The 46,124-nt window shown below is 40.2% G+C and carries 44 protein-coding genes; 31 read left to right on the top strand and 13 right to left on the bottom strand.

The window, feature by feature from the left end:
- Positions 1-84: 84 nt before the first annotated feature.
- On the bottom strand, positions 85-1,269 hold the full coding sequence (locus DAHG_RS03540) for an ATP-grasp domain-containing protein (RefSeq protein ID WP_022936946.1): 1,185 nt from the start codon (positions 1,267-1,269) through the stop codon (positions 85-87).
- Positions 1,270-1,389: 120 nt separating this feature from the next.
- Between DAHG_RS03540 and DAHG_RS03535 the strand changes: the two genes are divergently transcribed.
- A complete protein-coding gene (locus tag DAHG_RS03535) occupies positions 1,390-1,860 on the top strand; it encodes a YbaK/EbsC family protein (protein ID WP_022936945.1) in 471 nt (156 codons plus the stop codon).
- Between the two features lie 834 nt (positions 1,861-2,694).
- Here DAHG_RS03535 and DAHG_RS03530 read toward each other — a convergent pair.
- The gene (locus DAHG_RS03530; protein WP_022936944.1) at positions 2,695-3,732 is read right to left on the bottom strand and encodes a DUF4236 domain-containing protein; all 1,038 of its coding nucleotides are present in this window, start codon (positions 3,730-3,732) and stop codon (positions 2,695-2,697) included.
- Between the two features lie 433 nt (positions 3,733-4,165).
- Positions 4,166-4,501 (bottom strand): cupin domain-containing protein, encoded by a 336-nt coding sequence (locus DAHG_RS03520; protein WP_022936942.1) that lies wholly within the window; start codon positions 4,499-4,501, stop codon positions 4,166-4,168.
- Positions 4,502-4,587: 86 nt separating this feature from the next.
- Here DAHG_RS03520 and DAHG_RS18680 point away from each other — a divergent pair, with 86 nt between their 5' ends.
- Entirely contained in the window at positions 4,588-5,013 is a 426-nt protein-coding gene (locus DAHG_RS18680) for a MarR family winged helix-turn-helix transcriptional regulator (protein WP_022936941.1), read from the top strand.
- On the opposite strand, the gene DAHG_RS03510 is transcribed toward DAHG_RS18680, so the two are convergent.
- Positions 5,010-5,846 (bottom strand): Cof-type HAD-IIB family hydrolase, encoded by an 837-nt coding sequence (locus tag DAHG_RS03510; protein WP_022936940.1) that lies wholly within the window; start codon positions 5,844-5,846, stop codon positions 5,010-5,012. The genes DAHG_RS18680 and DAHG_RS03510 overlap by 4 nt on opposite strands.
- Positions 5,847-5,933: 87 nt before the next feature.
- Here DAHG_RS03510 and DAHG_RS03505 point away from each other — a divergent pair, with 87 nt between their 5' ends.
- From DAHG_RS03505 to DAHG_RS03445, 13 genes are all read left to right on the top strand, one after another.
- On the top strand, positions 5,934-6,965 hold the full coding sequence (locus tag DAHG_RS03505) for a SagB/ThcOx family dehydrogenase (RefSeq protein WP_022936939.1): 1,032 nt from the start codon (positions 5,934-5,936) through the stop codon (positions 6,963-6,965).
- Positions 6,962-7,867, top strand: a complete 906-nt coding sequence (locus tag DAHG_RS18675; RefSeq protein ID WP_022936938.1) for a 1-phosphofructokinase family hexose kinase — start codon at positions 6,962-6,964, stop codon at positions 7,865-7,867. The genes DAHG_RS03505 and DAHG_RS18675 overlap by 4 nt, the downstream gene beginning before the upstream one ends.
- 56 nt (positions 7,868-7,923) lie before the next feature.
- The gene (locus DAHG_RS03495; protein WP_022936937.1) at positions 7,924-8,139 is read left to right on the top strand and encodes a hypothetical protein; all 216 of its coding nucleotides are present in this window, start codon (positions 7,924-7,926) and stop codon (positions 8,137-8,139) included.
- Positions 8,132-9,331 (top strand): AI-2E family transporter, encoded by a 1,200-nt coding sequence (locus tag DAHG_RS03490; protein ID WP_022936936.1) that lies wholly within the window; start codon positions 8,132-8,134, stop codon positions 9,329-9,331. The genes DAHG_RS03495 and DAHG_RS03490 overlap by 8 nt, the downstream gene beginning before the upstream one ends.
- Before the next feature lie 98 nt (positions 9,332-9,429).
- Positions 9,430-10,611: a methionine adenosyltransferase gene (metK, locus tag DAHG_RS03485; protein ID WP_022936935.1), complete on the top strand. Its 1,182-nt coding sequence runs from the start codon at positions 9,430-9,432 to the stop codon at positions 10,609-10,611.
- Between the two features lie 41 nt (positions 10,612-10,652).
- The gene (locus DAHG_RS03480) at positions 10,653-11,357 is read left to right on the top strand and encodes a hypothetical protein (RefSeq protein WP_022936934.1); all 705 of its coding nucleotides are present in this window, start codon (positions 10,653-10,655) and stop codon (positions 11,355-11,357) included.
- A gap of 72 nt (positions 11,358-11,429) precedes the next feature.
- Complete coding sequence (locus DAHG_RS03475) at positions 11,430-12,182, top strand: threonine/serine exporter family protein (RefSeq protein ID WP_026880791.1); 753 nt, start codon at positions 11,430-11,432, stop codon at positions 12,180-12,182.
- 1 nt (position 12,183) lies between these two features.
- Positions 12,184-12,627, top strand: a complete 444-nt coding sequence (locus DAHG_RS03470) for a threonine/serine exporter family protein (protein ID WP_022936932.1) — start codon at positions 12,184-12,186, stop codon at positions 12,625-12,627.
- On the top strand, positions 12,624-14,900 hold the full coding sequence (locus DAHG_RS03465; protein WP_022936931.1) for a peptidase U32 family protein: 2,277 nt from the start codon (positions 12,624-12,626) through the stop codon (positions 14,898-14,900). The genes DAHG_RS03470 and DAHG_RS03465 overlap by 4 nt, the downstream gene beginning before the upstream one ends.
- Positions 14,897-15,748 (top strand): HAD family hydrolase, encoded by an 852-nt coding sequence (locus DAHG_RS03460; protein ID WP_022936930.1) that lies wholly within the window; start codon positions 14,897-14,899, stop codon positions 15,746-15,748. Before DAHG_RS03465 ends, DAHG_RS03460 begins: the two co-directional genes overlap by 4 nt.
- A 404-nt stretch (positions 15,749-16,152) precedes the next feature.
- On the top strand, positions 16,153-16,821 hold the full coding sequence (locus DAHG_RS03455; protein ID WP_022936929.1) for an ankyrin repeat domain-containing protein: 669 nt from the start codon (positions 16,153-16,155) through the stop codon (positions 16,819-16,821).
- Between the two features lie 12 nt (positions 16,822-16,833).
- Positions 16,834-18,921: an elongation factor G gene (gene fusA, locus DAHG_RS03450; RefSeq protein WP_022936928.1), complete on the top strand. Its 2,088-nt coding sequence runs from the start codon at positions 16,834-16,836 to the stop codon at positions 18,919-18,921.
- 197 nt (positions 18,922-19,118) lie between these two features.
- Positions 19,119-20,111: a Fic family protein gene (locus DAHG_RS03445; protein WP_022936927.1), complete on the top strand. Its 993-nt coding sequence runs from the start codon at positions 19,119-19,121 to the stop codon at positions 20,109-20,111.
- A gap of 279 nt (positions 20,112-20,390) precedes the next feature.
- Here the strand turns inward: DAHG_RS03445 and DAHG_RS03440 are convergent, their stop codons facing one another.
- Both DAHG_RS03440 and DAHG_RS03435 read right to left on the bottom strand, forming a co-directional pair.
- The gene (locus tag DAHG_RS03440) at positions 20,391-21,632 is read right to left on the bottom strand and encodes an MFS transporter (protein WP_022936926.1); all 1,242 of its coding nucleotides are present in this window, start codon (positions 21,630-21,632) and stop codon (positions 20,391-20,393) included.
- A gap of 142 nt (positions 21,633-21,774) precedes the next feature.
- The gene (locus DAHG_RS03435; protein WP_022936925.1) at positions 21,775-23,079 is read right to left on the bottom strand and encodes an MFS transporter; all 1,305 of its coding nucleotides are present in this window, start codon (positions 23,077-23,079) and stop codon (positions 21,775-21,777) included.
- Between the two features lie 611 nt (positions 23,080-23,690).
- On the opposite strand from DAHG_RS03435, the gene DAHG_RS03425 reads away from it, so the two are divergent.
- From DAHG_RS03425 to DAHG_RS03405, 5 genes are all read left to right on the top strand, one after another.
- The gene (locus DAHG_RS03425; RefSeq protein WP_022936923.1) at positions 23,691-24,980 is read left to right on the top strand and encodes a thiolase family protein; all 1,290 of its coding nucleotides are present in this window, start codon (positions 23,691-23,693) and stop codon (positions 24,978-24,980) included.
- A gap of 19 nt (positions 24,981-24,999) precedes the next feature.
- The gene (locus tag DAHG_RS20845; protein WP_022936922.1) at positions 25,000-25,701 is read left to right on the top strand and encodes a phosphopantetheine-binding protein; all 702 of its coding nucleotides are present in this window, start codon (positions 25,000-25,002) and stop codon (positions 25,699-25,701) included.
- A gap of 66 nt (positions 25,702-25,767) precedes the next feature.
- Positions 25,768-26,778, top strand: a complete 1,011-nt coding sequence (locus DAHG_RS03415; protein WP_022936921.1) for a phosphate acyltransferase — start codon at positions 25,768-25,770, stop codon at positions 26,776-26,778.
- Positions 26,768-27,874, top strand: coding sequence for a butyrate kinase (buk, locus tag DAHG_RS03410; RefSeq protein ID WP_022936920.1), 1,107 nt, complete (start codon positions 26,768-26,770; stop codon positions 27,872-27,874). Before DAHG_RS03415 ends, buk (DAHG_RS03410) begins: the two co-directional genes overlap by 11 nt.
- 53 nt (positions 27,875-27,927) lie before the next feature.
- A complete protein-coding gene (locus tag DAHG_RS03405) occupies positions 27,928-29,151 on the top strand; it encodes an L-lactate MFS transporter (RefSeq protein WP_022936919.1) in 1,224 nt (407 codons plus the stop codon).
- 72 nt (positions 29,152-29,223) lie between these two features.
- On the opposite strand, the gene DAHG_RS03400 is transcribed toward DAHG_RS03405, so the two are convergent.
- Both DAHG_RS03400 and DAHG_RS03395 read right to left on the bottom strand, forming a co-directional pair.
- On the bottom strand, positions 29,224-31,044 hold the full coding sequence (locus DAHG_RS03400; RefSeq protein ID WP_022936918.1) for a CocE/NonD family hydrolase: 1,821 nt from the start codon (positions 31,042-31,044) through the stop codon (positions 29,224-29,226).
- 439 nt (positions 31,045-31,483) lie between these two features.
- Positions 31,484-33,013 carry a PucR family transcriptional regulator gene (locus DAHG_RS03395; RefSeq protein WP_161650499.1) on the bottom strand — a complete coding sequence of 510 codons (1,530 nt, stop codon included), beginning with the start codon at positions 33,011-33,013 and terminating at the stop codon, positions 31,484-31,486.
- A gap of 310 nt (positions 33,014-33,323) precedes the next feature.
- On the opposite strand from DAHG_RS03395, the gene DAHG_RS03390 reads away from it, so the two are divergent.
- Together DAHG_RS03390 and buk (DAHG_RS03385) are read left to right on the top strand one after the other, a co-directional pair.
- The gene (locus DAHG_RS03390; protein ID WP_022936916.1) at positions 33,324-33,566 is read left to right on the top strand and encodes an acyl carrier protein; all 243 of its coding nucleotides are present in this window, start codon (positions 33,324-33,326) and stop codon (positions 33,564-33,566) included.
- 2 nt (positions 33,567-33,568) lie between these two features.
- The gene (buk, locus tag DAHG_RS03385) at positions 33,569-34,711 is read left to right on the top strand and encodes a butyrate kinase (RefSeq protein WP_026880787.1); all 1,143 of its coding nucleotides are present in this window, start codon (positions 33,569-33,571) and stop codon (positions 34,709-34,711) included.
- 172 nt (positions 34,712-34,883) lie between these two features.
- Here the strand turns inward: buk (DAHG_RS03385) and DAHG_RS03380 are convergent, their stop codons facing one another.
- Positions 34,884-35,513 carry a 4'-phosphopantetheinyl transferase family protein gene (locus DAHG_RS03380; RefSeq protein ID WP_022936914.1) on the bottom strand — a complete coding sequence of 210 codons (630 nt, stop codon included), beginning with the start codon at positions 35,511-35,513 and terminating at the stop codon, positions 34,884-34,886.
- Between the two features lie 74 nt (positions 35,514-35,587).
- Between DAHG_RS03380 and DAHG_RS03375 the strand changes: the two genes are divergently transcribed.
- Positions 35,588-36,391 (top strand): MBL fold metallo-hydrolase, encoded by an 804-nt coding sequence (locus DAHG_RS03375; protein WP_022936913.1) that lies wholly within the window; start codon positions 35,588-35,590, stop codon positions 36,389-36,391.
- Positions 36,392-36,448: 57 nt separating this feature from the next.
- On the opposite strand, the gene DAHG_RS03370 is transcribed toward DAHG_RS03375, so the two are convergent.
- Positions 36,449-37,945, bottom strand: a complete 1,497-nt coding sequence (locus tag DAHG_RS03370; RefSeq protein ID WP_022936912.1) for a carboxypeptidase M32 — start codon at positions 37,943-37,945, stop codon at positions 36,449-36,451.
- A gap of 122 nt (positions 37,946-38,067) precedes the next feature.
- Here DAHG_RS03370 and DAHG_RS03365 point away from each other — a divergent pair, with 122 nt between their 5' ends.
- From DAHG_RS03365 to DAHG_RS03355, 3 genes are read left to right on the top strand one after another with little or no spacing between them, the layout of a single operon-like run.
- Positions 38,068-39,015, top strand: a complete 948-nt coding sequence (locus DAHG_RS03365; protein WP_022936911.1) for a PfkB family carbohydrate kinase — start codon at positions 38,068-38,070, stop codon at positions 39,013-39,015.
- Positions 38,996-39,457, top strand: coding sequence for a phosphatidylglycerophosphatase A family protein (locus DAHG_RS03360; protein ID WP_022936910.1), 462 nt, complete (start codon positions 38,996-38,998; stop codon positions 39,455-39,457). The genes DAHG_RS03365 and DAHG_RS03360 overlap by 20 nt, the downstream gene beginning before the upstream one ends.
- Before the next feature lie 42 nt (positions 39,458-39,499).
- Positions 39,500-40,282, top strand: coding sequence for an AAC(3) family N-acetyltransferase (locus tag DAHG_RS03355; RefSeq protein WP_022936909.1), 783 nt, complete (start codon positions 39,500-39,502; stop codon positions 40,280-40,282).
- A 41-nt stretch (positions 40,283-40,323) separates the two neighbouring features.
- Here DAHG_RS03355 and DAHG_RS03350 read toward each other — a convergent pair whose 3' ends face one another.
- The 3 genes from DAHG_RS03350 to DAHG_RS03340 all read right to left on the bottom strand — a co-directional run bounded on the left by DAHG_RS03350 (position 40,324) and on the right by DAHG_RS03340 (position 41,335).
- Complete coding sequence (locus tag DAHG_RS03350; RefSeq protein ID WP_022936908.1) at positions 40,324-40,779, bottom strand: GAF domain-containing protein; 456 nt, start codon at positions 40,777-40,779, stop codon at positions 40,324-40,326.
- A gap of 94 nt (positions 40,780-40,873) precedes the next feature.
- Positions 40,874-41,149: a spore coat protein gene (locus DAHG_RS03345; protein WP_022936907.1), complete on the bottom strand. Its 276-nt coding sequence runs from the start codon at positions 41,147-41,149 to the stop codon at positions 40,874-40,876.
- The gene (locus DAHG_RS03340; protein WP_022936906.1) at positions 41,150-41,335 is read right to left on the bottom strand and encodes a hypothetical protein; all 186 of its coding nucleotides are present in this window, start codon (positions 41,333-41,335) and stop codon (positions 41,150-41,152) included.
- A 100-nt stretch (positions 41,336-41,435) separates the two neighbouring features.
- Between DAHG_RS03340 and DAHG_RS03335 the strand changes: the two genes are divergently transcribed.
- From DAHG_RS03335 to DAHG_RS18660, 5 genes are all read left to right on the top strand, one after another.
- Positions 41,436-41,963 (top strand): DUF402 domain-containing protein, encoded by a 528-nt coding sequence (locus tag DAHG_RS03335; protein ID WP_022936905.1) that lies wholly within the window; start codon positions 41,436-41,438, stop codon positions 41,961-41,963.
- A 200-nt stretch (positions 41,964-42,163) separates the two neighbouring features.
- Positions 42,164-43,024, top strand: a complete 861-nt coding sequence (locus tag DAHG_RS03330) for a PRD domain-containing protein (RefSeq protein WP_022936904.1) — start codon at positions 42,164-42,166, stop codon at positions 43,022-43,024.
- A complete protein-coding gene (locus DAHG_RS20420; RefSeq protein ID WP_022936903.1) occupies positions 43,021-43,911 on the top strand; it encodes a 4Fe-4S dicluster domain-containing protein in 891 nt (296 codons plus the stop codon). Before DAHG_RS03330 ends, DAHG_RS20420 begins: the two co-directional genes overlap by 4 nt.
- A gap of 1 nt (position 43,912) precedes the next feature.
- A complete protein-coding gene (locus DAHG_RS03320) occupies positions 43,913-44,407 on the top strand; it encodes a PTS sugar transporter subunit IIA (protein ID WP_022936902.1) in 495 nt (164 codons plus the stop codon).
- A 114-nt stretch (positions 44,408-44,521) separates the two neighbouring features.
- Positions 44,522-45,904, top strand: coding sequence for a PTS transporter subunit EIIC (locus tag DAHG_RS18660; protein ID WP_022936901.1), 1,383 nt, complete (start codon positions 44,522-44,524; stop codon positions 45,902-45,904).
- The last annotated feature ends 220 nt before the right edge of the window (positions 45,905-46,124 follow it).

Below are 46,124 nucleotides of genomic sequence, written 5' to 3'. Positions count from 1 at the left end.
GTCCGTACACCTTAAACTCCATCTCACGGTTTAAATGCCGGCTGTATTCTTTATAATAAGCTGTTTTCATATTGCTGAATCTCCTTATTCCTGAACATATTTAATAAATTCCTGTACCTGTGCCATTGTTTTAAAGCGGGCGGTCACCATTTGATTACCCATAGCTGAAGCGAGGATATCCGGCATCCGCTCTTCCATTACAATCTGCGCCAGATACCGGCTCTTGATCTCCGCAAGCGTATGCTTGTATTTTTTTTCATCAAAGCGGCTTGCATAGACACAATAAAATTTATGCGCGCTTTCACCTCGACGGTTTTCATCATAGACAATCATATCCGCATAAATCTGATAGGCATCACAGAGATTGGCGAAGTCGATCATATCCGGTGTATATCCGCCGGCTGGCCGCATATTGACTTCCAGAGCCGCCCAATCGCCGGCTTTTCCGATACCCTCATGATCCTTGTTTAATTTAAAGAACTCAAAATGCACAAATCGGCTTCTCACCTGAAAGGCCTTCACGGATCGGCGGCCAAGGTCAAGCAGCTCAACAGGAACTTCCTTCATTGTATAATATGACATATTCTCATGATCGTTGACAATATCCATGATCGGTGTTGGAAAACAATGCGCTGTTTCAAAAATCGGCCGCTGGTGACTGTCGATAATAGCATCATAAGAATAAATCGTACCGTCAATAAATTCCTCCATGAAATAACTGACCTCTGGCTTTTGAAGATAGAAAGACTTCAGTTCTTCATCATTGGTGATTTTATATGTAGCACTGGCACCGACACCATTATCCGGTTTGACGATTAAAGGATAACCAATCTTGCGGACAAAAGGAAGATCATGCTGGTAATCGCTGACGAGCTGACCTCTAGCACATGGTATTCCTGCTTTTTGATAGCATTTCTTCATTCCTGATTTCAGTTTAAAGCCTGCCAGCTGACGTTTTTGAAAACCACTGGTAATATTAAAATCCGTCCGCAGCATGGCATCTTGTTCCAGCCAGTATTCATTGTTTGATTCCAGCCAGTCAATCCGCCCGTATTTATGAATGAAATAAGCCACTGCCCGCATCATATCATCGTAATTTTTCATGTCCTTAACATAATAATACTCAGTCAGACTTTGCTTTAATTCATCCATCAGCTGATCGTAGGCAACATCACCGATACCCAAAACAGTGACTCCGTTTTGCTTCAACCGGTCACAGAAATTCCAATAGCTTTTTGGAAACATCGGTGAAATAGCAATGTAGTTCATAAGCATCCCCCTTTATGATTAAGATTATTTTACCATAATTTTATTCGTGGTGTGAAAAAGTTTCTTGTATTTATGAATAATTTTCATTATAATGTGAAACAACAGAAAGAAGGTATTATTATGTCAGTAGAAAATGTCAGAGCTTATTTGAAAAAATTTAATAAGGATCAGGATATTATTGAGCTGGACGCGTCAACGGCCACGGTTGAGTTAGCGGCTGAGGCGTTGGGAACTCAGCCTGCCAGGATTGCTAAAACCTTATCGTTTAAGGTTCAGGACAGCTGTCTTCTTGTGGTCTGCGCCGGTGATATGAAAATTGACAACAGCCTCTTTAAACAGGAATTTGGAGTTAAAGCAAGTATGCTGAAAGGAGAAGAGGTCGAGGCGCTGAGCGGTCATGCAATTGGCGGCGTCTGCCCATTTGCGGTAGCTGAAGGCGTGTTGGTATGCTGTGACACATCGCTGCTTGCCTATGACTTTGTTTATCCAGCCTGCGGCAGCTCACATTCCTGCATTAAGCTGACGCCTGAAGAATTATTCACCTATGCGGCGGCTGATCGCTGGGTTACAGTGTGCAAACCTAGATATTAGGCATAATCAAGGGAACAATATTAAACTCTTTTATTGCACACTTAAAACTGTTGTCATATATGGTACACCTGATTTTGGCAACTGATGATTTAAATATGACAGAGTAAAAGAGCAAGTTTAATTAGAAGTTCATGCTAGATTAATTTCAACTTGTCCCCTCCTAAAGTGGAATTTAACTTTCACTTCAGAAAATTTAAAAACAAAGTATGATATAATGATAGTTATCAAGGAGCACGTTAGCTATATGGTACGAATGCAATTCATAGAGTTTTCTGTGTTATTCAAAAGGAAGGTGATTTAATAACATGACAGAGTTATATATCACTGTTATTACATTGTTTAAAACGATTATCCCATCTATTTTACCAATCATCAATTTTATCTTGCTTTTGTATATTATAAAATTACTTAAAAGTAAAAATTGATAAAACAAGGAATTAAAAGCACCGTCAGTGAGTTCGCTGGCGGTCTTTCATTTCCTATAAATCTTGGTTCTTAAATTCATGAATCGCTAAAGCAATTTCTAACGAACCACAGCATACTCATAGATATGATCTTGCTTATCATTCAAGTTTAATTGTTCAACGGCTGTAAAATCACCATATTTTTGGTCAGCTGCTTTTTGGTAAGGATAATCTGGTTATCTATCATCCAGCCCACCTAAGGAATACAGGCTACGGAAGAGTTAACACTCTCCACAGCCTGCATTTTTTCTTGTATTTAATTCGTTGTATAATCTTAGCAAGCAGACCATTTGGATAACCAAACGGTAAAAAATTATTAGGGCACACCTAAAATCTACGCACCAAATTGCTACGCTATGCAATGAGGAATCTACCGATTATTAAAATTGTCATTAATCTTTGGATTCGAGAACATAATAACTGTATTCAATCCTGAAGTAGAACAGAGTTCAAGTTCACCATATAAACAGATCGGTAACTGTCTATTGTTTTTAAAGCGTCTATCTGGATTACCTGATTTATTAACATATTTCCAAGTTTGACCAACTACCTGAGTATCTCCTGGGACGCACTCGCTTTCAATAAAACGTGTTGTATGGGAGTTAGAATTAATATCCGAATAATTCAACGCTCCAATTTTGCTTCCTTGCATAATAAAGAGCTTATCTGGCAAGAATAATAAAGTTTCTTTTCCTGCTTTGAATGAAGCAACTTGCAGATTCGCCTTAAACGGGAAAGGTGCTTTGTTTGTTGCTTTGCAGGCTATTCTATTGACAGTATTACTTGCTCCGGAAGCATACTTCTTATCAACTACTTTGCTTGTCTGCATAATCCTCCAGACTTTGGCACACTCAGTTATTTTTAGCATCGGTTGCATTCGTTCATCAATCACAGACTTTTGATCGTCATCAATAGAATAATCCAAATCAATAGTGCCTTTTGTTTTGACAAAAATTTTCAACGCTAAAAATGCAATAGCCAAAAGAAGCATTACAGGAAAGCCAAGTCCCCATATAACAGTTATCCACAAACCAATAGTGGATAACTTATTAAGTTTTATAGCTTTACTCGCAGAAGCGAGCATATCTTCTAAACCTTCGGATACCATCGCAGTTGCTACGTTATTTGCAATATTTTGTGTATCATATTGATTGTTGTCGATATATGAAATAGGTTGCTGATACGCTGGCGTATTACCACGTTCAGAACTTATGCTATTATTTTTTCCGCTTTCGTTAACGTAAGAAATTCCCGTGCCGGGGATGGATACACTTGTTCGTGTTCGCCCATTAGCAGTTTTAGTAACACGATAGCCTTTAACACCCCAACTATAACCAACACCTGATTTGCTCAGGTTTATTCTAAATCCGCCACCTAAATTGAGGCTCTTTCTATATCTAAATCCCATCTCTTTCTCTCCTTTTATTCAAGATTACCAACAGGTGAAAAGCCGCAAGTCTCGTTAAAATTCATATTATGCCTAAACTGTACTAATGAATCAGACGAATTTATGTAACCGAATTTAACGTTTGAGAAGTTCTGTCTGTCGAAATCAATGATAGAACGGTTTTTCCATTCAAAACAGTGTGAATGATAGTATTGCGTGCGTATTGGCAAGAGGGCAAACATATCCCTTGCTATACAGATACAAACACTATAAATATAATCTTGTAATAAAAGGTTATATTCCGTACTGTTCATCTTTTGCTTAGCTTCCAATAAGGTATTAACATTAACATTGAATTCAACTTCAATCTTCTTTGCATCATCTGTACCAAATTCGTAGTTGCTGCCATACATTAACAAGTAATCAAGAGGGTTCACCTCATTTTTCTTATAAATTATTTATTTAAAATCAAAGCCATGAAGATCAGCGGTTCATCGGTTGGATTTTCTAAACCATGCCGGTTATTGGCATCACAGAACACCAAATCACCCGGCTTAACCGGATAGGTCAAATCATTATCCGTATAAATGCCGCTGCCTGATAAGATATAATAGCTTTCCGTATCATCAATATGTTCATGAACGCCGATACTGCTGTGCGGATCAATCGTCACCTGGGCATACATCTTGGCTTTGCCATCCAATTGCTTATCATTCATCAGCCGTTCAATCTGAATAGTTCCGATACCGCCGGCTCTTTTTTCATAAATTTCTATTTTACGCTGGTTCATTTGATCACCTCACAGCTATTATAAAATAAAAATCTGTGAAAGCAACTGGTAAAGTGCTAAAATAAAAGACAGAAGGGAGTAGGACAATGGAAAATTTATTCAATGATCAATTTAAAGAACTGCTTCAGGCATATCGTGCTAAAATGCGGCATCTGCTGAAGAAAAATGGATTATATGCCGGTCAGGATGCGATTCTCTTTGTTTTGCTCTCACAGTCTGGTTTGACTCAGCAGGAGCTGGCTGAAACGTTAGCCCTCAGTAAATCAACCATTGGCACCTCATTAAAACGGATGGAGAAAATGGGTCTGGTAGAACGCCGGGCTTACGCCAAAGACAGCCGCTGTAAATGTATTTTTATTACTGAAAGCGGAAAAAAACTGGCAGATTCATGCCAGCAGGAATTAATGGGCTTTCACCGTTATATTTTCTCAGCATTTACTGAATCAGAAATTCAGCAAATTAATCTTATCCTTGAACAATTATGCGGACGGATCGAAGAATATCATCTTTAGATCAGTCCGTATTTTTTAAAGCTCTTATAAATGGCATCCTGATCCACACGTTCGCAGACATCATCGGCAATCTGCTTGATGCTTTCACGGCCATTGCCCATCGCAATGCCTACCTTGGCATGCAGAATCATTTCTTCATCATTTAATGAGTCACCATAGGCAAATGTATCAGCCAAATCAAGCCCATAATGTTCTAAAATGACATCCATACCGCTGGCTTTTGAGATCCCCAGTTTGATCATTTCACCATTGATTAAACCCATTCGTTTTTCACCATGGACTAAAATCTTAAAATAAGGTGATAAAACCTTTTCCATTTTCTCAATCGCAGCCATATCTGGGGCAAAGAACGTGCATTTATTGATCGGATCAAGATCGGGATTTAATTCACTAATCGAAGAGAAGTTCATCGTGCTGATCGCGAAGCGCGCCATCTCCGAATTCATTCCCTCGCGTTCTTTAAACATAGTCAGAAAACGCTGGTGAGCAAGCTCATCCTGAAAAGTCTTATGTTCTCCCTCCATGGAGTAGCCAATACCTAATTGATTCAATGTATCTAATACCAGTCTGACAATTTCCGGCTTAAGCTGTGTATAAAATAATTTTTGATCATTCACCTCAACATGACAGCCGGCAGCATAGATGGCACCATCAAAGCCAAGATCATGAACATCATGACTGACTGAGGATTTAACGCGGCCGGTGCAGATGATGCATTTATGACCGTTCTCCCGTGCCATCGCAATCGCTTCTTTTGTGGATTCCGGTATGCCATGCAGTACATCATGGTCAATCAGTGTTCCATCGATATCCAGAAATATGATTTTCTTCATGCTTACCTCCCTTTTTAAAAAATCGAAACCATTATATCACGAAATCTGATAAAAGTCTGATATAATAGTGGAAAAGAGGGTCTGACAATGAATGAAAAGAATCTAAAAGCATGGACATATTTCCTGAAATTTCAAGGTGAAAAACCCGCTGATACAACAAAAACAGTAAGCTGTAAGCAGCCGGTAAACGATGAACAAGCATGGCATGAGCTGCGCGGCCGATTATTAAAGGGTGAAGCGCTGCCCTTGGATGCATCAATGAGTGCAGCCTATCTGATGCTGCTGGATCATCAGGAGCAGCCGTCGCTGATTTTAAAAGCTGAGGCGGATGGTTTTTATGTGGAAAGCGATATTGAGGCTTATGTGCCGGAAGCGGATATGCCTAAACTGATTGAAAAGGGCAGACAATTTATGAAAGCAAACATGGTTCATGAATTTGCCAGTGATCAAATGATGAAGCTGCCGCAGCCGCCTTTATGCAAAGCTGCTGTTAAACCGCTGATACCGTTAAGCAAGGCGTTTTCAGAGCTTCCAATTAAGCAGGATTTCCTATCCATTATCAATGAACGGAAGAGTCATCGAGTATTTGCCAACGCGCCAATCAGCCTTTTAGAGCTTAGCTATCTGCTTTGGTGCACACAGGGCGTAAAGGAAGTAATCGGCAATGGTTATGCGACAAAAAGAACGGTGCCGTGCGGCGGTGCCCGTCATGAGTTTGAAACCTATCTGTCAGTGATGAATGTGGAAGGTCTGCCTTGTGGTGTTTACCATTATCTGCCGATGGAGCATGCCTTAGAGTGTATCAGAGAAGAAAATGATCTGCGCGCTAAGACTAGAACTTTGCTTTGTGATCAGGCATTTGCCGGCAAGAGTGCCGTTACCTTTATGTGGAGCTGTGTCTGTTATCGGGCTGAGTGGCGTTACAGCATCGATGCTCACCGCATAATTCTTCAGGATATCGGGCATGTCGGTGAGAATCTTTACCTGGCATGCACTTCAATTGATCTTGGCACTTGCGGTGTCGGCGCTTATCTGCAGAAGGAATGTGACGCATTCTGTGAGCTTGACGGTGAAGAAGAATTTATCGTATATACAGCGCCGGTTGGGAGGGTTTCATGATTTCCGTATGTACACTCAACCCAGCATTGAATTATACAATGCGATGTGAAGGCCTGCGCCTTTATGAATTAAATCAAAGCAGCGGTGAAGTCATGATGTGCGATGACGCGGGTGTCAATCTCTGTCAGATTTTTAAAGAGCTGCACAGTCCGGCAATCCTTAAGGGATTTGTGGCTGGCTTTACTGGTGAAGAATTGATTTCACATGTGAAAAAATTAGGTCTTGAGGAAGAATTTATACATTTAAAAGAAGGCTTGAGCCGGGTAAATATAACGCTGAGCGGCATTAAAAACACCTTGATTTCAGCTCAGGGGCCGATGATATCATCGGATGAAATTAAAGAATTATTTGATCAGTTTATCCTTTTAAAAGAAAGTGATACGCTGATTCTAAGCGGTGATGTACCGCCGTCATTGCCTGAGAATTTCTATCAGACAATTCTTGGTGTTGTATCGGCGAATCATGTGCGCTGCTGTGTGGATACAGGCAATGCTCAATTATCGAAGGTACTTGATTATCAGCCATTTCTTGTCAAGGTAAGTGAAAATCAGCTGGAGGAATTTTTCCAAACCAGAATTTATACATTAAATGAACTGATTGAGTATGCCCGTAAGCTGAAAGCGATGGGTGCCTTGAATGTGTTGGTATCAAGAGGAAAATTAGGCGCCGTATTGATCGATGAGCAGGATCAGGCATTGAATTGTCTGCCGGCAATTGAAGAGGTTGTCAGTTTGAATGGCTGTGAGGATGCGCTGCTGGCTGGCTTTTTAGCTGCTTATCTGGATACCGGCAATTACAAATCAGCGCTGAAAATCGGTGTGGCAGCCTATGAGGCGAGCGCTAAAGTTTTAGGCTTGGCCGATTATGCGGCGATCAAAGCCAGCTATGAACAATTCTTATAGTTGTTTTCTGTCTGAAAAAGCAGTACAATCATAGGACTGACTTTGGAGGAACGAAGATGAATGATGAAAAGAAAATTCAGGCATTAACTGAACAGATGGACTTGATCCGCATGGCGATTGAAGCGGCTTATGAGACGAGTGATAAGCAGACAACGCGTGTGGATTATCTATATGCTGAACTGGCTCAACATGCTGATTATCAGCGGCTGGCTAAGGAACACACGGCCCTGATGGTACAGCAGTTTAAGGAAAAGAGGAACTTGAATGTTTAAACATCCTTTATGGGAAAAATTAAAGCCGTGGATCGTGCTGTCTACATATATCTTAGTGCTGCTTACGGCACTGCTTAATTTTAAGACGGTCAGTGAGCATCTGCTGTGGGTGATATCACTCTTTAATCCGTTGCTTTATGGAATAGCGATAGCCTATGTGCTGAATCAGCCGATGAAGCATATTGAAAAATTTCTGAGATCACATATGAATCCGAAGGGCTGTCTTATAAAGCATGTCCGCGGTATTTCAATGGTGCTGACCTTGCTTCTGGCAGCTGTATTGCTGACGCTGATTTTTATGATTGTGATTCCGCGCATCTTTGCTTCTGTGGGTACTTTGGTTAATAATGTAACGGTACTGGTACGCGGTTTAGTGAATAATATGAATGATATTCTTGCATATTTTAATGTTGATCTGAATCTGATTGATTTGAAACAGGTAGAAACGTTCCTGAATATGCCATGGAATGAAATTGTGAATAATGCCATCAGCATTGCCCAAAAATGGCTGAGCAGTTCAGCTTCCGGCATCGTATCGACAACGGTGGCATTCGGCAATACCTTTGCAACTTGGTTTGCGGGATTTATGTTCTCTCTGTATCTTTTAGCAAGCAAAGAAACGCTGATCCGTCAGATAAAAAAGGTACTGGTTGTAATTTTTAAAGAAAAGGGTGCGAAGCGCTGTGTCGTTATCGGCCGCAAGGCAAATGAAATCTTTTCTGGTTTTATCGGCGGTCAGCTGATGGAAGCTTGTATTTTAGGTATTTTGTATTACATCGGCATGACGCTGTTTAAAATGCCGTTTGCGGAATTAATCAGTTCAATTATTGCGATTGCCTCTTTGGTGCCGGTCTTTGGCGCGATGTTTGGCATGATTATCGGCGCTATCCTTATTTTTACGATCAATCCGCTTCAGGCTCTGGTATTTATCATTTTCTATCAGGTGCTTCAGGAAATTGAAAATAATTTAATTTATCCGCGGGTTGTCGGCAGTTCAGTGGGATTGCCGGGACTTTGGACGCTGTTATCCATTTTTGTTTTTGGCGGCTTGTTTGGTGTGTTTGGTATGCTGACAGCGGTACCGACAACCGCGCTGATTTATAATCTGTTTGTGGAGTATGTCAATAACCAGCTTGAATCAATGGCAATTACTGTTGATGAGGAAATTCATCACTCAGCAGAAAATGCCTGAGAAATGCTTGAAAATAGAGGACTTAGCTTGTTTTGTATGAACAGCCATGGTAAAATTAAATGTACGAAAAAATGACTTAATAAAGGAGAATGATATCAATGAGTAAAATGTTATTTACTTCAGAATCTGTTACTGAAGGACATCCTGATAAAATATGCGACCAAATCTCTGACGCGGTGCTTGATGCGATTGTTGCTCAAGATCCAAATGCCCGTGTTGCGTGCGAAACTTGCTGTACGACAGGGATGGTTATGGTTATGGGAGAAATTTCCACAAAATGTTATGTAGACATTCCTAAAATTGCCCGTGAAGTGATTTTGGATATTGGCTATGACCGTGCAAAATACGGCTTTGACGGTACAACGTGTTCAGTGCTGACAGCGATTGATGAGCAGAGCGGCGATATCGCAATGGGTGTTGATAATGCCCTTGAAAGCCGTGAAGGCAGTGAAGCAGCGGAAACCGGTGCCGGTGATCAGGGAATGATGTTTGGTTATGCCTGTGATGAAACCGAGGAATTGATGCCGATGCCGATCTCATTGGCCCATAAGCTGGCTAAGCAATTGACAAAGGTACGCAAGGACGGCACTTTAAGCTATCTGCGTCCGGATGGCAAGACACAGGTTACCGTGGAATATGAAGATGATCAGGCTGTGCGTGTTGATACAATCGTAATTTCAACTCAGCATGCCGATGATGTGACATTGGATACGATTCGTAAGGATCTGATTGAGCATGTAATTAAAGAAATTATTCCATCTGCATTAATGGATGAAAATACGAAGATTTTTGTGAACCCTACCGGCCGTTTTGTTATCGGCGGTCCGCAGGGTGACAGCGGCTTAACCGGCCGTAAGATCATCGTTGATACATATGGCGGTATGGCTCGTCACGGCGGCGGTGCATTCTCAGGCAAGGATGCGACAAAGGTTGACCGTTCAGCGGCTTATGCGGCCCGTTATGTCGCTAAAAATATCGTAGCGGCTAAGCTGGCTAAGAAATGTGAAATTGAATTAGCTTACGCGATTGGTATCGCGCATCCGGTTTCAATCATGGTTGATACATTTGGTACTGGCAAGGTATCTGATGAGCGTCTGGCTGAGATTGTGGATCAAGTCTTTGATCTGCGTCCCAGCGCAATCATTGAAACCCTTGATTTAAGAAAACCGATTTATCGTCAATTGGCGGCTTATGGTCATATGGGACGCATTGATCTGAATGTGAAGTGGGAGCAGTGCGACAAGGTTGATGCCTTGCTGGCAGCTTTAAACGAAGCTTAAAAATTGGACAGCGCTGGCTGTCCTTTTAGTTGGGAGAAAACATGAAAAGTAGTAAGGTCGAACTGATACAGCGCGGATATGCCGATGAAGAAATGATTCAAGCGGCTAAGCTGAAAACAGAAGCAGAACTGATTAAGGACTTAAATTCAAAGCTGGCATGGGAGCGCACGGCGGCAGTCTATGCGCTGAAACAGCCGGATCGCTTTGCTTCACTCTATATTGAATTGCTGAGCAAAGAGAAAAAGCTTTATACACGGCTGGCGTGTTCAGAAGTATTGGCAGCAGGTGGTGAAGAATGCGCGCGCAGGCTGAGTGAATGGTTAGGTATGATCGGACATAACCAGCATCAATGCATCGGTTTGACATCAAAGAAAAAATCATATCCGCTGCCTAGAGACTTGATTGCCAGAATCATGGCGAAAATGGATGGCAGAATTTTGCCCGTGTTGTTTACTCAAGCGATATTCAGTGATGAAAAGAAGCTGAGTGAAGCGTTGGATGCGATAGGCTTTATGGTGTTCTATCATCCTGCTTTGGCAACTGAACAGCAGCTGCATCAAATACTCAGACTGTTTGATGTGTGTGAAAATGAAGTGATTCATTGGAAAGCGGTGACAGCCTTAAGCGCTTATCCAATCCCTACTGCATGCCGTTTCTTAGAAGTCTTATCCAGTACGGGTAATCCGCGACTGCAGCCGGAAATTCAAAGATCGCTGAACCTGCTTTACGATAAGTGTGATGATTGATTTCTGCGGCTTTAAGTTCAAAAATAGAAAGCTTTCATGTATAATGAAGACGGAAATGGCAGAGGTGAATTTATGGATTTAAATGAATTAGCAAAAACGGCAACCTTTGCCGGTGTTATCTTATTAGAAAACGGCGCTGAGACATACCGGGTTGAAGAAACGATGAGCAGAATCTGTGAACAGTATGGCGCCAGTGTTGTTGATGCGTTTGCAACCCCTACGATACTTATTGTATCTTTCTCTTATCATGATCAGCTGGTGCATAATATTAAAAGAATTCATTCACGCAGTGTTGATCTGCATAAGATTCATCAAATCAATGATTTATCACGCAATATTCGTGCGAATGCGCTGAGTGTTGAAGAATTGACAATGCGGCTGCGCGGTATCCGCAATGAAAAGCGTTATCCTTTTTTGGTAACTTTATGCTTTTCAGGCATCTGCACCTTTGGCTTTGCATTCTTTTTCCATGGCTCAATTCACGATGCAATCGCCGCTTTTGTAATTGGTCTGCTGATTAAGCTGTCGGTAAATCTAGCTGAACAGATTAAGCTAAACAGCTTTTTTGTGAATGCGTTAGGCGGCGCGGTGGCGGCATTATCAGCCATGATACTGACTTACTTAGGACTGGCGGATCATCTGGATATTGTGATTATCTCATCGATTATGCTTTTGGTGCCTGGACTTGCAATTACCAACGCAATTCGTGATACCGTTTCAGGGGATCTGCTTTCGGGTCTTTCAAGAACAGTGGAAGCCTTTCTTGTGGCGGTAGCGATTGCCATCGGCAGCGGTACGATCTTCATGCTGCTGGGAGGTTTTTAAGATGCTGATGTCAGGTTTTTCCGCCTTTTTGGCCTCCTTGGGCTTTGGCGTAATTTTTAATGTCAAGGGCAGACATCTGTTAGTGGCAGCCCTTTGCGGCGGTATCGGCGGCTTTACTTATGCGCTGGCTTTAACATTTAATATTTCGGAAACAATTTCACTGATGATCGGCTCCATCTGTTTGAGTCTGGCGTCAGAATTGGCGGCGCGGCGGATGAAGAGTCCGGTGACAACTTTTCTGGTCTGTGCCTTGATTCCGCTTGTTCCCGGCGGCGGCATGTATAATACGATGATTGAAATGGTTAAGGGTGATGTTTATCAGGCACTTGTAACCTGTGCGCAGACGATCATTGACGCGGGATCGATTGCGATTGGCTGCACGCTGGTAGCATCATTAATGCGGCTTGTATTTAAAGCGAAAGTGCGAAAGGAGACATGGCTGTGAAGAAAGTAGAATTGTTGGCACCCGCCGGCAGCATGGAAGCCCTGATCGCGGCTGTGCAGAATGGTGCGGACGCGGTTTATTTGGGCGGCGCTCATTTTGGCGCGCGTGCTTCCGCGGTTAATTTTAATCATGAACAGATGCAAGAGGCAATAAGCTATGCACATCTGTATGGCGTAAAGGTATATGTGACGGTCAATACATTGATTCGCGATGAAGAGCTGGACGCTTGTCTTGACTATATCGGCACTTTGTATGAAGCTGGCGCGGACGCACTGATTATTCAGGATCTCGGTTTGATGAATTGTGTCAGACACCGTTATCCTGACTTTGAACTGCATGCGTCAACGCAGATGCATATTCATAACCGTGACGGCTTAAAAATGCTGAAAAAATGGGGAATTAAACGCGGTGTTCTGGCTCGTGAAACACCTCTTGAGCTAATTAAAGAATTATCGGATGAAGGTATTGATCTGGAGGTTTTCGTTTACGGTGCTTATTGTGTGAGTTACAGCGGTCAGTGCCTGATGAGCAGTTCCATCGGTCATCGCAGCGGCAACCGCGGTGAATGTGCCCAGTCATGCCGTCTGCCGTATAAACTGATGCGTGAGACAAATGGTAGTCAGTCAGTGGTGGAAACCCAAGGAAAGTATCTGCTTTCCCCTAAAGATCTCAACACGTTGAGTATTGTTGATGAGCTGATCGAAGCCGGTATTGATTCCTTTAAAATCGAGGGCAGGATGAAACGGCCTGAATATGTGGGCTTAGTAACAGCCATGTATCGTGAGGCAATTGATGCCTATTATGCGAAAAAAGTCGTTCATGTCGATGACGCTAAGCTTGAAGCGATGCAGAAGCTGTTTAACCGCGGCTTTACCTTAGGTCATCTTAAGCATAAGCTCGGCAATGAATTAATGAGTACGATCAGACCCAATCATGTCGGTATAGAAATTGGTCAGATCGTGGCGGTAAATAAAGATAAAATCAGTGTTAAGCTGCATCATGAATTGAATCAGGGGGATGGCATCCGCATTCTATGTGAAAATGAGGATGTTGGCTATGTTGTAAACTATCTGTATAAAGACAGGCTGCTTGTAAATCATGCCGATGCGGGAGATGTTGTCGAATTGAAACGCATGGGCGGTGAGAGAATCAAGGCACCGGTACTGAAAACCAGTGATGTGCGCCAGCTTAATGAACTTGGAAAACAAAATCAAGACGGCCGCCGTAAGGTAAAGCTGCATGGTAAAATCATTTTGCGTGAGCATGAACCGGTAATTTTACAAGTGTGGGATGATCAATATAAGACAGAAATTCTCAGCGATCAATTGGTAGAAAGGGCGGTTAAAACACCGCTCGATGAAGAACGCATCCGCACTCAGCTGATGAAAACCGGCAATACACCTTTTAGCTTTATCGATATAAGCGTTGAGCTGGAGAAAGGGATGACCTTCCCTATATCGGCGCTGAATGAAATGCGTCGGCAGGCTTTGTCATCGCATGCCCAAAAACGTCAAGCCATCTGTTTGCGGATACCTAACCCACAGCCGATGCCGCGTATACAAAATGAAGCAGAACCACTATCACTCATTGTTTCTTGTATGAATGAGGAGCAGGTAAACAGTGCCTATGCGTGTGGGATTGAAAAGGTAACGGTATCTGAACGTGAACTCTATAACCGCTTGAAAGTCACCTATCCTGATTTAATATTCAGTTATCCGCGGATTATGAAGCACCATTATGACATCCCCGGCATAATTCAGGAGGTCGGTGGCTTAAATCATGAAAGCATCATGGCTGGCAGCGGCTTAAACTGTTTCAATGCGCAAAGCGCGGCTTTCCTCTTTGCGTCAGGTGTCAGGACAGTGCAGCTCTCTTTGGAATGCTCCCTTGCGCAATGCGCCGCATTGATTGAAGCTTATCGCCGATATCATGAAGGCGGTAACTTTGCCGCGTTGATTTATGGCGCCTATGAAAATATGCTGATGGAAGCATGCCCGGTAAATATGGCACTCTCAGATGGTCAAAAGCAAAGCTGCCGCTTATGTAAGGGGAACGATCGCTATTATCTGCAGGATCAAAAGGGTCAGCATTATCCGCTGCGTGGTGATGAGGATTGTATCATGCATCTATATCATAGTGAAAAAAGAGATTGGCGGCCGCAGCTTAAGGAGTGTCAGCAGGCAGGAATCAATACTTTATTAGTTAATTTCACGTTTGAAAAGGCTGATGAAGTGAAACGTATTTTAAATGAAATAAGGAGGGATTTGCAATGATCAAGCTCATTGTCAGTGATCTGGACGGTACGCTGCTTCAGGAAAATCATCTGATGAATCAGGAAACTATAGATGAAATAAAAAAACAGATGGCGAGGGGCGTCGACTTTATGGTGGCAACCGGCCGTGATTATCCTGGTGTTACACCAATCTTTGAAAATACCGGCATTGATCCTGAGCTGATCTTGCTGAATGGCGCTCAATATCGGGATCATGGCGGTGTGATTAAGGATAACATACGCTTAAGCGCGTCACAGATTAAAGCGGTGGGTGAAATCTTTGCCCGCTTTCATGTAGTATGGAATGTATATACTGCGGATGGCATCGCATCCTTATTTAATGAGGAAGAAAATCTGGATGCTTTTATGGAAACCGCTTGGCTTGATGGTTTCTGCACACCGGATACAAGCAAAGAAACCTATCGGGATTTTTATGTGGGCTTAAAGGTTTATTCAACGATTGATGAATTGCTGGCTCATGAACCGGATATTTTGAAAATGGAAGTCCATGATGGAGATCGTGAAAAAATCCATCAGCTTCAGGAAGCGTTAATGCAGGTAGAAGATATTGCTATCGCAATTTCCAAACCGATTAACATTGAGGTGACGCATGCCGATGCGCAAAAAGGCATCATGCTGATGAAAGCCATTGAAAAGCAGGGATTATGCAGCGATGAAGTTATGGTTATCGGTGATTCAGCCAATGATCTTTCAATGCTGACGCGTTTTAAATATTCCTTTGCGGTAGCCAACGGTGCCCAAGCAGCCATTGAAGCAGCTAATTATCTTACGGCAGATAATACTGATTTAGGTGTGGTGAAAGCGATCCGTCAGCTGTGCAAGGATTAAATTGATGGAATAAAATGATATTTTCAGTTGAAGTTAAATGTGTAAATTCCAAAAAAAGCGATGAAATCAAGGGTATCTAATTTTATGAAAATTCAGCGAATATTTTCATTCATCAAAGTGCCTGAAAACGCTTGCAATAATTCTGATTTGCGATACAATAAAAGTACCAAAGAAGAGAGGGAGTGATGGTCATGAATCGAAGCGGAAGAGTTGTTGTTTTTGTGAAGGTTCATGCTGGAGCTCGCAGTGAGAATGCTTTTGTGTGGTTTTAAGACGGACGTGTGCGAATGCGTTCGTTTTTTTTACACAGAATCTCTTTTCTTGAACTGTTTAGACTGCTAAACAGGTTAAATTCGGACAATCTTGCTTCAGGCAGGAAATGATTCATAAAGGAGGAAATAATCATGGATCAATTCAATGAGGTGTTCTGGAACAGTGCAGCAAATGGAGATTTTACAGCTATCTGTGCAGAAATTAAAAAAGGTGTTAATGTAAATTATCAAAATGGTGAGGGAAGAACAGCATTAATGCGCAGTGCGAAGCGCGATTATAAGGATATTGTGCGGGTTTTGATTGACAATGGAGCTGATGTGAATATCAGAGATAATAATGGTAAGACAGCAATTATGGGTGCTGCGAAAAAAGGCAATAAGACAATTGTAAAGAAATTGATTGAAGCTGGTGCTGACATCAACGCGCAGGACAATAAAGGCCGCAGCGCACTGCATCGTGCCGCTTTCCAGGGCATGGATCGTGTGATTGAAGAATTATTAAAGAATGGCGTAGAAGTAAACGTTCAGGATGCTGAGGGCAGAACACCTTTAATGGAAGCTTGTCTGGCATTTAAATTTGATGTTATTAAACAGCTGGTGGAAGCCGGCGCTGATGTAAATACTGCGGATCATCTTGGCTGTACAGCATTGATGAGAGCCGCTTACGGCGGTTATGTTGATCTGGTTAGCTATCTGCTGGATCATGGCGCTGATAAAGAGGCTGTGGATAAAGAAGGTAATAAAGCAGTTCATTATGTACGTGAACATTGTCTGGCTGAGCTTAAGCCAATTTTGAAATAGGAGGATCTGCAGATGCGAGATTATTTAGCACATGAGGTAAGAAATGTTACTGTCCTTGGGCACAGCGGTGCCGGTAAAACAGGAGTTCTTGAAGCGATGCTTTATTTCACAAAGGCCAGTGACCGTTTTGGTAAGACCAGCGAGGGAAGCTCTCTGATCGACTATGATCCAGAAGAAATCAAACGCGGTATTACGGTTTATTCAACAATCGTGCCAATTGAATGGCGGGATACCAAAATCAATTTCATCGATACACCGGGTTATCTGGATTTCATCGGTGAAGCGGAAAGCGGCTTGGCAGCCGGCGACAATGCGTTAATCGTCGTGGGCGCTAAAGAAGGCGTGCAAAGCGGTACGCAGACAGCGTGGGAAGCCGCCCAGTCCAGAAAGCTGCCGACCATTTTCTTTATCAATAAATTAGATGAAGAACATGCTTCATTTAAGAAAACGTATGAAGGATTGCGTGAAGCTTTCGGCAAGACAGTAATTCCATTTGAAGTACCTATCGTTGAAAATGGTGAGGTTGTTGGTTCAATCAATATTCTGCGTGATAAAGCATGGTATTTTAAAGGTGAAAAAGCAAACCGTGATAAGGCGTGTGACGTACCTGATGATATGAAGGATGAGGTTGCGGAATATAAGAATCAGATTGCTGAAGCGATTGCTATGGGTGATGATGAATTAATGGAAAAATACTTCTCCGGTGAAGAATTCAGTGAAGCTGAATTAACCCGCGGTGTGCGCATTGGTGTTCGCAGCGGTGAGATTCGCCCGGTATTCTCTGGTTCCGCGATCAATATGACCGGTATCGAACGTCTGATGGATCTGATCGTTAAATATTTCCCAACTTATGGTGAAAATGGTACTGTGACTGTAACGGATATTGAAAAAGAAGAACCAGTTGAATTGCAGACAACAGAAAATGAAAAATTCACGGGTCTTGTATTTAAGACGATTGTTGACCCATTTGTTGGCCGCATTAGTTTTATCAAGGTTAAGAGCGGTACATTGAGCGCTGATTCCAATGTCTATAATCCTAAGAAGGATAAGATGGAAAAAATCGCGCAGATTTATATTATAAAGGGTAAGCATCAGACAGCGGTCGGCAAGCTGTTTACCGGAGATATTGGTGCGGTGACAAAGCTTGGTTATACGCAGACCAATGATACACTGTGTGATAAGGGCTGTCATTATGCCGTTGATCCAATTAAATTTACTGAACCGATGCTGGGTGTTGCGGTATGGCCAAAGTCAAAGAATGATGATGACAAGCTGAGCAACGCGCTGGCTAGAATGGTTGAGGAAGATCAGACATGCCGTTTAGTAAATAATAAAGAAACAAAGGAAAATGTATTCTATGGTGTTGGTGATCAGCATATCGATGTGCTGGTTTCTAAGATGCGCGCTAAATACAAGGTTGAGGTTAATCTGACTGTGCCTAAGGTTCCATATCGTGAAACCATTAAGAAGACCGTAGTTGGTGAAGGCCGTCATAAGAAACAATCCGGCGGTCATGGACAATTTGGCCATGTATTTGTGGAGTTTTCACCAAATCCGGATACTGAAGAAATGGTATTCGAAGAAAAGGTATTCGGCGGTGCCGTACCTCGTCAGTATTTCCCAGCGGTTGAAACCGGTTTGCGTGAATGCATGAATAAAGGTTATTTGGCAGGCTTTAAGGTTGTTAATCTGAAAGCTACACTGCTGGATGGTAAATATCATGATGTCGATTCAAGTGAAATGGCCTTTAAATTGGCGGCTCATTTAGCTTATAAGGATGCAATGCCAAAAGCAAATGCAATTCTGCTTGAACCAATCGTAACGGCTACAGTTGTGGTGCCTGATGAATATACAGGTACGATTATCGGTGATTTCAATAAACGCCGTGGTACGATTATGGGTATGGATATGGAAAATGATCATCAAAAGATTACGGCTGAAGTACCTTTAGCTGAAATGATGAAATATCCGACTGATCTTCGTTCTATGACTCAGGGCCGTGGTGTTTATACTCAGAAGTTTGAGCGCTATGAACCAGTACCGGCAAATATCGCGGAAAAGGTAATTGCCAATACGAAGAAGGAAGAAGAGGAAGAATAGAATAATTAGAAAACCGTGGTTTCATATGAGCCACGGTTTTAATTGCCAATAAGCGTTGAAAGCCTGACTATCTATTTCATATCACGTTTATCTGAGTGCTTTTGTGATATAATAACGATATGCGAGTTAAGATGAAAGCATCAGATAATATATAATCGCCGAGCTTAAATATATGTTTCAATAAAGGAGCTGATTTTATGAGTAATTATGACCCACCCTTCCATATTACAGAAAAAATGATGAATTTGGTTTCAGAAATCAGTGAACAGATTGGGCGTATCAACGTGCTTTCTCACGGAACTTTGAATCCTCACTTAAGAAAAGAGAATCGTATCAGAACCATTCACTCTTCATTAGCAATTGAACACAATTCATTGTCTTTGAAACAGATGACAGCGATTCTTGATGGTAAGCGGGTGCTTGGTGATCCAAACGAAATAAGAGAAGTAACAAATGCATTTGAAGCTTATGAAATGATGCTCTCATTAAATCCATTATCTATTAAGGATTTATTAAAAGCACATGAGACAATGATGAAAGGATTAATAAAAGAAAATGGCGTTTTTCGACATGGCGGTGTCGGTGTATTTGATGGCGAGCAATTAATTCATATGGCACCTCCGGCTAAATTTGTACCCGATCAAATAAATGACTTACTTAATTGGTATTCAACTTCACAGCTTCAGCCTTTGATTCGCAGTGCGGTCTTCCATTATGAATTTGAATTTATTCATCCATTTGCAGATGGCAATGGACGAATGGGAAGAATGTGGCATAGCCTTCTGCTTGGTCAGTGGAAAGAAATCTTTTATTGGCTGCCAATAGAGGACTTAATTAGATTAAGACAAGCGGAATATTATGACGCGTTGGGTAAAGCTGACAGAGATGCAGACAGTGCTGTATTTGTTGAATTGATGTTAGAAATTATATTAGATACTGTAAAAGAAATAGTAGTTGTGGGTGAAGATGAAAATAATAGTGGCGCAATTAACGAATCAGTTCAAAAATTGCTTAATGTGATGGGAAATGAGTCACTTCCTTTGATAGAAATAATGCGAAGATTAAACTTGTCACATAAACCGACATTTAGAAAGAATTACCTTTTGCCTGCTCTGAATTTACAGCTAATAGAAATGACAATACCTGATAAACCAAATAGCCGAAACCAAAAATATCGCAAAAGAACTTGATCGCTCACCGATCAAGACAGCGACCAAGTCAGCGATCAAGATAGGGTTCAGTATATGTATCAATTATACCATTAAAAGAGGATGTGACATTGAGTGAAATGTTCGCATCCTCTTTACTATGTATTACTTATAATCGATAATCGTATCAACAAATTCATCTAAGAAATATACCGCAGGAAACTAATCATTGCCATAATAAAGGATGCCCCGTCATTTGAGCATCCAATTAATGTTTGATTAATAGAATATTCAGGCGCTGCTAATTATGAATGGCACTTATCAGACAGCACTTCGTTTTTCACGTGCTTTTTTATTCAGCGAAATGAGTGAGAAAACAGCTGAAAAAATAATGATTCCCACCGAAATTAAAAATGTTTGGTTATAGCCTGACTCGATGGATGGCGCGATATCCATTAACGCGCCAAAACCAGCTGAGGCAAAAAGTATACCGAAATCCATCATAAAATAAAAAGTTGCATTGGCGGTAGCACCGCGTTCAGCAGGAGAATCCACGATTGCTATAGCATTTAAAGTAGGCGAGACGATTGCCATCCCTATGCCGTAGCAAGCGCCGGCAGCTAAGAAAGCAATATAAGAGGTCTTAGCAGTAAAAGCTAATAAGAGCAAGGCAGCGATCATTGCTAAATGCCCTGGAATAATCATGATTAAGGCGCCATATCGATCAGCAACTTTGGAGGTTAATAAACGAACTGCCAGCATTGCCACGGCCGCAACTGTATAAAAAAATGAAATCTGTGTGGAATTTAATAGTAAAACCTCTTGTGCATAAACGGTTAAGAAAACAAGAATACATGCATAACCGCCAAAGAATATCGTGTTAATAAGGGAAGCAATAATTGCTTTTTTCTCAATCAGCTTCCATATACCTTTATACTCTGCCGGTGTCTTATCCGCCATTGTATTCACTTTATCAGCTTCAATTACTGGTGATTTCTGCTTTTTTTCATAATTCATAAACCAAGCGAATACAACGCCGAGGGCATAGGTAATTGAGCAGACAAGAAACATTGTGGAATAGCCGCCCATATCAACAAGTGCCAGCCCAAGCATAGGCCCAAAGGCGAATGATATGGTATTACCGAGATTAAACATTCCCATGCCTTCATTCATTTGATCACGGGCCACAATATCTGAAACGACAGAAGCCATGGCAACCGTAACGATACCTTTTGCCACACCCTGCAATACACGCACACCTAAAGCAACGCCTGGCAGCGGGATTAAAGCCATTGCTATGGTAGGTACTGCAAACAGCAGACAGCCATATATAATTGAAATCCTTCGGCCTTTGATATCGGCAATCCTGCCGCCGAAGAATGCCATAAGAATGGAACCAAAATTAAAGAAAGATGTCAGCTGACCGCCTAAAGATTTAGAATTCCAAGCGATATTTGCATAAGAAGCAAGGTTACTGTCAAGCATCCGCATGCATATATTCGTCGCTAAAGCTGCTAAGCATACTAAAATAAAGTCCTTTGTCCAAATAGATTTTTTATTCATAATCAACAACCTCCTTGATCATAAGCGTGTATTCATTACCCATATAAGCTGAATATCGATAAATGAAATACATAATAAATATGAATAAAGAAAGGCTGAATTTTTGAATTCAGCACTTTGCATTAATCATAAAACGATTTCATTACTCTTCTTCATTGACTACACTTCTGCCGACACATGTAACATCCGTAGCCTTGATTACAAATGAAGCGATGATAACAGTCACAGCAACAGCTAGATATGAAGTTGTATATCCAAACTTATCAGCAATTAATGATACAAGAATAATACCTGTAGAAGAAATAATACGTGTGATTACTGATATAACTGCCCAGGCATTATTAAAGTCATAGCGCCCGAATTTTGAGCCGGTAACAGACATCGTCAAGTTATTGCCGCCTGACATAGCTCCCATAAAACAGCCGCCGCCGACAGCCAGAGCAATCGCGTTGCTGCCGAATAGACCGGCAATGACTGCCCCAAAACATAACAGACCAGCGATAAAGAAGGTTGCGTTTTTTACACCGAATTTATCATCTAAATAGCCAGCAAACCAGGAGAAGAATAAACCGACAGGGAACATTACCGTAAGCAGCATGATAGGGTATTGAATGTCATGGCCCCATGTAACCGCGGCGGTTACAAATTGCGCAATAATTCCTGATGCACCCATCATTAATACACCCCAGCCAATTGCTATCTTCCATGTTTCTGAGTAATGAAGAACCTTTGAAGCATCCCACGGACTTGTCCGTTTAAGTTCTTCACCGCGTTCCCAGATTTGATGAGCCTTCTCTTTGGTCATCGATTGATCATTATCAGGGAATGCGCCAGCTTCTTCTGGATTATTTTTAACGAAAAAGAAGGTAACGATGATTGTCAGAACCGCAATACCAATGAAGAACCAGCTGATATTTTCAAAACCAATAGTATTAATCATGGCCTGCTGCATAATTGAAACAGATGCCGCTGAAATAGGAATACCAAATGTAGCCCAACCCATGTATAATCCTTTTTTAGTAGGGAACCAATTGGCACCCAGCAAGCCTGTACCAACCATGGAAAAGCCGACAACTGCCATGCATCCCAAAGTCATGGCAATACCGTAAACGATAAGACTGTCAGCATGATAAATGAAATAGGTAGCGAAAATGAATATTACCAAAGAGGATATAATTGCAGATTTTGCACCTTTGGCATTTGCTAATTTTGTGAAAAGCGGGATACTCACTAAAGTCAGCCAGCCGCCTGCTGTGGCAAATATCGTTAATGATGACATACTGACACTAAATTTACCTACTAAATAATTATTAATAACATTAAGACCATCAGAAGTAACAGCTGTACTTAAATAAAAATATACAATACTGATTAAAATGATAAACCAACCTTTAGAACCAAAATTACTGGAACCAGCTTTAGGCTTTTTACCTGTTGTTTCAGACATTCGCTTTATCCTCCTTTTTAAAAGCATTATCTAAAATTAGACACCATTATTTATAAAATGTAACCCCTTACCTATGACGCAAGTAAAGTATATAATATCCGCAAATGTCCAACAATGGACTGAAAAACCAAAAGACTTGCTAAATAAAATACAAATTTGGATTTTTATACAATCATATTTCAAAAACATCAAATTTATTTTTAAATTAAGTATGGCGGCCGGCTTAAATAAAGTTTTAATACATAATAAGGAAGCTAATGGCCTTAAATTATCAATTATCGGAATTGCCATAAGGTTAAAAGCAGCTCTAGATATTGTTTTGGACTTTAAACCAATAAAACATAAAATTATTATAAGGAAAAGAGGATATGAATCGATATTTATCCTTTAGTAAACCTATTTTTTGTTTTAGAAGTGAGAGTTTTAGTGTTTTATGGGCTTATTTGCAGTTGGATAGGGTGCTGACGGACTGATTTTCAAAATCAGGTGAATCATTGCCCTTTGGTCTTTTGCCTAAAATATGAAGCCTTATTTCGGCCTGTATTAAGATAGTGGAACATAGTTTGTCAATTTATAAAGGTCTATAATTTTGGTAAGGAGGTATATAAACCATGAATTCATTTAATCAGACAAATCCTAAAAAATTTGCTCGCAGCGTATCAATTATCGGTGTTGGCTGCACACCTTTTATGGAAACTTTAAACGATCCGGAAACAGAAGGATATACGGAAGGTGATTTATTCGGCTATGCCGCTTTATCCGCGATGGAGGATGCCGGCATTTCACCTAAGGATGTAGAATTTTATTTTCACGGCGAAGCTAGTCCGCTGAATGGCTCAAATTATTTGACGCCTAATATGCAGGTGGCAGAATGGTTCGGTATGCGGGGTAAAGCATCACTTCATCACTCTGAAGCATGCTGTACGGGATATCTTGCCCTGGATCAGGCAGTACAGGCTGTCGCATCAGGTAAATATGACGTTGTGCTGTCTGGCTGTGTAGAGTTTGGCGATGCTTTGGCAACCGAGGGAAAACCAGCACATATTCGCCATAAATTCTCATTTGACGAATTTCAGCGTTCTACGCAATGGTTAGTTGATAATGCATATTCTCGTCATTTATTATCTAATTTAGGTCATGACAACAGTGCAGCATGGTATATGGAAAAGGCGGGTTTAACACCTAAACAGCTTGATGATGCCTTATGTATGCTGGCGGTAAATGCCCGGCATAATGCAATGAATAATCCTTTAGCGATCGATCATCAGTTATATGAAGATTTAGCTAAAGAAGCTGGTTATGAGAATGTATTGGATTATATGGAATCATCAAATAATCCACGGGTAGGCAATTATATGCGTATCTCAGGTTTGGAGCATAAATGTGATGGTGCTGCGGCAGTAGTTGTATGTGCGACGGATCTTGCGGAGAAAATCTCTAAAAAGAAGCCGATTTTAGTTTTAGGGGTAGGTAATTCTGCATTAGAGGCTAGTAACCCATTCCTGGAAGTCTATGGTACTCAGGAAGCAGCCCGTCAAGTTTATAATGTGACAGGTGTTAAGCCTGATGAAATTGATTTAATGTATGTGAATGATTTTATTATTTCATCACAGTTAATTTCAGCTGAGATTGCCGGTTATATTCCTGAGGGCCAGGCATGGAAATATGTAATGGATGGACGAACTAATATTGATGGCGATAAGCCGATTAATCCTAATGGCGGCCGTACAGCCTTTGGTCATGCTCATGCGGCTTCCGGTCTTGCCGATGTGTATGATGCCGTGAAGCAGATGCGCGGTGAAGCCGTTAACCCAATTAAAAAACTGCCGAAAACAACATTCTTAAGAGGTTTCGGCGGCGGTCAAAATCTTTGCAATATCATCTTGAGAACTAAGGATTAGGAAAGGCGGTAAAGTTAAAATGGCTGTTAAATTAGAAAGAATTGTTAAGAAATACTATGATTTTTTAGAGGAAGGAAAAATCATGGGGCGTGTTTGTCCGCAATGCAAAGCAGTAGAATGGCCGCCGGTTTATGCATGTAATGCCTGCGGCAATATGGAGACTGAATGGCAGGAAATTGATGGTGAAGCAGAAATGTTTTTACTGATTACTCCTTCTGTTATGAGTTTGAAGCCGGAGCTGAAAGATCTTGAACCGTATGCGTATGCATCGGTGCGGCTAAAAGAAGGGCCGGAAAGAAATGTGATGGTACGCGGTATCACAAAGGCAAATGAAGCAGAAATACGTGCTAATATGCCATATCCGGTTCATGCGGTTATCGTTCAGCGAGATGGCTATAAAACAGTTGTATTTGAATTAGGGCATAAAAATGATACAGCGGCTGAAGTATGCTCAGCTATCGCTGCTGAAGAGAAGGCTGATGCAGTTATCTGTGATGAAACTTTAGAGAAACTTATTCCATTAGTAGCTAAAGCCTATCATAAAGATGCTGCTGCTATTAATGCATCGACAGTATTTAATGATTTCAAGGCCCCATCTGTTGTTTTTGTTGGTTTGACAGCACAGCTGGAGGATGAATTTGATGTGATGATTTCTATTACTGAAGCAGGTGCGGCAAAAACCGTCGGCGATTTAGCTGAACTGATTAAGAAACAAAAATAGATTTAATTCTAGTAATTCAGAATGAAGGAGCGAATTAGCTCCTTCTGTGACGAAAGGGAGGTTATTATGAATATACTGGATACAATTATGGAGAAGGCTAAAACAAATCCACAGCGGGTTGCTTTTCCAGAATGCTGCGAAGAAAAGATTTTACAGGCTGCCAGAGAATGCGCAGACAAAAAAATCTGTATTCCTTATTTGGTAGGAACTCCAAAAGATATTCAAAAGGCAGCCGAAGATTTTAATATTTCACTGGATGATATGGTTATTTATGATGCTTCAGACAGCGAAAAGGTCGAAGCTTTAATAGCCGCATACTGTTCTGGAAATACCATGTTTTCTGAGAAATCAATGCGCCGCCGGGCTGAAAAAGATGCTATGTATACAGCATTGATGCTTCAGGCTGTCGGTGAGGCCGATGTTACATTTGCCGGTCTTACACATTCTACCGGCGAAGTAATTCTTGCCGGTCAAATGGTGATTGGGCTAAAAGAAGGTGTAAATACGATATCAAGTGTAGGAATCTTTAATATTCCTTCCTATCAAGGCTCTAAGGGCAGTTTGCTTGGCTTTGGTGACAGTGCTGTTTGTGTTGATCCGGACAGTGAGCAGCTGGCGAGCATTGCCATTACAGCTTGTGATACCCTGCATACTTTGTTGGATTGGGAACCAAAATGTGCGTTATTATCTTATTCAACATGCGGATCAGGTACTGGACCTTTTGTCGATAAGGTTACTGAAGCAGTAAGAATTGCAAATGAAAAACGGCCGGATCTTGCCATTGATGGTGAATTCCAATTAGATTCCGCAATTAATCCAGCCATTGCCGCTAAAAAGGTTAATCGGGAAAGCAAGGTTGCCGGTCAGGCTAATATCATTATTTGGCCGGATATCGATGTTGGTAATATTGGGGTAAAGCTGGTTCAGCAATTTGCTAATGCTGATGCTTACGGCCCGATGCTGCAGGGCTTTGCGAAAATCGTGTGTGATTGTTCAAGAGGTGCGCCGGTTTCTGAATTAGTGGGTAATATCGCGATGAGCTGCGTCAGAGCGCAAGGTGAAAAACATGAAAGATAAACGTATTTTCACAATAAATCCAGGTTCAACTTCAACAAAGATTGCATTATTTGAAGGAGATAAATGCCTGTTTTCAGAAAATGTGGCACATGATGCTGGTAAATTAAAGGGATTTAAGAATATCGTAGATCAATTTCCTTACCGAGAAGCAACGATTCTTGATATATTAAATAAAAATCAGATTGATTTAAGCACGGTCGATGCTTTTGTAGGACGCGGCGGCGGGCTGCTGGCTGTTGAGGGCGGCACATATATTGTGAATGATTTATTGCTGAAGCATGCGGCTGAAGGTGCTAACGGCATATCCCATCCTGCTCAATTAGGTTCATTATTAGCTGATAAGTTAGCTAAACAATATGGCAGGCAGTGTTTTGTAGTAAACCCGCCGGATACTGATGAACTGCAAGATAAGGCCAGAATGACAGGGATAAAGGATGTATATCGCAATGTGCATCTGCATGCCTTAAATCTGAAAGAAACGGCAATCCGCCATAGTAATCAAATGGGCAAGCAATATGAAGAATCAAATTATATCGTTTGTCATTTAGGCGGCGGTGTTTCCGTATCTGCTCACTGTATGGGCCGGATGATAGACGGCAATGATATTGTCGGCGGCGAAGGCCCGATGGCGCCGACACGCTGCGGTGCAGTTCCTGTTGTGGAAGTCTTGAAGTATATGAAGAAGCATCAGATTGAAGCTCAGGAAATGGAAAAATTAGCTATGAAAACCGGTGGTTTTGTTTCATGGCTGGGGACCTCTGATGCACGGGAGATTGAAGCGCGTATTGCACAGGGTGATAAGGCAGCCCAAATGGTATGGGAAACCTTTATCTATCAGGTAGAGAAATATATTGGCGCCATGGCTTGTGTGTTAAAGGGTAAAGCTGAAGGAATTCTGTTAAGCGGCGGGATGGTTCATTCAAAACATTTAGTTCAGCAAATTACTGAAGACTGCAGCTGGATTGCGCCAGTGTATGCATATCCCGGTGAATTTGAAATGGAGGCCATGGCAGCGGGGGCTATCCGCATTTTGGATGGTTTAGAAATACCTAAGGAATATACAGGGATTCAGACTTGGCAGGGCTTTGATTTTTAATCTTAATTAAGGTGCTCTGCTTAATGAGCACCTTTTCAAAAAAGGAGAGGAATATGGATTTAAATAAGAAAAGATGGTTAATTCTGATTGCTTCTTGTCTGATAAATTTATGCATTGGTTCATTATATGCATGGAGTGTCTTTGCTTCACCGATGGCTTCTTATCTCAGTGCACTTACAGGTAATGAAATATCCAGCTTAGCAATTGTATTCACTCTTGCCAATGCGGTTGGCCCGATTACCATGATCGGCGGCGGCTTATTAATTAAAAAAATAGGCTCTAAGCGAGTTATTATCTGCGGCGGCTTATTATTTGGTATGGGTATGATTGCCACCGGTTTTGTAACATCAGAAGCAATGTTGCTGATTACTTATGGTTTAGGTGTCGGCTTAGGTGTCGGCATGGTATATGGCTGTACCATTACTAATACGATTAAATTCTTTCCTGATAAAAAGGGCCTGATTGGCGGTATTGCGACAGCCTCTTATGGCATAAGCTCAGTGATTATCCCGATTCTTGCCAATTGGCTGATGAACTTTATGGATGTGACATCATGCTTCAAAACCGTGGGATGCGTGATGCTGCTGATTATATGCATATCGTCAATGGTAATTCAGGATTGTCCGCCTGACTATTTACCTAATGGTTATCAGGGAAATCAATCACAGGCAGGGAAGAGTGTGAATTATACATGGCAGCAAATGCTGCACACACCTGTTTTCTATGTGATGCTCTGTATGCTGTGTGTCGGTGCTTTTTCAGGTCTGATGATAATATCTCTCGCTTCACCGCTAGCACGAAGAATCATAGAAATCTCAGCTGCCGAAGCGGCTGCCGTTGTATCAATGATCGCATTGTTTAATACGGCCGGCAGAGTTATCTGCGGATATTTATCTGACCGCTTTGGTATATTAAGTACGATCAGAATGGTCTTCACAGGTTCAATTTTAGGTCTTATCCTGCTGTATTTTTCCAGTCCTGATACGGCCTTCATGTTTTATCTTGGCGTAAGCATCGTGGGCTTCATGTTTGGTTCAATCATGGGCATTTATCCTGGCTTTACAGCTTCCCAGTTTGGCTCCGCAAACAATGGCGTGAATTATGGCATCATGTTTATCGGCTTTGCGGCAGCGGGTTATTTTGGACCAACCATCATGTCCGCTCTGTATAATTTAACGGGACAAGATACACCGGCAATCCTGACAGCCGCGGCCTTAAATATTCTGGGTTTGCTGCTTAGCGGTATCTATAAAAAGCTGAATCAGCAACATGCATAAACGATTAAAAGTGACAAAATAAAAAGGGAAGCTCCTCTGTTAAGATTCAGAGATCTTCCCTTATTTCATATTTTAACCCTTATACTTGTAATCACCGCTTTGATACTTTGGCGGAATAGTTGGAATCTGTAAATAAGATGGATATTCACCGCCCGTATGAATGACATGCTTTGTACCTTCAGGGCCATTATCCGTATAGAAATTCATGCCATGATCCTCATACCAATCGGTTTTGATGAATTCTGGTGTGATTTCAACACGTAGCTCCTCACCTTTATGCCATATTCTGGCATGCGGATGGATTTCAACATCCAGCTCATAAACTTTTCCTTGTTCTAATGGTTCATCCTTTTGATGGGCCATTACCGGCTGATAATCAGTGCTTTCAGATAAATCTAATTCTCTGCGTGAGGCTCTTGACTGACCCCAGGCGCCGCGATAATCAAATCCCATGCAATCGATAGGAATATAAGTGCCTTCAGCATTATACTTCTTAATAAAAACAAATAAGTCCATATTATCATGACCGCGGCATTCAATAAATAAATGCAGCTTCATATAGCCAATAATTTCAGTATCCTGATCAAATTTAATGCCAAAAGAAGCCATACCGGTTTTACTGTCATAAACAAGTTCTGATGTTTTTACGCTGGGATTCAAAGTCATTGATCCATCTTCAGCATTTAGATATAGCTTTTGATAAACTGTTCTGGCGATAGGAAATTCTTTTTCAGGCTTATTTGGAATATAATCAAAATTATAAGCATCCATTACGTCAACCCTTACCTTTGGCGTAAACTCCCAGCCATTTCGAATATCTTTTAAATAGCGGTCATAGAATTTGCGGAGATCCTCCATATTATCAGGATTATAAGTATCCGGCCATTCCATATCCCGGTGCAGCCGGAGCCATTTTTTAGGTGATCTGATTTTCCTGAAACCAACAACTGAACCTCTTAAATGGAAATGACACATACCTCCGCATACATAAGCCGGAACTTTTATGTTTTCCCATACCGGTGTTTTACTGCGCCAATAAGCATCATAATATGGATGCTTCAGATACATATTCCCTAAATCTTCAATCCAATTTTTACATGCGCATGCGGTAACGATGCCATTCTCAAAACCAGGCCGAGGTATACCGTTGAAGGTTAAGGATTCAGTATACATATTTCCAGTGCCTTCCCATGCGGCAATGCATGATAAGTGAGGAGGCTGCTGTGCTGCGATACGCCATACAACCATGCAGACACCTGAATTGCCAAAGAAAGATGTCTTTCCGTTGCACCATGGCTGCTTAGCAATCCATTCAACATAATCATAGCCGTCTTTACCGTCTTCAATACCCCAAAGATTCACATCGCCCTCAGAATTGCCAACCCCGCGTGGATCTACGTTCGCGACAGCATAACCGTGATGACACCAGTAGGCGGGATCTGCTGCTTCAAATTTAGCCATTTCTGAAACAGTCTGCGGCGGCACACCCATTAGTTTCCAGCCATCCTGCCCTTCATGCGGCCTTTTGCCGAAAGGTCCCCAGCAAATAATAACCGGAATAGGCTCAGCAGCATTCGCTGGCCGATAGATATCACTATATATTTTAGTTCCGTCACGCAGTACACAAGCAACATCCTGCTCACAAATAATATGCGGAGCAGCTTTAGTTGCCGTATAAGTTCGTGGATTATACTTTGCGCAAATTGAAAAATCAGGGACCTGCTTACCCTCAGCACGCAGTTTATTCACCTCATCAATCGTTATACCAGGGTGACCTTTGCGCATAATAACATCGATTTCTTGCCCTTCATATTCACGTTTTTCTATTTTAAATGTAGTTTTATCTTCCGGTGAATAAGTCGGCATACCGTCTAACTTCTCGATTTTTTGCATGTTTTGCCTCTTTCCTTTAGTTAATGAAACTATCTGACATGTATTTAGTACAATCTTGAAGCATTTTTGATTATTCACAATCATGAGCTTCTGCATAATGAAAAGCACGATCAGGACATTATAAAAATGATGATTCTATGAATTACTATTTGAACCATTTGCGTCATAGGTCTACCTATATGATTCAATTATTCATTCATTGCTGCTCACAGCTAAAGCTTGGTATAATAGCTTCTTCTTATGTGAATCATGTACTATTTACAGCTACAATTATAAATAAAGAATAGTTCGTTACCTATGTACGCAAGCACAATAAAAAATAGAATAATGAATGAATTCTTAGGCTTAGGCTCTTTATTATATGCAATTTATAAGCATGCAGACTAATTAAAAATGAATTAAACTTATATGTGAGCTGAACGATAAGCACTCTATTCTATTATCCATTGCTTTTTTCACGATATTTCAGCATTTTTAAAGATAAATTGATTTTCGTGACTTGTTCAACTGACTCAAAATCAGCCCCGATGATATTTCTTATCTTATCTAAACGATAGTACAATGTATTCTTATGAATAAATAACTTATCGCATACTTCAAGCGGCTTTTTCGGATTAACGAGGTATTCCTGAAGGGTCTCGGTTAGATTTGTTTTATGCTTTTTATCATACTCAATCAGCTTCATTAATGGCGGATATAGCACCAGCTCTGATTTACCGGCTTCTAATAAATATTTTGAGGCCGCATAGATCTGATAATCATCAAAAATATAAATACACTGTTCCGGATGAATCTGAGTACCCATTTCAATAGCGCTATTTGCTTCCTGAATATATTGCTGAGAAGCATTTAAATCTTCAAAAGCATTGCTGATACCAAGCAGTACATGAATACTGCGAATTGATTTCTCCCATTTTAAGATGCTGGAGCGCTGGATGGGTTCATCTCTTGATACAAGAAATAAAATCCGATTATTTAAAATCAGGTAAATAGAATTAGCAATCATGTTTTTTACATATTCGGCAATTGAAGAAACGGCTTTTAAATCTTTACCATCGCTGGCATTTAATTCCACAGCCATAAAATACAAATAATGCTTAACAGTATAACCTAAGGACTGCAGACGGGAGACCATAACTTCAGAATTAAAGGGAACACCACAGGTAATTACCGATAATAAATGGTTATAATAGGAACCCTTATTCAGCATATAAAACTCCTGCTTCTGCAGATGCAGGCTCAGCATAAAAGAAATAGGTTCTAAAAAGGCAAGCATGCAGTCACTTATATCATAATTATCAAAGACACTGATAGCAGCCATAGCAACATTGTTGACATAAATCAGACTGTAATTATTGCGGGAATAACCCAGTATATTACCTCCTGCTTCCTCATCAACATCATAATAGCGGATTTTAGTGCTCTTTGATAAAGGCGTCATGAAATTGATTCGATTAAGCATGGCAACCGCCCCTTCATCCAGATAGCCTCTTCTGTATTCCTTAATAAGATGTGTATCTGTTTCACAGAAGGAAGAAAAGGCCATGACACTATATGCATTATCAATAATACTGATCGGTCTTTGATAGATTTCAGAAATTGATGCAACAATATCATCAAGAGAAGCATTCTCAGAGATATTCTTTGCCAGCTGCAGAATGAAATGATTCATTTTTTCAGCCGTCTCTCTCAGCTCTTCGGCATATTGATACAGATTCATAAAGGCTGATTCATCACTGCACAGTATAATCAGGGCAGCATGATCGCACAGCATAGCCGGTAATTGGCTTTTATCTGTATTCAAAATGATAAATTGAAGATTATCTGGAAAATCAAAGGAAGTCAAATCTTTATCATTGATAAAATATAATGTATCTTGATTAAACTTGAGTCCATAGGTTTTATCCAGTGCGGTTATCATCCGTATCCGGTTGATGGTTTGGTTAAGCTCTGATGATTTCTTCAGCATTTTAAATTCTTCACGCTTTTGAATAAAATTTAAAATAAGTTGAAAATTGTTAAGTTCACAGTTGTTGTTCATAATTGCTCACGATTTATCATAAAAAATATGTGTGATAAATTGACTCCTTTCTTCAATTATAAATCCATGTAAATCTGCATTTTAAATTATATGCTAAACTGATGATACCAAAACTTTCATATTTAAGGGGCTTATTTCATTATAGATTATAGCATAGCTTTGTACTCTAGACTAATGATTTATGTTAAACCACTTATTATTATAAGTATGAAATGATTGATCAAAAGGAGGAGTAAATATGACAATCAAGGAAGAAGCAATTCAAGTGTTATGTAAAAAGGCGGCAAATCTGTTTGGTATGGATGAAAAGGCGTTAGGGGCAGATACTCGATTTGAAGAAGATTTACACTGTAAGTCGACAAACATCGTTCAATTTTCGGCTGCCTTGGAAGATGCCTTTGAAATTGAGGTACCTTTTATGGAGCTGAAAAAAAAGAAGACATTTGGTGAAGCAGCAGATTGGTTAGCTAATCAATTATAATTATGAGGAATAATAAATATGTTGTGTTTGTAGTTAATCCGGGTTCTACCTCAACAAAAATTGCATTATTTGAAAATGATCAGAAGATCTTTCAAGAGAATGTGAATCATGATATTAAAGAACTGCAGGCATGCAGAACGATTCATGATCAGCTGCCAAAACGAATGGCAACAATTCTGAATGCAATCAGCGATCATCACTTAGATTTATCTGGCATAGATGCTTTTGCTGCGAGAGCCGGCGGTCTTGTGGGATTAAGCGGCGGTGTGTACCGGATTACTGAAAATAATACTTTATATGAAACGACATTGAATAGTAATCGTCATCCCAATGTTTTGGGGCCGCAAATTGTCATTGAGCTTGCTAAGATATATGGCGGTGAATGTTTTACGGTAAATCCGCCTGATGTCGATGAATTATGCGACTATGAGCGGGTTACCGGTTTTAAGGAGCTGTTTAGAGAAAGCCGCGGGCATCCTTTAAATCATAAGGAAAACTGCATTCGTTACGCACAGTCAATCAACAAGCATTATGAAGATCTTAATTTAATATGTGTTCATTTAGGCGGCGGAGTTACTGTGGGAGCTCATTGCAAAGGCAAATTAATCTGCTGCAATGACTGTCTTTCAGGTGATGGACCGATGGCACCGACACGTTCTGGTTGGGTGCCGTCTAGTGAAATTGTGAAAATGTGCTTCAGCAATACTTATACGCAGGAGGAAATATTAAATCGAATTTCAAAATGCGGTGGTTTTACTGATCACTTAGGTACTGCCGATGTGCAGGAAATCGTGAAGCGCATTGAAGCGGGCGATGAATATGCAGCATTAATTTACAATGCGTTTATTTACCAAGTCGCTAAACAAATCGGCGCTTGTTCAGTGGTTTTAGAGGGACATGTCGATGCGATTATTTTAACCGGCGGCATTGCCAAAGACGATTACTTAAAAAAGCAAATTAGAAAATACATTGAATGGATTGCTCCGATTATTGATCAGGCCGGAGAATATGAGATGGAGGGGCTGGCATCAGGTGCAATCCGTGTGCTCAGCAAGGCTGAACCGGTTAAGGAGTATACCGGCATCCCAATCTTTAACGGCTTTAAATGTAAAGGAGCACCAATTCTGAAAGATTATAAAGGGTAAAGTGCAGCAGTGCTGACTTTTAGATTGAATCCCTCGTAATTGAATAACAATGAAATGTTATTTATATCAGAGGGATTTTCTCGTTGCATAAATAAAACCTGATAGAATAGGTGAAGCGTGACACTTCATCCTTTCCTGTCAGGTCAGTTAATATTGCGTGAGTATGATTGATTTAAAATTTAAAATCATGAATGGTTACTTCTTGAATGCTGTAGCTGGTGTCGGGGATAAGAATTTCAAAAGAATAACCAGCTATGAATTGTGAAATAAATCGATAGCCAAGCGGCGGCTTCAGCCCTGATAAAGCTTTTAAATCACGCAGACGGTCAAACTTAATCAGACATTCTTTTCGGCACCATAAATCAGTTCTGGCTTTTTGCCGATCATTATTATTGCTGAAGCTTTGAAGATAGTTTTTTTCTTCATCAGAATAATAGTGTTTTTCAATATCGCTGAAATCTATACGCTGTGATTCAATGTCAATCCCTACCGGCTGTTTTGAAATAATAGCTGCAGCATATGGATGGCAATGTGTACAGCTGATGAATAGTTCAGGATGATTTAAGACATAAGGCTTATTTTCATGATCATGCAGTACGTCTGCCTTAATACCGCTGGCTTCAACCGCTAGATCAAGCAATAACCCTGCTGCCAGTGATAAATTTTGATCTTCTCTTTGATTAAGCGCCAGTGTGATCGTATGCCTTTCTTCATTAAGCTGGTTTAAACCTTTTTCAAAATAGGATGCTTCATTAAAGCATTCTGTATTCATCCAGTAGATGATAGTTTCAGTTTTGTTCATGTTGTTCATGATTAAAATATAACATAAAGTTGAACTCTGCACAATAAAGCGCACAGTATCATAAGGAGGTAAATATGAGCGAGCAGATTTATTTTAAAATCCATCAGCCTTTTACATGTGTCTATCATATTGAAGATCCCATGGGTGTATTTGTAACTTTAATTGTTGGAAGCAAGCGTGCCGCATTGATTGATACAGGGATGGGAATCGGCAATTTAAGGCAGACAGTTCAAGCCATTACCGATAAACCGCTGATGGTAATCAACACACATGGGCATGCTGATCATATCGGCGGCAACTATCAATTTGATGAGGTTTATATGAATCCTGATGAATATCGTCTGGCAGATCGTTTTTATAATCAAACAGATATTCGGGAAATCATTTATCAGCAGGCGAAGCAAAGGAATTTAGTGCCTGATGATTTTAATTTTAACAGCTATATGTGCTGCCGCTTGGAAAACAAGAGGGCATTTGATTGTGATGCTTTATTAGACCTAGGAGATATTGTCATAAAGCCTGTTTTGCTGCCTTCTCACACACCGGGTATGACTGGCTTCTACATTGAACCCTTAAAATTACTTTTGGGAGGAGATTCAATCTGCAGTATGGTATGTTTATACTTTCCGGAAGCATCTGCGATTCAAAAGCATATTGAAGTATTAGAAAAAACAGCGGAACTGCCTTTTGAGCACATATTAACATCACATAGCAAGGAAGTATTGAACCGTGACAATTTCGAAGCTTTCATAGAATGCGCAAAAGCCTATGATGAACAATCCGCATATCGCTATCGGGACCCGTTTTACAGACATTATGGAGGGAAAATGTTCATATACGAAAGCAGAAAAAATAAAACCGCAATTCTGGTTAAATAAATATATAAGAAAAGGAAAGTCTGAATTTAATAATTCAAAACTTTCCTTTTATTCTTATTAATCTAAATTATAAAGCTGAGTGTATTTTTTAATCAGATAATCGATATAAATATTGGAATCAAACTCCTGATGACAGACATCACGAAGCAGCTCATCAGCATTTTTACTGCTGCCATACTGATGAATATTTTTTGTCAGCCAGTCTGTAATCTTACTGAATTCATTATTTGTCAGTGCTGCTTCTACATCAATGTCACGGCACATAGCCTGATAGAATTGTGCGGCATAAGCGGTACCGAGTGCATAGGTAGGGAAATATCCGAATAAACCCTGCGGCCAGTGAACATCCTGAAGAATACCTTCCGCTGCATTCTGCGGACGAATTCCCAAATATTCTTCATATTTATCTGCCCATAACTGATCAAGATGTTCAAAGTCAACCTCACCATTAAACAACTGTTTTTCCAATTCATAACGAATCAGAATATGCAGAGGATAAGTCAGCTCATCGGCTTCTGTACGGATAAAGGAAGCTGAGGAAGCGTTAATCATCAAAACGAATTCATCAATTGACACATTCTTTAACTGTTGTGGGAAGCGATTTTTTAATGTTTCATAATTGCATGACCAGAAAGCTTTAGTACGGGCGATAAAGTTTTCTAATAAGCGGGACTGAGATTCATGCATGCCATTGCTCATATTACCGGCAAGAATCGATCCTTCCAGCTTTTCATCTACATGCAGCATATACTGTGCATGGCCATATTCGTGAATGATTGAGAAAATGCTTGATGTCAGTGCATTTTCACGATAAGCAGTTGTCAGACGCACATCCTTTAATGAGAAAGGGGATGTAAACGGATGAACAGAAACCCCCATATAACAGCGGTTAGGGTCAAAGTTCATGAATTTCTTCAAATCCTCCATAACTTTTTCCTGATCCTCTTGCGGATAATGCTGCTTTAAAACCGAGGTGTCAATCTGATCAGCGGCCTGCACTTTTTTAATGAAAGGCAGCAGACGATCTTTAATATTTTTAAAGAACGCGTCATATTTTTCAATATTCATACCGGGCTCATTGCGGTCAAGCAGAGCATCATAACAGCTCAAATTACCGCGATAGTAGTCAGTATAACTGCGGGTAGCAGTTATTACGTCAGCCAGCATTTTTTTATAGCCTTCCCAATCACTGTTCTTTTTACATTCTTCCCAAAGAACATTACTTTTGCCAAGCAATTCTTGATAATCCATGTATACATCCTTTGGAATCATGCGGATTTCCTTTAACTGCATTAAATGCTGTTTAACAGCTTTGGCACTTAATTCATCAAGCTCCATATCCGCCATTGCTTCAATTCTTTTCATATTCTCTGGATCAGTGCTGTATGTCAGGTATTCACCCTCAAGTATTGACATCATTTTAATACGGTAATCAGCGCCATCCTTTGGAGCAATCGTAGCCATATCAAACGACATTGTTGATAATGCCAAATGATATGCATTTGTTTTTTCTTCATAAGCTTTTAAAAAGCTTAAGGCTTCTTCTTTATTCATCAGCGTCCTCCTTTGAACAATGTTACTAGTCCTCTTTATTTTAACGCAAAGTTGGGAATTAAACAAACATTCTAAGATACTTTGTTGTATAATAAACCTATCAGAAAGTGAGCCGGAAAAATATGGAGCGTTTTGTCTTAATGGGTGCGATGATTTATGATTTGCGGGCCATTCCTTATCAGAAGAGCGAGGGCATGAATCAGCCGATCCGTCTGCGCGGGCAGGCTGGCGGAGTAGCGAGAAATGCAGCGGAAAAACTAGCCGCCTTAGGTCATCATGCGATCCTTGTCAGTGCGTGCGGTTTGGATATGACAGGCAAAGTTCTGATGGAAGATGCAATTGCTAAAGGAATTGATATCAGTTATGTGAAACAGCTGCCCTCTGATAAAACATCTGGTCTTTTAGTTTTGTGTGATGAATTTGATCAGCCGGTATCATCAATGCTGGATGCCGGTGTGCTGAATGCGATCGATCATCTGTATCTTTACACGACGATGCAGGATTTTACTTATGATGACACATTTATTGCAGACAATAATCTTACGGTTGATCAGCTGCAGTTTATCGCTCATCAGCATGCACAGACATGGCTGCTGCCGGTTGCGGATAAAAGTATTCAGCCGCTAATTAATATTCTGCCGCTGTTTCAAGGTGTGCAGTTCAATGAGCGAATGCTGAGTGAAGACTTAAAGCTGCCGGTTGACAATCTGCATCATACAATAAAAATTATGCTTGATCAGCTGCATCTGCGCTCACTCTTGCTGATTGCAGGTGAAAATGGTATCTATTATGCCGATTCTCAGTGTATTATTCAGGCTGTCAGTCCAAAATGCAAAGTCTTGGATCAGACTTCAGCCTATGAAATTGTATTGAGCGCTTTTTTGACTAAAATGCTTCAGCATATGCCGATTGAAAAAGCATTAGAATACGCACTTTGTGCGCTGCTTCTTGAAAATGAAAAGAAGCATGAGAAAACATTTGTATTAAATGAAGAAAAAATTATTGAAAAGCTTGCAGCTTATCAGATAGAAACGATTAAGGAGGCAGTTTATGTATCAGAAATGTATTGACTTATTAAATGAACGAGGTGTGGCATTGAGTGATATTGCGGAATGTGTACTCTATCTGCAAGGGAAGTATTACCCAGATCTGACTATGGAATTAGCCGAAAAAGCAGTAAAGGGTGTGATTGAAAAACGTGAGGTTCAGCATGCGATCATCACTGGTTTGTTTTTAGATAAAAGTGCTGAGACTGATATGTGTGATCCTGAATTAAAGGATATATTAATGCGTGATGAAGGCTTGTATGGCATAGATGAGGTGCTGGCATATGGGATTTGTAATTTATATGGATCGATTGCCTTAACGAATTATGGCTATATAGATAAAGTAAAACCAGGTATAATCGGCAAATTGAATGAGCACCATGAGGTATGCAATACATTCCTCGATGATATTGTCGGTGCTATCGCGGCTTCGGCTGCAAGTAAATTGGCACATAGCCATCATTAATAAAATAGTGTATAATAAGCTATATAACTGATGAGGTGGATCATGGATAACGGGGTATTAACCAAGGATGATTTAAAAATGGCATTTGCACAAATGGGTATTCGTAAGGGGATGCTTGTTTTTGTGCAGTCCTCACTGCGTCCGTTTGGCTGGGTAGTCGGCGGGGCTCAGGCAATTATCGATGCCTTGATGGAAACGGTCACCTATGATGGGACAATCGTTATGCCGGCCTTTACCAGAAATTTATCTGATCCCTCAATGTATAAAAGCGGAACGGTGCCAAGAGCATGCTGGCCGGAAATCAGACAGGCGATCCTGCCGTTTAATAAAAGGCTCAGTACACCGGTGAATATGGGTGAAGTTACCGTTCAATTCATGCGCAATGAAGCTGTGCTGCGCAGCAATCATCCGGCTTATTCTTTTCTGGCATGGGGCAAATATGCCAAGCTGATTGTGGAAAAGCATCCGCTGCACTTTGGGTTATCAAAAGATTCACCGTTAAGCAAGATCGTTGACTTAAATGGTTTTGTACTCTTAGCCGGTATGAATTATGATAAATGCGAGATGTTTGATCTGGCTCAATACAACAATCGTGCCTGCCCAATTAGAATCTTAACTTATCCTATTGAAAAGGGCGGTAATATCCATTGGATTAAAATGCTTGATAAAGAGATGAATACCAGTTCATATAAAGCCATTGGTGCCAATATGGAAGAGCGCGGAGTCGTTAAAATACTTGAGGTAGGCAATACGACATGCCGCTTATTTTCCGCAAGAGAGGCTATCAGCAGTGCTTCGGCTTATTTGAATATTAATAATAAATAAAGAAATAAAGCGTACAGTCTAAACTAACTGTACGCTTTATGTTAGAATCCAAATTCTGTTATAATTTCGGCAATCTGCTTCAGACCCTTTTCATCACTTTCATCGAAACGATTCAGTGACGCGGAATCAATATCGAGAACCCCCATCAGCAGCTGATTTTTAATCAATGGCACAACAATCTCTGAATTGCTGGCACTGTCACAGGCGATATGACCTTGAAATTGATGAACATCGGCAACCCGCTGAATATGACCGCTTAAAGCGGCTGTTCCGCATACTCCTTTACCTAATGGAATATGGGTACAGGCTACTTTTCCCTGAAAAGGACCAAGCACAAGCTCACCATTTTTATATAAATAAAAGCCAACCCAGTTAATATCTGTCAGCGCATCATTTAAACAAGCTGAAGCATTTGACAATACAGCCAGTTTATCACTCTCATCTTCAATCAATGCACGCAGCTGCATCGCTAATTCATGATAAAATGTTTCTTTCATACGTTCCCTCCATATTTAGTATAATAGCATGAAATCGCAATTTAGAATTAAAAAATATGAAATTAAAAAATCAGCAGAATTTCTGCTGATTGGATTATGCCATGCTTGATACTTGTTTTTGAAGCTTTTTAGCGCTTTTCTCAATCTTAGCTTCAGCCTGAGCTTCTACCTGCATCCAATTCTGTTCAATCATGAAATCATAAGTTTCACGCTGTAATTCAGAAATGGTCTCATAAATTGAATCAACCTTTTCATACAACTCGCAAGTTCCGGCTTCCTGTGAGAAAGTATTGAATAATGCTTTTAAATGCTTTAAAGAAATAAGCATGCAATTAATAATATCTTGATCTTTATTTTGCTGAGCCATCATTTAACCCTCCATAACCTTTAATAATTCTTCAGCCTGTTCTTTTAAAACAGTGCAGACTTTTGATACAAGCTCTTTAGCCTGTTCATCTTCCAGCTTTTCCATCTCACAGTTAAGCTGTTTATTTAATAATACAGAAGCGTTAATTGAGTCTTCAATATAAAGACAGTCCTTGGGTGTTAATGTCATAATTACGACCTCCTTACATGACTAATATGCTCGCTTTTTAACTTGGGTATTCAATAAAAGACAATATTTTGGTATAATAAATAACCAGAGGTGAAAAATTATGCTTCCTTCATTGTATGAATCAATTTATATTCAGAGTTTTAAGCATGATGGATCTCTTCACCGAACTTGGGCTAAAGGCTTTGTAATCGAATCAAACAACAAGCGTATTGTCGCTGTCACAAATAAGACTTGGGTCAGCGAAGCCGATGGCAGAAAATGGATCACCCGTGAACCGGCGATTTGTTTCTTCTATCCGGATAAATGGTATAATGTAATCTGTATGATAAGAAAAACAGGAATCTTCTATTATTGTAATCTGGCTTCACCTAGTATTTATGACGGCGAAGCACTGAAAAATATTGATTATGATCTTGATGTGAAGGTAAATCCGCTGGGTAAAACGATTTTGCTTGATGAAGATGAGTATGAAGAGCATGGTGAAGAAATGGGGTACAGTCCTAAATTAAAAAAGGCAATTGAGTCAGGACTGACAGAATTGATGGATGATATTGAACATCAGCGTTCACCCTTTGATCATAAAGAAATAATGAAACTGTATGATGTATATTTGAAAGCTACTCAATAATAAGTAGCTTTTATTTTAATATAACTGTCAGAATATTCCTTAATATAAAGTTAATTTTTAATTGACAACGGTTTCATTTATTATATAATAAAGGCAGATATCCAGAATTGTAACTGAAGAAGGCAAGATCAGTATCTAATGATGAACGTCATTATGTACTGGTCTTTTTATGTTCTTTTAATGACAAAGGGGTAAATGATATGAATAATTATCAAATCACAAAATTGATTAACAACAATGTAGTGTTTTCACAGGATGAGGAGCAAAATGAGATAATTCTTTTCGGCAAAGCCATTGGCTTCGGCAAAAAGAGCGGTGATCTTGTGGAAGCGGCTCAAGTGCTTAAGATATTTGCGGCAGCTGATCCGAAAGAAAAGAATTATCTATCTAATTTAGTTGAAGATATAAATCCGATCTATATTGATATTGCATCTGAAATTATCAGCTTATTTGAATCGCGGCTTGAGGTTAAAGTCAATGATATGATGATGATCAGCTTATCTGATCATATCTCTAATGCGGTGGCAAATAAGAAGGATGGTTTTGAATTACCTTTGGACATTATTCAGGAGGTTAAAAATATTTATCCAAAAGAATTTATGATTGCAAAGGCAGGGTTGGGAATTGTTGAAAGAGAAACTGGTGTCTCGTTAAGTGAAGATGAAGCAGGGTATATCGTTCTTCATTATATCAGTTCACAAGGGAATACCTTTCGCAGTGATACGAAGTACCGGCTCTTATTTCAGGAAAGAATTATCAGCGATATAGAAGAATATCTAAACGTTAAATTGGATCGCTCTTCACTATATTACACGCGTTTTTTGACTCATTTAAGCTTTTTGGCAGCCCGCATTCATGATGGTAATTTTTCATCTGAGGGGAATTCTTCGCTATATAAGATATTTATTAAAGAGCATCCTGAATTAGAGGGTTGTGTTGAAAAGAATGTTCAAACGATAGCTGATGAATTTCATGTGGTAATTAATGAAGAAGAAAAAGGATACTTAGCTGTTCATATTAATAATATGCTGAAATCCATTCAACGAGGTGATAAGCAATGAGTGCGAACTTAAATAAAAAGCAATGTACTGGATGTGGAAACTGCCTTGAATTCTGTCCCCGTCAGCTTTTGGTTTTATCAAAAGAAAATGATGTGAATGAGCGGGGTGTGCGTTATATACAGTTTAATAATGAAATGGCATGTATAGAATGCGGACTCTGTGAACTGATGTGTACAGCAGGTGCGATTCATATCCCAAAGAGAGTAAATGGCTATGACTTAATTAATAAAAAGGAAATACCTCCGCATGCTGGCTGCAGTCTTGGTTCTTTAAGTAAAGCATTAGCTGATGTAATTATGGAATTAGATATTGCTGATCGAACAGTATTATTTAAAAAGAAAGCATCGGATGTAAATTTGCATGTGGAGACTCATGACTATACTGATGAACAATTTTATATTGATGGGTTAAATTATAAACGTGCCAATCCAGATAAAGTAGTGATTATAATATGTGCTAGCAGCAAGCAGCATACCACGGCATTAAATGAAGAACGGTATCGCTCATTGGAAAATGAAAAGGTTACAATTATTAATACGTTAAATTGGTTTGAGTCAGATGCTGAAATCACAAAATTGCTTAATGGCGGCAGTCATATATTAGAAGCTGTCAGTAAAAGTGATGCGGTTTCTTTTGCCAGCCGCAATGGTGTACGGACGCCAGCACAGATGATTGATTTGGAAAATGATTTGAAACAGGCTTTGCAGAATCAACTGGAAGATAAAAAATGTGCCATGGTTGAAATTGTTTTTCCTTGTTTTTATCGGTTGGCACAGCGTCCTCAGCAGCTAATGCCATGCGCAGAAATCAAGCGTATTAATGATTGGTTTACAGTGTCTGTTGAGCCAGATTATCCTAAGGGCATATATCATAAGGCAGGTGATTAAGATGGGAATATTTAAGGATGTTTTTAAGAAAAAGGAAAATGAGGCAATGACTGTAAGTGCTCCGGCTGCCGGTTATGTGAAACCGTTGGAAGGGCTGAAGGATGGTGTGTTTTCAGAAAGATTATTGGGAGAAGGCTGTGTCATCTCACCGATGGAGGAAACGATTTATGCTCCTTTTGACGGCCGGGTGGTTTTAGTTACAGAGACTAAGCATGCCATAGGGTTAATAAGCAATGATGGAATTGAATTATTAATCCATGTTGGTTTAGATACCGTTATGATGGCTGGTGAAGGTTTTAATATGATGGTGGAAAAAGGTGAAAGCGTGAAACAGGGAGATCGCTTAATGAGCTTTTCGACCGCTAAAATTAAGGCGGCAGGCTATCTTGATGATGTTATTGTAATTGTATCTAATACAAAGTGTTTTCAAGGTGTGGCATGTACACAAAAGGAGGTTGTTAAAGCGAGCGATGAATTAATCAGGATCATGAAATAGTGTTATGGATAACCAGAATTGTTACTTTCAGTAGGCAAGATCAGTATCGGGGATTAACAAGCCCATTGCTTTAGATTAGTTTTATCTTATTTAAAAATTGCAAAGGAGAAAGTTATGAAAGAACTTGCTGAAAAGTGTATTGAGTTTGTAGGAGGAGCATCAAATATTAAAGCGGTATCGCATTGCGCAACTAGGCTGCGGCTGACGTTGATTGATCAGGGACAGGTGAATGAGGAAGCATTGCTGAGTGTTCCGGAAGTAATTAAGGTGATGAAGGTGGGAGCTCAAACACAGATCATCATCGGCAGTGATGCACCAGAATTATATAGTGTTGTCAGCCAGCTGGTAGAAACAGCGAATTCGTCAATGAGTGTCAATGAAACAAAGTCAACTGATACTCAATCAAATAAGAAGAAAAAGAATGCTGTTGTCGGTAAATTTTTTGATGCGTGCAGCAGTATGTTTACACCGTTAGTTCCCGCTTTTACAGCGGCAGGTATGATTAAAGCGGTACTGGCTATTTTAGTTGCGGTATTCGGCTTGGCAAAGACTTCACAGGAATATATTATTATAAATTACGTTTCAGATACTATTTTCTATTTCCTGCCAATTTATTTAGGGGTAACAGCGGCTACCTATTTTGGCTGTAATAAATATATTGCGGCAGCTATTGCGGCGATGTTTGTTCACCCGACATATACTGGCATGGTAAGCGCTGGGGAAGCTATTTCGTTCTTTGGGATTCCGGTAGTTTTATATAATTATTCATCGACCGTTTTTCCAACAATCCTGACGGTTTGGTTTATGTCTTATGTAGAACGTTTTGCACGACGAATCTCACCTAAAGTCATTAAAGCAATCATGGAGCCCATGCTGACACTGTTGATTACGTTTCCGGTAGGTTTGCTGCTGCTGGGGCCGATTGGTGCTGTTCTTGGCGATTGGCTGATGAATGTTTTTGCGGCCATTGATGCTTCCGTACCATTCTTAGTACCGATGATTGTAGGTGCTGTTTCACCATTTTTAGTCTTTGTAGGAATGCATCGTGCTGTAGGTACATTAGAAACCATGCAGATAGCACAAATTGGATACAGTTCTTTATTAGGTACAGGTATGCTTGCAAGCAATATTGCGCAAGGCGCATCAACCTTAGTGCTTTCTTTTAAATCAAAAGATGATAAGGTAAAGCCATTAGCATTTACGGCAGGTGTTACCGCATTATGTGGAATTACTGAACCGGCATTATATGGTTTTACAGCGAAGAATAAAAAGTCATTGATTGCGACAGTAATCGGCGGTGGTGTTGGCGGCTTCTATGCTGGCATTACACATGTTGTCCGTTTTGCGAAAGGAGCACCTGGCTTGCCGACATTGCCGGTGTTTATCAGTTTAGAAAATCCAATGAATCTGATTAATGCGTGTATTACGGTTATCCTCTCATTTGCGGTCGCCTTTGCAGTCGCATGGATTATGATCAAACCAGGTGAAGTGGATTAATATATAACTAATATATAATAGATAGATCTCTCAGAAAGATAAAACGTCAGCGTTATATAATGAGAGATCTTATTTAATATATAGAGATAGGGATCTGTTCTTATATATAGGATAAGTCATGTATGTATGAAATGGTTTTAAACCTATGAAAAAGAGGGTAATTTTAATTTGAAATAATTATTTAAAAAAAGTAAAAAATAATGTTGACATGGGGGAAGGG

It is taken from the genome of Dielma fastidiosa, assembly GCF_000313565.1.
In the GTDB taxonomy this organism is placed as follows: domain Bacteria; phylum Bacillota_I; class Bacilli_A; order Erysipelotrichales; family Erysipelotrichaceae; genus Dielma; species Dielma fastidiosa.
The sequence above is the reverse complement of the archived record's forward strand: the minus strand, read 5'-3'. Positions and strand labels throughout refer to the sequence as shown.

Excerpts from the sequence above, each read along its gene's own strand:
- DAHG_RS03540 (WP_022936946.1), bottom strand. The coding sequence starts at position 1,269 with ATGAACTACATTGCTATTTCACCGATGTTTCCAAAAAGCTATTGGAAT.
- DAHG_RS03535 (WP_022936945.1), top strand. The coding sequence starts at position 1,390 with ATGTCAGTAGAAAATGTCAGAGCTTATTTGAAAAAATTTAATAAGGAT.
- DAHG_RS03530 (WP_022936944.1), bottom strand. The coding sequence starts at position 3,732 with ATGGGATTTAGATATAGAAAGAGCCTCAATTTAGGTGGCGGATTTAGA.
- DAHG_RS03520 (WP_022936942.1), bottom strand. The coding sequence starts at position 4,501 with ATGAACCAGCGTAAAATAGAAATTTATGAAAAAAGAGCCGGCGGTATC.
- DAHG_RS18680 (WP_022936941.1), top strand. The coding sequence starts at position 4,588 with ATGGAAAATTTATTCAATGATCAATTTAAAGAACTGCTTCAGGCATAT.
- DAHG_RS03510 (WP_022936940.1), bottom strand. The coding sequence starts at position 5,846 with ATGAAGAAAATCATATTTCTGGATATCGATGGAACACTGATTGACCAT.
- DAHG_RS03505 (WP_022936939.1), top strand. The coding sequence starts at position 5,934 with ATGAATGAAAAGAATCTAAAAGCATGGACATATTTCCTGAAATTTCAA.
- DAHG_RS18675 (WP_022936938.1), top strand. The coding sequence starts at position 6,962 with ATGATTTCCGTATGTACACTCAACCCAGCATTGAATTATACAATGCGA.
- DAHG_RS03495 (WP_022936937.1), top strand. The coding sequence starts at position 7,924 with ATGAATGATGAAAAGAAAATTCAGGCATTAACTGAACAGATGGACTTG.
- DAHG_RS03490 (WP_022936936.1), top strand. The coding sequence starts at position 8,132 with ATGTTTAAACATCCTTTATGGGAAAAATTAAAGCCGTGGATCGTGCTG.
- metK (WP_022936935.1), top strand. The coding sequence starts at position 9,430 with ATGAGTAAAATGTTATTTACTTCAGAATCTGTTACTGAAGGACATCCT.
- DAHG_RS03480 (WP_022936934.1), top strand. The coding sequence starts at position 10,653 with ATGAAAAGTAGTAAGGTCGAACTGATACAGCGCGGATATGCCGATGAA.
- DAHG_RS03475 (WP_026880791.1), top strand. The coding sequence starts at position 11,430 with ATGGATTTAAATGAATTAGCAAAAACGGCAACCTTTGCCGGTGTTATC.
- DAHG_RS03470 (WP_022936932.1), top strand. The coding sequence starts at position 12,184 with ATGCTGATGTCAGGTTTTTCCGCCTTTTTGGCCTCCTTGGGCTTTGGC.
- DAHG_RS03460 (WP_022936930.1), top strand. The coding sequence starts at position 14,897 with ATGATCAAGCTCATTGTCAGTGATCTGGACGGTACGCTGCTTCAGGAA.
- DAHG_RS03455 (WP_022936929.1), top strand. The coding sequence starts at position 16,153 with ATGGATCAATTCAATGAGGTGTTCTGGAACAGTGCAGCAAATGGAGAT.
- fusA (WP_022936928.1), top strand. The coding sequence starts at position 16,834 with ATGCGAGATTATTTAGCACATGAGGTAAGAAATGTTACTGTCCTTGGG.
- DAHG_RS03445 (WP_022936927.1), top strand. The coding sequence starts at position 19,119 with ATGAGTAATTATGACCCACCCTTCCATATTACAGAAAAAATGATGAAT.
- DAHG_RS03440 (WP_022936926.1), bottom strand. The coding sequence starts at position 21,632 with ATGAATAAAAAATCTATTTGGACAAAGGACTTTATTTTAGTATGCTTA.
- DAHG_RS03435 (WP_022936925.1), bottom strand. The coding sequence starts at position 23,079 with ATGTCTGAAACAACAGGTAAAAAGCCTAAAGCTGGTTCCAGTAATTTT.
- DAHG_RS03425 (WP_022936923.1), top strand. The coding sequence starts at position 23,691 with ATGAATTCATTTAATCAGACAAATCCTAAAAAATTTGCTCGCAGCGTA.
- DAHG_RS20845 (WP_022936922.1), top strand. The coding sequence starts at position 25,000 with ATGGCTGTTAAATTAGAAAGAATTGTTAAGAAATACTATGATTTTTTA.
- DAHG_RS03415 (WP_022936921.1), top strand. The coding sequence starts at position 25,768 with ATGAATATACTGGATACAATTATGGAGAAGGCTAAAACAAATCCACAG.
- buk (WP_022936920.1), top strand. The coding sequence starts at position 26,768 with ATGAAAGATAAACGTATTTTCACAATAAATCCAGGTTCAACTTCAACA.
- DAHG_RS03405 (WP_022936919.1), top strand. The coding sequence starts at position 27,928 with ATGGATTTAAATAAGAAAAGATGGTTAATTCTGATTGCTTCTTGTCTG.
- DAHG_RS03400 (WP_022936918.1), bottom strand. The coding sequence starts at position 31,044 with ATGCAAAAAATCGAGAAGTTAGACGGTATGCCGACTTATTCACCGGAA.
- DAHG_RS03395 (WP_161650499.1), bottom strand. The coding sequence starts at position 33,013 with ATGCTGAAGAAATCATCAGAGCTTAACCAAACCATCAACCGGATACGG.
- DAHG_RS03390 (WP_022936916.1), top strand. The coding sequence starts at position 33,324 with ATGACAATCAAGGAAGAAGCAATTCAAGTGTTATGTAAAAAGGCGGCA.
- buk (WP_026880787.1), top strand. The coding sequence starts at position 33,569 with ATGAGGAATAATAAATATGTTGTGTTTGTAGTTAATCCGGGTTCTACC.
- DAHG_RS03380 (WP_022936914.1), bottom strand. The coding sequence starts at position 35,513 with ATGAACAAAACTGAAACTATCATCTACTGGATGAATACAGAATGCTTT.
- DAHG_RS03375 (WP_022936913.1), top strand. The coding sequence starts at position 35,588 with ATGAGCGAGCAGATTTATTTTAAAATCCATCAGCCTTTTACATGTGTC.
- DAHG_RS03370 (WP_022936912.1), bottom strand. The coding sequence starts at position 37,945 with ATGAATAAAGAAGAAGCCTTAAGCTTTTTAAAAGCTTATGAAGAAAAA.
- DAHG_RS03365 (WP_022936911.1), top strand. The coding sequence starts at position 38,068 with ATGGAGCGTTTTGTCTTAATGGGTGCGATGATTTATGATTTGCGGGCC.
- DAHG_RS03360 (WP_022936910.1), top strand. The coding sequence starts at position 38,996 with ATGTATCAGAAATGTATTGACTTATTAAATGAACGAGGTGTGGCATTG.
- DAHG_RS03355 (WP_022936909.1), top strand. The coding sequence starts at position 39,500 with ATGGATAACGGGGTATTAACCAAGGATGATTTAAAAATGGCATTTGCA.
- DAHG_RS03350 (WP_022936908.1), bottom strand. The coding sequence starts at position 40,779 with ATGAAAGAAACATTTTATCATGAATTAGCGATGCAGCTGCGTGCATTG.
- DAHG_RS03345 (WP_022936907.1), bottom strand. The coding sequence starts at position 41,149 with ATGATGGCTCAGCAAAATAAAGATCAAGATATTATTAATTGCATGCTT.
- DAHG_RS03340 (WP_022936906.1), bottom strand. The coding sequence starts at position 41,335 with ATGACATTAACACCCAAGGACTGTCTTTATATTGAAGACTCAATTAAC.
- DAHG_RS03335 (WP_022936905.1), top strand. The coding sequence starts at position 41,436 with ATGCTTCCTTCATTGTATGAATCAATTTATATTCAGAGTTTTAAGCAT.
- DAHG_RS03330 (WP_022936904.1), top strand. The coding sequence starts at position 42,164 with ATGAATAATTATCAAATCACAAAATTGATTAACAACAATGTAGTGTTT.
- DAHG_RS20420 (WP_022936903.1), top strand. The coding sequence starts at position 43,021 with ATGAGTGCGAACTTAAATAAAAAGCAATGTACTGGATGTGGAAACTGC.
- DAHG_RS03320 (WP_022936902.1), top strand. The coding sequence starts at position 43,913 with ATGGGAATATTTAAGGATGTTTTTAAGAAAAAGGAAAATGAGGCAATG.
- DAHG_RS18660 (WP_022936901.1), top strand. The coding sequence starts at position 44,522 with ATGAAAGAACTTGCTGAAAAGTGTATTGAGTTTGTAGGAGGAGCATCA.